Source organism: Methylomonas sp. MgM2 (genome assembly GCF_054172045.1).
The window spans coordinates 56,426-100,335 of the sequence record NZ_JBSYXO010000019.1; the positions used below are offsets into that span (position 1 = coordinate 56,426).

Consider the following 43,910-nt stretch of genomic DNA (forward strand, 5'->3'; position numbering starts at 1 on the left):
CGATTGAATAAGCCGGCCATCCAACTTAAGAGTCTGCCGCAAAAGCCCCCGTTTCCCGCTTCTTGCGTCGCCCTATTTTCTGCGTATATGCAGTCGTCCGGAAGCAAGAAGGAATTGTTTTAACTTTTACGACGCCTCTCTCTAATGTGGAATCGGCCGGCGGGCGGGAGCTATACTTATTTTTCCAGTAACTCGAATTTACCTGGTTTGCCGTTCCATTCTTCGGCATCCGGCAGCGCATCTTTTACTTCGGTAATGCCGGGCCAGGCTTTAGACAATTCGGCATTCAGTTGAATAAAATGCTCTTGACCTTCCGGCACTTCGTCTTCTGCAAAAATCGCATTAGCGGGGCATTCGGGTTCGCATAAGGTACAATCGATACATTCGTCCGGGTCGATGACCAGGAAATTCGGGCCTTCATGAAAGCAATCAACAGGGCAGACGTCGACGCAATCGGTGAATTTGCATTTAATACAGTTTTCGGTAATTACAAAAGCCATAATGTTCTTCCAGAGTTAGGTGATGGAATAAGCTTTCGTTCAGCGGGAAAGCTTTATGGTTGAAGTTGAAAACCGCCGCGTATGCGGCAGGTGACTAATTCTCATAATACGTCAAGAATGGCAACTGAAGAAGCAATCGCAATCGTCAGTTGCCTTTGTCCATAGAATTAATCTTTTTGACGTTCTTTCACTTCTTTAATCACTTCTTCCGCTACGTTTTTAGGGCAGGCGATGTAGTGAGAAAATTCCATGGAGAATTGGCCGCGGCCGGAAGTCATGGTACGCAAGTCGCCGATGTAACCGAACATGTCGCTCAGTGGCACGTCGGCTTTGATACGTACGCCGGTGACGCCGGGATCCTGCGATTTGATCATGCCGCGGCGACGGTTCAAGTCCCCGATTACGTCGCCGACGTGCGCTTCCGGTGTGAAAACGTCGACTTTCATAATCGGTTCCAGCAATTGCGGGCCGGCTTTCGGAATCGATTGACGATACGCGGCACGGGCGGCAATTTCGAAGGCAATGGCGGATGAGTCGACCGCGTGGAAGGCGCCGTCTGTCAGATTGACTTTGAAATCCAAGCATGGGAAGCCCGCCAGTACACCTTTCTCGATACTGGCTTTGAAGCCTTTTTCCACGGCCGGCCAGTATTCGCGCGGTACGTTGCCGCCGACAACGCTGGATTCGAACTGGAAGCCGCTACCCGGCTCGCCCGGCTCGATGATGTAGTTGATTTTCGCGTATTGACCGGAACCGCCCGATTGTTTTTTATGAGTGTATTCGTCTTCGACGCGCTGGGTGATGGTCTCGCGGTAAGCCACTTGTGGTTTACCGACGTTTACTTCGACACCGTGGGTACGTTTCAGAATGTCGACTTTGATGTCCAGGTGCAACTCGCCCATGCCTTTGATGATGGTTTCGCCGGATTCTTGGTCGGTTTCGACGCGGAACGACGGATCTTCGGCCACCATTTTGCCCAGTGCGATACCCATTTTCTCGTTGCTGCCTTTGTCTTTCGGCGCAATCGCGATCGAGATAACCGGATCAGGGAATACCATAGGCTCCAGAGTGGCCGGTTTGTCGGGGTCGCACAAGGTATGGCCGGTTTGTACGTTTTTCAGACCGATCAACGCCACGATGTCGCCGGCTTGAGCGGTTTCGATCTCGGAACGGTCGTCGGCGTGCATTTCCACCATACGGCCCACCCGTTCGGTCTTGCCGGTGAAAGTGTTCAGCAACGTGTCGCCTTTTTTCAGCTTGCCGGAATAAATACGGACAAAGTTCAATGCGCCGAAACGGTCGTCCATGATTTTGAACACCAGTGCGCGCAACGGACGGTCGGCATCGACAATCGCATGTTCGCCGGTCGGGTTGCCTTCGATGTCGGTTTCCGGTTGAGGATTGACTTCGGTAGGGTTCGGCAGATATTCGATAACGCCGTCCAATACCAATTGCACGCCTTTGTTTTTGAACGAAGAGCCGCAGAAGGTCGGGAAGAAATCCATGTTGATGGTGCCTTTGCGCAAGCAGTGTTTGATTTCTTCGATGGTAAGTTCTTCGCCTTCCAGATATTTCTCCATGATGTCGTCGTCTTGATCCGCGACTTGGTCGATCAATTTCGCGCGCCATTCTTCGACTTCTTCTACCATGTCCGCAGGTACGTCTTTGATTTCGTATTTCAACGGATCGCCGGAATCGTCCCAGACCCAGGCTTTACGAGTCAATAGATCGACAACGCCGCTGAATTGATCTTCACGGCCGATAGGCAGGGTCATGACGACCGGTTTCGCGCCCAATACGTCTTCGACCTGTTTGACGACGCGGTAGAAGTCCGCGCCCAAACGGTCCAGTTTGTTGACGTAAATGATTCGGGAAACTTTGGAGTCGTTCGCATAACGCCAGTTGGTTTCGGATTGCGGCTCAACGCCGCCGGAGCCGCAGAATACGCCGATACCGCCGTCCAAGACTTTCAGCGAACGATATACTTCGATGGTAAAGTCGACGTGGCCCGGGGTGTCGATGATGTTGAAACGATGCGGTTTGAATTGGTTCGCGCTACCCGGCCAAAAGGCGGTGGTGGCCGCCGATTGAATGGTGATGCCGCGTTCTTGCTCTTGTACCATGAAGTCTGTGGTCGCTGCACCATCATGCACTTCGCCGATTTTGTGGATTTTACCGGTTAGTTTTAGAATCCGTTCGGTGGTGGTGGTTTTACCGGCATCGACGTGCGCGAAGATACCGATGTTTCTGTAAAGCGATAAATCAGTCATGGTTATACTCTAATTGGAGATGAAAACGTTCGAACCTTTGGCACCATTGCCACAGCTTCTTCATTAGACTGGGTCAATGAAAAATCCGCCTATTCTAACCGAAAATCAAAAAAAACAGAATGTCAATTACGTGTCAATATTTTCTTGGGCTTCCGTTTGAATTTTCAGCTCGCGCAATTTCATTAGGCCGTAGAGCGTTTGCAGTACTGGACATGGAATGCCCGCTCGTTGAGCCGATCGCACGCTGTTTCCTAGGATTGCCTCGGTTTCCATCGCGTGGCGGCGTTCAAAATCCAATAACATGCTGGTTTTGTAAGGCGGCATCCCGTAAGTGTGTTGAATGTTGGTCTCGACGATGTCGTCGGGTAGCGGATGGCCGCAAGCTGCAGCGACGTCACAGACTTCTTGCATGATGCGGCGCACCAAAGCCTCCTGATTTTGCAAAATCGCTAGGGTCGGCAAGCCGCCGGACAATACCGATAGCGGATTAAATGGCGCATTCCATACGCATTTTTGCCAGCGGCTGGTAACGATGTCCGCGCTGAGCGTGCATTCGATGCCGGCGTTTAGGAAATACTGTTGTAAATGTCGGGTTCTATCGGAAATACCGCCGGGAAGATTGCCTAAAGTGAGTTTGCCGTATGCCAAATGATGAATCTCCGCCGGCGCCAGGCGATTGCAGCAAATAAAGGCTAAGCCGCTGACCAACTCATTCTCCGGAAAGGCCGCTTGCAATTCGGTTTCGATATCGACACCGTTTTGGATGAAAACGATGACGGTGTGTTTCGATACGGCGCCGCTTATTAGCCCGACTCTGTCGATGTTTTCAGTGACTTTAGTACACAAAATCAGATAATCGGCTTCGCCCTGAAATTCGGCGCTATCACGCAAGACTTGTTCAGGATGGAATTGCCAATTCCCTAAGTCGCAACTTGTGATGGCGATTCCTTGTCGTTTGACGATGTCATAGTCCGAACGGCAGACCACGGAGACGTCCGCTCCGGCCTTGTGCAGCAAGCCGCCGTAAAATCCGCCGATCGCACCGGCGCCGACGATGAGTATTTTGTCTTTCATGTTTGTTCGGCCAAAATTTGCTTTAAAAACGGAATGGTCAGCTTGCGTTGTGCGGCTAGCGTGGCTTTATCGATTTTTTCGAGCAATAGCCATAGTGAAGGCAGGTCTTGAACATAGTGGCTCAACAAAAATTGCCCGACTTTAGGCGGAATGTCGAATCCTAGATAGCGGGCTTTGAAGGTCAACGCCTCGATGATTTGCTGGTCATGCAAAGGTTGTATTTTCAGTGTTAAGCCCCATGCCATGCGGGTTTTTAAGTCCGGCAGGTCGAACGGCAGAAATTTAGGCGGACAATCGGCGGATAACAGTAATTTGTGATTGTTTTGCCGATGGCTATTGTAAAAAACGAAGAGGGCTCGCTCCCAGTCGGTGTGGTCGGCAATGTTTTGAATGTCGTCGAAACAGACCAGTTCGATATGCTCAAGACCTTCCAATATCGTGGTCGGAGGCAAATTATCGGCATCGAACGCCAAAAAAAACGGATCTTTGCCTTCGGCTTTGGCTTGTTGGCAGCAGGCTTGCAATAAATGGCTCTTGCCGCTGCCCGTTTCTCCCCAAATATAGATCTGTTGTTCCGTGCCGATTCCTGCCATCGCGAGTAATTGGTTGACGATCTCGGCATTATCGCCCGGAAAAAAACTGGCAAAAGTCAGATTGGTTTGAAACTCAAATTGTAACGAAAGTTGCGTGCCCATGGCGTTTAGGCTTTTTCCGCTTTGTATACATAGAATCCCGCGCCTAAGCATAGCAATAAGCTAAACATCACTTCCAGCAATGCGTAGGCCCTAAGGCTTTGATCCGCATAAGCTTCGATGACGCCGTGAATGAAATAAGGCAAGCTCAGGTAAGTCATCCAAGTGCAACTTTTTAGATTTCTGTTCAACAGGCCGTTGAACGGTAACAGCAGCGGACCGACGCCGACGATCAACAATAATGCGGTCGGCGCCAGTTTTGACGGAGACAAAATAGTTTGCCAAGCTATCATTAAAAAGAACAGACCGAAAAAACCGCATAGCGCTGCGTAGTAATAATAAGTTCGTTGCATAGGACCGGATTGGAGACGCGATGTTTCATAAAATAAGGTTATTATCACAAAGTCTGATCAAGAATGCTGTGACGGGCGACAAGCGACCGCTTGCCAACGGCCTGCCGGTTAAGGAAGCTATTATTTTTACATCCGTGAAGGTGATGCCATGTATCAAACGATTTTTCGCGTAGCCGTTGTAGGCTTATGCAGCATGTCTGTATGGGCTGCCGATAGCTACACTATCGATAGTCGCCATACCTTTCCAAGTTTCGAAATCGACCATTTGGGCTTTTCTACCCAACGGGGCCGTTTCAATGAAAGTAGCGGCAAAGTTGTGTTAGACGCCGACAACGGCGAAGGCTCGATCGATGTCGTAGTCAATATGGCTTCGATCAGTACCGGCTTGGCGGAGTTGGAGGAACATTTACGCGGCAAGGATTTTTTTGACGCGGTTCGATATCCGACCATGCGGTTTAAATCCGATAAACTGAAGTTTGCCGGCGAAAAATTGATAGCGGCGGACGGCATGCTGACGTTACACGGCATCACCAAACCGGTCAGATTGACGGTCGATCATTTTTACTGCGGGTTGAATCCGATCAGGCTCAAATATACCTGCGGTGCGAATGCGGTCGCCAATATCAAGCGCTCCGACTTCGGCGTCGACAAATATGTGCCGATGGTCGGCGACGATGTGAGCGTCGCTATCCAGGTCGAGGCAACCAGAGATTAGGCGAAAACGTTAGCGAAGCGGCCGGCAGGCCGGATTAGGACGCTTGTTGACATGATCAAAAAAGTTGATGTGTCGGAGCTTCGTCCCGGCATGTACATTCACAGCCTGAACCGAGAATGGATGGCACACCCTTTTTTGCGCAACCGGTTTCGTGTGCAATCGGAACGGGATATCGAAAAGATAAGCGAATTAGGCGTGGATTGCGTTTACATCGATACCGAGCGCGGGTTGGACAGTTCGACCCCGCCGTGTAGTCCGAAGCCGGCTTCGTCAACCGGCGACCTGCATGCGCTGGCAGGTGCGTTGAAACGGACCGCGTCTTCGGTACCGGTGCAGGAAGAGATCCGGCAAGCCAAGGGTATCGTTAAGGAAGCCAATTTCATAGTGCAAACGATATTGAAAGATTGCCGGCTCGGAAAACAGGTTGAGTTGGAGAAGGCGCAACCGATAGTCGGCGCAATCATAGATTCCATATTCCGCAATCCTGACGCGATGGTGAGTCTGCTTAGAATCAAACAAGCGGATTTATATACCTATCAGCATTCGGTGGCGGTTGCGACCTTGCTGATTAGTTTTTGCCGGTCGCTTGAGCTCGAACAAAACCAAATCGAATTGGCGGGTATCGGAGGCTTGCTGCACGATGTCGGTAAAATGATGGTGCCCGGCTATATACTCAACAAACCCGGCAAATTGAGCGAGCGCGAATTTGCCGTAATGAGAAAACATGTCGCGCTAGGCCGGACCATCCTGGAAAATACCGTGGGTATCTCGCCGATATCGGTCAAAATCGCAGCGGAACATCATGAGCGTTATAACGGCAGCGGCTACCCGTTAGGCTTGAAAGGCGACCAAATCAGCCAATTCGGGCATATGGCCGCGATTGTGGATTTTTACGATGCGCTAACCTCTCGGCGGGTTTATCATGCCGGTCTGGAACCCACCGCGGTATTACAGCAATTACTTGAAGGTGCAGACCGGCATTTTGCAGCACCTTTGGTCCACAGCTTTATTCGAACCGTTGGAATCTATCCGGTCGGTACTCTGGTGAAACTGGAAAATGACGATTTAGCCGTTGTCGTCGAACAGCATCATCAAGATTTGTTACATCCGAAAGTCAAATCCATCTTCAATTGCCGATTACGTCGCTTTATTCGGCCCAAGAATTACGATTTGTCCAAACCGGGGTGCCAGCAACGCATTGTTCATTTCGAAATCCCGTCACGCTGGCGCATCGAGCCGATGGCTTATCTGTGACGCATTGGAACCGATATTGGCCTTTCAGGCCGAACGGCCGGTTGCGGCCCATTACCGCATCTTCGAAATTACATGCATGCTTTCGCCGTCCACCACGAAACGGCCGTAACCTTGGTGATGTATGGTTTTAGGCGAGGATTGTTCCGGGTCGGTCCAGGCCCGCACGACTTCGAGGACGAACATGTTGTATTTATCGATCAAGCTGGCATCGACGACTTTGCATTCAAGGTTGGCGAAACACTCGGCTATCAATGGTGCCGCCACTTGCTCGGCGTTCACGGGTGTCAAGCCGCATGTGCGAAATTTGTTTAAATCACGCCCGGACGTATTGCCGATGGCGACGACTTTTTCGGCCAACTCAACCGTCGGGATCGCGATCACGCAGGCGCCGGTCTCCCGCAATGTGGTAAAACTGAAGTTTTCGCTGCTGACCACGCAAGCCACCATCGGTGGTTCGAATTCGACCATCATATACCACGACAATGCCATGGCATTGCGATGACCGTGATCGGCAGTGGTTAATAGCACTACCGGTCCCGGTTCCAATAATTGATAAACTTGCGGTAGTGGAAAAGGGGTCATGGCTGTTCCAAATAGTGTTACAAATTGTTGATTAGATGGACCATTATCGGACCATCGCAAACGCTATACAATTCAATTTCGATCCAAGATTTTGCCAACTTATCGATGCATTCCATAATTCGATTCGACCGGGTGTCGGTCTCGTCCCGCGAAAAAACCATTCTTTCAGAGATCAGCTTTACGCTTTATCGAGGGCAAAAGGCCATGCTATCGGGAAATTCGGGTGCCGGTAAAAGCAGCGTGCTTAGAACACTGTTAGGCATGCACACTATCGAATCCGGAATGGTTTATTTTGAAGAGCAAGCTTTGTCTGCAAAAACCGTTCGGGCGATCCGAGCGTGTACCGCATATATAGGCCAAGAGCCTGTTTTGGGAGCCGATAATGTCCGAGATGCGCTGCTTTTACCTTTTCAATTCAACGCGCACCGTAAAAGGCGTCCGTCTGAAGCCGAAATTAGCGAAGTATTGCAACGCCTTAAACTACCAGTCGAATTATTGAATCAGGAAACCCGGCATATTTCCGGCGGCGAAAAACAGCGCGTTGCATTGGCGCGGGGACTGCTATTGGGCAAGACGCTATTCTTGTTGGATGAGGTCACCAGCGCATTGGATCATGAAAGCAAACGAGCGGTATTGGAAGTGTTTGCAGAACCGCAGTTCACCGTATTGGCGGTGTCGCACGATACGGATTGGCTACGGCGCTGCGACGCCGTTTTTAATATTGAAGCGGGACGAATCAAGGTCGCGACTAAAGATGGAAACGCTGGATATTAACCTGACAAAACTAGGTTTGCTCTACGGTCTGGGCTTTTTGCCCTGGTCCTTGCTATGGTTAACCGGCGTCGGCTTGACCCGGGATATCGGCATCGGCCTGTTACGCATGACCATACAATTAGGCTTGATCGGCGTCTATTTGAAGACGCTGTTCGACTTGAATGATCCTTGGCTAAATACGCTTTGGCTACTGATCATGCTGATAGTGGCCGATCTCAGCATTCTGAAACGGTCGGGCCTGAAAACGCGTTATTTCGTGTTGTCTACGTTTACCGCAGTGGCGTTCAGCATCGGCTTGTCCACCGCCTATTTGGTCTTGCTAGTGATCCAGCCGGCCAATGTCTACGATGCCCGCTATCTGATACCGCTGGCCGGTATGATTTTGGGTAATTGCATGCAAGGCAACGTCATCGCCTTGGAGCGCTTTTTCACGGCATTGCGCAGCAATCAGCACGAATACACGACATTCCTGATGCTGGGCGCAAGCCGCTGGGAAGCCGTGCGCCCGTTTTTCCGGCAGGCGATCAAGGCCGCCATTAACCCGACGATCGCGAATATGGCAACCATGGGCTTGGTATCCTTGCCCGGCATGATGACCGGACAAATCCTAGGCGGCAGCGAGCCATGGGTCGCCGTCAAATATCAGATCGCCATTATCATTTGTATATTTACCAGCACGACCATCGGCACGGCGGTCAATTTGGCCCTGAGCTTGAGAATTGCGTTCGACGACTTCGACATGTTGAAGGACGGCGTGATTCGCGGCTCTTAGTGATCGATGGAATCGTACAATATCGCTAATGGGCTATGCCTTGGGCACACGCTTTTGAATACTGATTTCCCGGCTGAAACCCTTGAATCGAGCCAAATCCGCTTCGCTTGGAAATTGGTGAAATTTTTGCCGATGAACATCCAAGGCTCTGCTTAAAGCGTCCGCCAAGCCTCTTTCCTGTAATTTGCGCTCGAAGGTCTTATCCAAGAAATGCCAGCGCTGGCTTTCTTGGCCCGTTTCAACCGCAAAAACCTTGTCCATATCATTGCCGAACGCATAAAAAGCCACGGCCAGCGCCACCCATTGCGCTTCCCGCCGGTCTTCGCGTTCACCGCTAAATTCGCGGCTGGCAAAATAGCGGAGCTGATTCAAAAAGGCCTTCACATTGCGCGGAATCGGGTTGGACAACGCAATCAATTCGTACCAGATATCCAAGGCGTCGGCAAAAGTCGCCGAATCTTCGCGCAATTCCACGCCCGTTATTTGCAGTTTCAAGCGTTGATAAAGCGGTTGCAGCCAGGACAACCAGCGGTTATCGAGAATTTTGGGATTGCGCGCCAGCGACGTCAGCATAAACAGCATCACCAGCAATACCGCAAAAGGCCAGAGTTGCAGCAGCGGGTAATTCGCAAGCTTTGCGCCGGCAACAAAACCGTTTCCGGCGGAAGCCGATTTATCTTGATCGGGCTTGTCGCTGGCTTTAACGCCTTCCCGGGCCGATGACGGCTCAGTCCGACTCGTATCGGCGGAGGCTTTTGCCGGCTCGGGCGCGGCCGCTTGCTCGAACGAAATCGGCTGCAAAACGCCGGCACCCCATAAACCGCCTAACATGGCGGCCGTCAACAGCAGCAGCATCGTCAGGCTGCGCCAAATGAATTTTTTCACCTGATCCAGGCGTTGTTCGGCCTGCTCCAGCTTTTCCAATTGGATTTCTTCGGCATCGCGATTTTCCGATTCCGAATTGCCGTGCAACAAGGCCTGTACCTGCGATTTCTCGGGCGTCGGCACCGGCACTTCGATATGGATCAGCTTCTGCAAATAATGCCGCGCATACCAGCTTTGTCCGGTATTTTTGTCCTTGGCAGACTGATCGTTCATGCCGTCGGCTTCATTCACCGCTTTGGCCATGTCCTGAAAACTCAAGGTCACATTGGCCAAAACGTAGCGTGGGGCCATGCCCAATATGATGAACAGTTCGCTGGCGCCGGACAGGAAATTGGTGAGCTCCAGCACCTGCCGGGTATGCTCGCGGTCGCATCGATCCAGGTCGTCGATGAACAACACCAAGCGGCGTTTGCCTAATATGTCGGTGATTTGCTTGAAATGCTTCTCAAACAATATTCGGGTGCCGACCGGCTCGCCGGGCGCCGGCTGGCTGCCCGCCAGACTCAGTACGCTCTGGACGATTTTTGCCGGCGCCAATCCAACCAATGCCATGCCCTTCAACGCAAAAAAACTCAATACCGCCATCAACACCGACAGCCATTTTGCTAGCGCCGGCGGCAGCGGTAGCGGAAAATCGGGATGCAAATGCTCGACTTGCTTGAGCAAAGCGGTTTCGCTTTCCACGGTCAATTGCGCGGCCAATAGGTCTTCCGCGGCCTTGAGCAAAAGTTGCGGACGCGCGAAACAATTCGCCGGCATCGTGTCGCCGCATTTCAAAACTTCGCGGTGCTGTTCGGCCCGGCTAACCAAATCGGCCAACTTTGCGCACTGCGCTTCGCTAAACAGCGCCGGATTTGTCTGGCTGACGCATAATTGATCGTAGCCGTGTTGAGTCAAGATCAGAGGATCGAAGATGCCCAAGCGATAACTGGCATATTGCCAAAGTGCATTGCGCCCATCGGGATGGTTATAAAGCCAGATTCCGGAAAACATCAATGCAAACGCCAAGGTCGACAACAACAGTTTGACGAAAAAATTATGTAGCCACAGTAAACGCAAGCGGAACCAGAAGCCCGCAGGTGCCCACCAAGGCCCGATCACCTGTTTATGAATGTTGATCAGCACAGACGCCAGCACGTTTTGCTCTTCCCTATGGTGCCAGGCATTGAACCAAACCGGCGTCAGACCTTGCCGCTTCAAGCCGGCAAACAGAAAGTTCATCACCGAACTCTTGCCGCTGCCCCATTCGCCGGTAATCGCGATCGTGATCGGAGGATTGGTGTTCTTATTGGTCAAAAAGCGCACCAAGCCCATCGCCAGCTTGCGCGCACCGAGCAAATCCGGGCTGCCCGCATAGGGGCCGGCCGGTTTGTCGGTGACGGCCCGGTCCATCACGCTTTTGTGTCTTTCAACCGGTTTGCGTTGGCGTACTGGTTGCCAGACGGCGAGCGATGCCGCCGCGATAGCCAGCAATAACACCGCGTAAACCCATGGCGCGGGATAACGCCGATAGCCGGGTTGTTGCCAATGTTGCCCGCCATCGGCGGTGGACAGAATCACATCGTTAGAACCGACAATCCAGCCGTGAAGGCTGTCGATGAAATGCACGCTGGTAAGCTTTGAGTCCACGCCGCTGATTTGAGATCGCCAGCTCCGGCCGCCATCGACTGTGGCCAGAATCACGCCACCATAGCCCACCGCCCAGCCATGCAGGCTGTCGCTGAAATGCACGCCGAAAAGCCATGACTCCTCGCCACTGCTTTGCCGCTGCCAGCTCTGCCCCCCATCGGCGGTGGCCAGAATCACGCCAAAGCCGACCGCCCAGCCATGCAGGCTGTCGCTGAAATGCACGTCGGAAAGATTTGAATTAACATCACTGGTTTGCCACTGCCAGCTCTGCCCGCTGTCGGCGGTGCCGAGAATGACGCCACCATCACCCACCGCCCAGCCATGCAGACTGTCGCTGAAATGCACGCGGTAAAGATCTGGTTTCCCTCCGCTGCTTTGCCGCTGCCAGTTCTGCCCACCATCGGCGGTGGCCAGAATCACCCCGTCACTGCCCACCGCCCAGCCGTGTAGGTTATCGCTGAAATGCACGCCCCAAAGCGATGACGCCACGCCGCTGCTTTGCCGCTGCCAGCTCTGCCCGCCATCGGTGCTGGCCAGAATCACCCCATCATAGCCCACCGCCCAGCCGTGTAGGCTATCGCTGAAATGCACGCCGAAAAGTTCTAATTCGACGCCTCCCCTTTGCCTCCGCCAGCACTGTCCGCCATCGTCGGTGGCAAGGATTGCGCCACTAAAACCCACCGCCCAGCCGTGAGTGTTGTCGCTAAAATGAACGCTGCCAAGCCAGGCTGCGTCGTCACTGCTTTGTCGATGCCAGCTTTGCCCGCCATCGTCGCTGGCGAGGATCACTCCACCTTCGCCCACTGCCCAGCCGTGGGTGTTGTTGCTGAAATACACGCTCATGAGCGATGACTTGATGCCGTTACTTTGCCTCCGCCAATTCTGCCCTCCATCTTCCGTGATCAGAATCTCTCCACGCAAGCCCACCGTCCAGCCGTGCAGGTTGTCGCTGAAATAGACGCTGGTAAGCCGTGATTCCACGCTGCTGCTTTGCGGCCTCCAGCTCTGCCCACCATCCGGGGTGAATAGGATCACGCCCCGCTCGCCGATCACCCAGCCGTGAAGGTTGTCGCTGAAATACACGCCACTAAGGTTAGAGTTCACCCCGCTGTCTTGCCGCTGCCAACTCTGTCCGCCGTCGGCGGTAGCCAGGATCACTCCAACCTCGCCGACCGTCCTGCCGTGCAGGCTGTCGCTGAAAAATACGTCCGAAAGCGATGACTTTATGCCGCTGTTTTGTTGCTGCCAGCTATGCCCACCGTCGGCAGTGGCCAGGATCACTCCACTAGCACCAACCGCCCAGCCATGCAGGTTATCGTTGAAATGCACGCCGTAAAGCCATGATTTCGCCCCGCCGTATTGCTGTTGCCAGCTGTGCCCACCATCATTGGTAGCGATGATCACTTCGCTAGCACCGACCGCCCAGCCGTGATGGCTGTCGCTAAAAAATACCGATTGCAGGTTCGCTCTAAAACGGTCATCGCGCATATCAGGCTGTTTGGACGCCCCGCTATCATCGGAAGGAACGGTTGAATTTTGCTCGTGCTGTTGTTCTTGTTTCGAAGCCTGCAACGACCGTTCGGTCTGATCAACGGTTGCTTGTTTTGTAGCCGCTTTGTCTGCGGTTTTTTTTGTGCTTAAGTCGGCTTTGTCAACAGGCTGTTCGCCAGCCCAGGCCGATTTGAAAAAATCCAAGCCGATCGCGCTGCTCCGGGCGGGTTGCGGTACTTGACCTACGGTTTGCCGTTCCCAACTCAAGCCGCCGTCGTCGCTATGGATGATCAAGCCGTCATTGCCGACCGCCCAAACCTGCCGGCTGCCGGGTAACACGAATACGTCATTCAAGTTTGAATTGATGACCGGCAAGCGGCGGAAGGCATTGTCTTCGCGCGGATATAACCAGTAATCGGGATCGAAGGGCGTCGATGCGAGCCGATAGGCGTCCAGATGCGGCGGCTGCCAGCCGGCACCCCAGATGGCAACGGACAGCAGTAACGCGGCAAAAAAGCTCAATAGCCAAAATGGCGACAGAATCCGATGCGGCAATGCCGTGGCATGTTTTTGGCTTGGCGCGTCTACCATTTCGGCCCCCGAAACTTGACGAATTAAAAACACGTTTAGCCAGAGTATAGCGCTCAAGCAAAAACGTGTTATCGAAGGATGTGCCTCGCCACTGGGACTAACTGTCCGTGGCGGCAAGGAACAAATCCGCTTACTCAAACAAGATGCCGAATCAACACTTTAGATCGAGAGCGCCTTTCAAATGAGTGATGCCACGACGGAAACCAGCGGGATCACGCCTGTCCGCCTACTTGGGTTATAGTTGATTGAACCAGTACAGACGCGGACAAGCAGACATTGATTTGCATCCCGGTCTTGGGTTGCCGGCTATGGTTCAAAACGTACCGGAACATAGCCGATTATCGAAAAAAAACCGTCGCTATCCAAAAATCCTCACACTCGTCATGGCTTCCCGCGATAAAATTTGCGCCTTCGCTTGGCCTTTGGTCATGGCCGGTCACTCCAGTGTTGTTTAGTCATTATGCTCAATTTCAAAAACATCGCCATCCGTCGCGGCAGTCGTTTACTTTTTAGCGACGCGTCCTTCACGATACATAAAGGTCAAAAAATCGGTTTGACCGGCGCCAACGGCACCGGCAAATCCAGTTTGTTTGCGATGTTGCGCGGCGAGTTGCAGGCCGACGAAGGCGAGTTTTCGATGCCGCCTAATCTGGAAGTGGCGCATGTGGCGCAAGAAACGCCGGCTTTGGAATGTTCCGCCATCGATTATGTATTGGACGGAGACCGGGAACTACGGGGCTTGCAAAAGCAATTGCAGGCAGCCGAGCAGGCACACGACGGCCTGAAACTGGCCGAGCTGCATGCGGCGCTGGATCACATCGGCGGTTACACCGCGCAAGCACGCGCATCGCGTTTGCTGAATGGCCTGGGTTTTACTACCGTTCAAGAATTACAGCCGGTCAGTTCGTTTTCCGGCGGTTGGCGCATGCGCTTGAACCTGGCTCAGGCGCTGATGTGCCGTTCGGATGTGCTGCTGCTGGACGAGCCGACCAACCATTTGGATTTGGATGCGGTGATTTGGTTGCAGGATTGGCTTTGCAAATATCCGGGCACCTTGCTGCTGATTTCGCACGACCGCGATTTTCTGGATACGATCACCGACCACATCGTGCACATCGAGCAGGGCAAGGCCGAGATTTATACCGGCAACTATTCGGCCTTTGAACGAATGCGCGCCGAAAAGCTGGCGCAGCAACAAGCGGCCTTTGAAAGACAGCAGCGCGAAATCGCCCATATACAAAGCTTCGTCGATCGCTTCAAGGCCAAAGCCACCAAGGCCAGGCAGGCGCAAAGCCGGATCAAGGCGCTGGAGCGCATGGAAATCATCGCCCAGGCCCATGTCGATTCGCCTTTCGGGTTTAGTTTTCCTCCGCCGAAAAAAATGCCGAATCCGCTGTTAAAACTCGAGGAGGCCGACATCGGCTATGGCAGCAAAGTCGTCATCGATAAAGCCTCGTTGTCGATTTCGCCGGGCGACCGCATCGGTTTGCTGGGCCCGAACGGCGCCGGCAAGTCCAGCTTGATCAAGGTGTTGGCCGGGCAAATGCAAGCCTTGAACGGCAAATTTCAAACCGCGCAGGATTTGAACATCGGCTACTTTGCGCAACACCAATTGGAATTGTTGCGGCTGGACGAAAGCCCCTTATGGCATTTCCAGCAATTGGATAAGCTGGCTACCGAAAAGGATTTGCGCAATTTCCTCGGCGGTTTCGATTTCAGGGGCGACAAGGTCAACGAAGCGGTAGCCCCTTTCTCCGGCGGCGAAAAAGCCCGGTTGGTGCTGGCGCTATTGGTTTATCAAAATCCCAATCTATTGCTGCTGGATGAGCCGACCAACCATCTGGATTTGGAAATGCGCCACGCGTTGAGCGTGGCCTTGCAGGAATACGAAGGCGCGATCGTCGTGGTTTCGCATGATAGGCATTTGCTGCGTTCGGTGACCGATCAGCTTTTGCTGGTGGCGGATGGTAAGGTACAAACATTCGACGGCGACCTTGAAGATTACAAACAATGGCTGGCCGAGCAGAAGAAAGGCGCCGAGTTGGCCGATTCGGCTGATCAGTCGGCAGCGGCTCCTGTTTCGCGCAAGGATCAACGCAAGCAGGAAGCGGATCGCCGGCAGCGCCTGAAACCCTTGATGGATGCGGTAAAAAAGGCCGAAGCCGCGGTGGAAAAATTCCATAAGGAGCAGCAGGCGTTGGAGCAGCAGCTGGCCGATCCGGATATTTATTCGGACCAAAACAAGGAACAATTGAAGACTTTGTTGAGTCGGAAAAGCGATGTCGATAACGCGCTGGAACAAGCCGAACTCGACTGGATGACTGCCGAAGAAAACCTGTCGCTAGCGGAGTGAATATGTACGAATTGGTTATCCTGTTTTTTCGAATCGCCATTTTTCAGAAAGGGCCTCAGGACGTACCGGCTTCTTCGTTCGTGTTGAAATTGCTATTGCCGGCATACGTGGCTATCAAATATCTGATTTCTTTATTGAATAGCGCCGCGTCTACCGCTTTGCTGCAAATTTTGGCGGATTTCGCATTGATTGTATTGTTTTGCTGGCCGCTGCTGTATTTCGCCGGCAAGTCCGCGCGTTTTCCGCAGACCTTGGCGGCGATGATAGGCACCAACATCGTCATTAGTTTTTTTGCCTTGCCCGCCATTGCCACCTTGAATGTGCACGCCAACAATTTGGCCTATTTTTCGATGTTGGCGCTGGTCTTGTGGCACTGGCTGGTCAGCGGGCATATCATCCGGCACGCATTGGATCGCCCGTTGTTTTTTGGATTGGGTTTGGCGCTTTTGTATATTATGTTGTCGTCCCAGGTGATGGCCGCGTTGTTCCCCGAAATCACCAGCAATCCGCAATGAGGTAGATATGAATCACTATAAGCACGTCTTACTGGCTGCCGATTTTTCCGAACACAGCGAGAAAGTTTCGGCAACGGCGAAAGGGTTGGCGGAACAGAATCAGGCGACACTGAGCTTGGTGCATGTCGTCGAAAATTTGCCGATCACCGACGCCGCCTACGGGCCTATTCCGTTCGACGTCGATTTGACTCAGGAATGGATGGATGCCTCAAAAAAACGTTTGGCCGACCTCGGCGCGCAAATGGGCGTGCCGGAGCAACGCCAATGGCTGGAAATGGGTAGCGCCAAACTGGAAATCGTACGGGTGGCGGATGAAAACGCTGTCGATCTGATTGTGGTCGGTTCGCATGGCCGGCATGGTTTGGCCTTATTGCTGGGCTCGACCGCCAACGGCGTGTTGCATCATGCAAATTGCGACGTTCTGGCGGTGCGTTTGAAAGATGATTGAACTCGTACTGGGCGGCGCTCGTTCCGGTAAGAGCCGTTATGCGGAACAACAGGCCATCGCATCCGGGTTGCCGGTGCTGTATTTGGCGACGGCTCAGGCGCTCGACAATGAAATGCAGGCGCGTATTCAGCATCACCGCCTGCGGCGGCCGGCGCAATGGCGAACCCTGGAAGAACCTATTCGCGTGGCCGATGCAATACGCCGGCATGCCGTCGCCGGTTGCTGTATTTTGGTCGATTGCCTGACCTTGTGGCTCAGCAATGTGTTATTCGACAAGCAAGGCCATTTGCAGGAGGCCGTATTTGACCGGGAGCGCTCCGCGTTGTTGGAGGCTCTAACTGAATGCGACGGGCGCGTCATCATGGTCAGCAACGAAGTGGGTTTAGGCGTCGTGGCGGCCGACGCGATGACCAGGCGTTTCGTCGATGAAGCCGGTTTCTTGCATCAGGCATTGGCACGGATTTGCGACAGCGTCGTGCTGGTTACGGCCGGTCTGCCGCAAAAACTCAAGTAAATGAAAGCCTTGTTTGCTCCAATCGGCGCGCCCGACGGGCTGTATCATCAGCGCGCGTTGGACCGGCAGGCCCAGCTGACCAAGCCGCCCGGTTCGCTGGGCATGCTGGAGAACCTGGCGGCTAAGCTTGCCGGGATGCAAGGGCGCGATGATCCTCGCTTGGAAAACGTTCATATCAGTATCTTCGCAGCCGACCATGGCATTGCCGTTGAAGGCGTGTCCGCGTTTCCGCAGGCGGTGACGGCGGAAATGGTCAAAAACTTCGCTGCCGGCGGCGCCGCGGTCAATGTGCTGGCGCGCTACGCCCAGGCTCATTTCGAAGTAATAGACGTGGGTTTGATCCGGCCCGTCGGACTGCCGACGGTAATCGAACATCGGGCGGGTTGCGGCACCGAAAATTTCACAGTCAAACCTGCAATGACGCGGGATCAGTTGAATACCTGTTTCGCTGCAGGCCAGGCGGCAGTCCAAAGAGCGATTGACAATGAAGTCGACGTCTTTATCGGCGGTGAAATGGGGATAGCCAATACCACCAGCGCCAGCGCGCTCGCTGCCGCGTTGCTTAAGATACCGGCCGTGGACATCACCGGAGCCGGGACCGGGCTGAACCAAGATCGGATCGCTTACAAAGCGGCGGTGATCGATCAGGCTTTAAAAAAACACGAAGCCGCCTTAAGCAATCCCTTGGCCATATTGCAATATTTGGGCGGATTTGAAATCGCCGCGCTCGCCGGCGCTTATCTGTCGGCCGCACGGCTGGGCTTGCCGGTATTAATCGACGGCTTTATCAGCAGCGTAGCGGCCTTGACATCTCAGCAAATAAATCCGGGCTGCCGGAATTGGTTTTTTTATGGGCACCGTTCCGAGGAAAAAGGCCATAAAATAGTCTTGGCCGCGCTCGACGCCGAGCCGATTTTGGATCTGCGCATGCGTTTGGGGGAAGCCAGCGGCGCGGTTCTGGCGATTCCGATTTTGCAAATGGCTTGCCGTCTGCACAATGAAATGGCCACTTTTACGCAAGCAAACATAACGACAGGATAATAACAATGCTTGGACATATAGAAAGTTACGACGAACGTTGTCAAACCGGTGTCGTAAAACACGAGGACAAATTTTATGAATTCCATATCGATCAATGGACTTCCGAGGAGGCTCCGAAAGAAGGCGACGATGTTGATTTTGACCTGGAAGAAGGAAATGTCTCGGAAATCGGCCCGGTAGGCGCTTATTTGGTCGAGACTCGACCGGTCAAAAACCGTATTTTGGCTGGCTTGTTGGGGCTGGTATTCGGTGCGATCGGTTTACATCGAATTTATTTAGGTTTCTGGGGCTTGGGGATTACGCAAATTTTGGTGACCTATTTCACCGGCGGTTTCGGCGTGGTTTGGGGCTTTATCGAAGGCGTTCTGATTCTGACCGGGCATATACATAAAGACGCGAAAGGCAGGCATTTGAAATAATCTGGCAATAATAGGAAAACAAGCGCTTCATTGTGTGGTTTTCGGACTAGACTTTTGACTTAATTTTCCACATTGTTATCTGAACATCCAATTCATGGACCCATTTCTGATCGCATTGCATTTTTTAACCCGGATTCCCATCGGTCGGAATATTCGTATCGACGACGTTGCGCTGGGACGGTCGGTCTTGTATTACCCGCTGGTCGGTTTCCTGATCGGCGTGTTGCTCAGTGCTTTGGCATTACTGCTGTCGTCAGACTCGGATGCGGTAGCTGCCGCAATCGTGTTGACGGCTTGGGTTTGGTTGAGCGGCGGTTTGCATCTGGACGGCCTGGCCGATTGCGCCGATGCTTACGTCGGCGGCTTAGGCGACCGTCAGCGTAGTTTTCGAATCATGAAGGATCCGGCGGCCGGGCCGATTGCCGTCATGGTTTTGATGCTAATGTTATTGTTGAAGTGGGTTGCGTTGTCGGTTCTGCTTCAGCAGAATAATCTGATTTGCTTGATGCTGGCGCCGTTGCTGGGAAGAACGGCGATCTTACTGCTGATGCTCTCCACTCCCTATGTTAGTGCCAAGGGTATGGCGGAAAAATTAATGCAACACCTGCCGTTTGCCGACGCACGTTGGGTAGTGCTTATTTCGTTGATTTTTGCCGGCTTGATGATGGGGTGGGCCAATGTGCTATTCGCCGGCATTGTATTGTTATGGGTCCGTTACGCAGCTGTCGAACGTTTAGGCGGTGCGACCGGCGACGTATACGGCGCCGCCGTCGAATTGGTTGAAACCGCCGCCTTGCTGGCGGCGGTATTGCTGTGAATCCCCACCGTTTTAGCGAGCAGGAATTGGCCGGTGTTTATCGCGCCATCGCCGAGCGGCGGGACATGCGGCATTTTTTGCCCGACCCGATCGAGCATAAAACGCTGATGCGTTTGTTGCAGGCGGCGCATCAGGCCGGCAGTGTAGGCTTAATGCAACCCTGGCGTTTTATCCGTATTAGCGACCGTCGTTTACGCGAGAGTATTCACCAGCTGGTCGAGGAAGAGCGCCGCCGCACGGCGTCCGCCTTGAAACACAGACAGGATGAATTTATGCGCTTGAAGGTTCAAGGGGTACTGGAATGCGCGGAGTTGTTGGTCGTCGCGTTGCCTGATAAACGCGAAAACCATATCTTCGGCCGGCGTACCCTGCCGGAAATGGATGTCGCTTCGACGGCCTGCGCGATTCAAAATTTGTGGTTGGCCGCGCGCGCCGAAGGTTTGGGTATGGGCTGGGTATCGTTGTTCGAACCCGAAGCCTTGGCTCACTTGCTGAATATGCCGGCCGGAAGCCGGCCAATCGCCATACTCTGTTTAGGGCATGTTGCGGAGTTTTATCCGAAACCGATGTTGGAAATGGAGCATTGGGCGGCTTCTCAACCTTTATCCGCCATGGTTTTCGAGAACGGATGGGAATATGGTTCCTAGAGCTTTGATGGTGCAAGGCACCACGTCGGACGCGGGAAAAAGTACGCTTGTAACGGCTTTGTGCCGCTATTACAAAAGGCAAAACGTGGATGTCGCCCCGTTCAAGCCGCAAAACATGGCGTTGAATAGCGCGGTGACCGTCGATGGCGGCGAGATCGGGCGCGCTCAGGCGGTTCAGGCCGCCGCCTGCGGCTTAGCGGCGCATACCGACATGAATCCGGTGTTGCTGAAGCCCAGCACCGATACCACCGCGCAAGTCATCATTCATGGCCGCGTATTAAAAAATCAAAATGCCGAGGAATATCATGATTACAAAAAAGTCGCCAAACAATCGGTGCTGGAATCCTGGCAGCGTTTGACGGCCCGATATCAAACCGTGATTGTGGAGGGGGCGGGTAGTCCGGCCGAGATCAATTTGCGCGAAAACGATATTGCCAACATGGGTTTCGCCGAAACCGTGGATTGTCCCGTCATTCTGGTTGCCGATATCGACCGCGGCGGCGTGTTCGCACATATTATCGGAACATTGGCTCTACTGTCGGCTTCCGAGCGCAAGCGGGTTATCGGCTTTGTGATTAATCGCTTTCGTGGCGATATCGCCTTGTTGAATCCGGGGTTGGAATGGTTGGAGGCCGAAACCGGAAAGCCGGTGCTGGCGGTATTACCGTATTTGCACGACTTGTTTCTGGAAGCGGAGGATGCCTTATCCAATCGCCATGCCCGACGCAGCGACGCCCGCCTGTTCAAGGTCGTTGTGCCGCATCTGCCCAGCTTTAGCAATCATACGGATTTCGATCCTCTACAACTGCATCCGGAAGTGGACGTTGATTTTGCCAGGAGCCCGGATCAAACAAACCCTGCCGACTTGATTGTCTTGCCCGGTAGTAAATCGGTACGTAGCGACCTGTCCCGTCTCAGAACACAAGGTTGGGATAAGTATATCCGGCGTCATTTGCGTTATGGCGGCAAAGTGCTGGGCATATGCGGCGGGTTTCAGATGCTGGGTCATGCGATACATGATCCGCATGGGGTGGAAGGCGATGTCGGCAGCGCGGAGGGTTTAGGGCTATTGAAAATGGAAACCACATTGCACCAAGAAAAATGCCTGCGCCAAGTAAGCGGCTGTTTCGTCGAGCAGGATGTCACGGTGACCGGCTATGAAATTCACATGGGCCGGAGCTACGGTCCGGCGCTGGATCGGCCTATGTTTAAATTGGCCGATGAATACGACGGCGCGATCTCTGAAGATAATCAGGTAGCCGGCAGTTATTTGCATGGTCTGTTCGATATGCCGGCGGCCTGTAACAGGCTATTATCCTGGGCCGGTTACCGCCGGCAAAATGCCGTCGATTTCGGCGCGATGCGGGAAGCCGGTATCGACCGCGTCGCCGATGCCTGGGCCGAACACTGCGACGAAGCGAAATTGAATCAGGCTTTGGAAGCGTTTTATCGAGTCTGATTAGCCGCTCGTCGCTTGACGGTCTATTTCCGCACGGTACGCGCGTTTGATAGCTTGCGCCAGCTCGTGTACCGCCATGGCGTAATGGGTGCTTTGGTTATAACGGGTAATGACGTAGAAATTAGGGTATCCCACCAGATATTCGTCTTTGTGCTCGTGACGCAGCATCAACAGGCGTAAAGATGAGTCGCATTGGCATGGGGTGATCGGCGACAGTCCGGCTTGTTGCAAGGTGGAAAGAGAATAAAGTTTATCCAGTCCGGGCTCAAAATGTTCCACGGCGGCAAGATTGCCGCGAACCGGCGATACCACCGGCTGGCCGTGTTGCCAACCGTGTCGGGCAAAGTAATTAGCGACACTGCCTATGCTATCTTCCGGATCCCATAGATCCCGTTTGCCGTCGCCGTCGAAGTCCACCGCCCATTCCAAAAAGCTACTGGGCATAAATTGACCCAAACCCATGGCGCCTGCATAGGAACCGATCGGCTTGGCGGGATCGATTTTTTCGTCTCTCGCCATGATCAGATAGTTTTCTAACTCCCCGCGAAAATATTCGCCGCGGCGTTGATAGTCGAACGCCAGCGTGGTCAATGCGTCGATGATACGATGACTGCCGACATAACTGCCGAATGTGGTTTCGACGGCCATGATACCGAGAATGTATTCGGCCGGAACGCCATAGGATTGAGAGGCTCTTCGCAAGGTGCCTTGATGCTGCTGCCAGAATTTGACCCCGCTGTTGATGTGTCTGCTATCGAGAAACTTAGCCCGATAACGGGACCAACTGCCTTTGCTCGGAGAGCCGCCCCGGTGCCTATCGGATTTCGCCAGGTAATCCAGCGTCCATTGTTTGCGCTTGGCTTGCGAAAATAAACCGTATAAATACTCGCGCTCGAAACCGTGCTGCTCGACCATGAAATCGATAAATTGTTTCAAGGAGCGATAATTCGCATAATCGCCGGAAATTGTTGTCGCGCGATAAGCACCTACGCTCTGACGCTGAGGTAAACTCGGCGTAGCGGCCTTAGGCTGCATATTCGTCGTTTGCTGCGCAGGTTTGGTTGCGCGGTTGATATTCGGATCGTATTTTTCAGCATGCGAGGCGCATCCGGCAAAAAGCAACACAACCGAGGCTACGGTTAAATGCTTGGAAAAAGGAGTTTCAATGTTCATGGTGTGTATTCAACTTAACTAATAAAGGCTACCACCATTTTCATCCGTATCCGCCAGGGTCATTTCGTCATTGTCGAAGTTTGCGGTTTCCGCGCCAAGCTTGATCATCAATCTGACTTCGTTTCTAGAATCGGCAGCATTCAATGCATCTTCGTAACTGATTTTGCCTGCCGTGTATAGGTCATACAAGGCCTGATCGAAGGTCTGCATGCCGTGTTCACGCGAGTTTTTCATCAGTTCTTTGAGTTTATGCACTTCGCCTTTGCGAATCAAGTCCGAAACCAGCGGCGTATTCAATAAAATTTCCACCGCCGGATAGCGGCCTTTACCGTCGGCGCGTTTGACTAACTGCTGAGCGACGATGCCGCGCAGATTCAGAGACAAATCCATGAAGATTTGACCGTGCATGTCTTCAGGGAAGAAGTGCAAAATACGGTCTAACGCCTGGTTGGCGTTATTCGCGTGTAAAGTGCACAGGCAAAGATGACCGGTTTCGGCGAATGTAACCGCGTGTTGCATGGTTTCCTTGGTTCTGACCTCGCCAATCAGAATCACATCCGGTGCCTGGCGTAGGGTGTTTTTCAGGGCCACTTCATAGGATTCCGTATCCAGCCCCACTTCGCGCTGAGTAATGATGCAACCCGAATGCGAATGTACAAATTCGATCGGGTCTTCTATCGTGATGATATGGCCGTTGCTGTTCTCATTGCGATGCCGGATCAAGGCGGCCAGCGAAGTCGATTTCCCCGTGCCGGTTGCACCGACGAATATCACCAGGCCTCGCTTATACATGATCAAGTCTTTCAGAACCGGCGGCAAATGCAATTCTTCGGTGGCCGGAATATGCGTTTCGATACGGCGCAACACCATGCCGGCGGAATCGCGTTGAGTGAACGCGCTGACCCTGAACCTACCCAGGTTTTCCACGCTCAAGGCGAATTGGCATTCTTTGGTATGTGCGAATTCGTCTTTCTGGCGCTGATCCATGATGTCCAGCACGATGTGCTGCGATTGGTCGTTGGTCAGAAGGTTTTTGGAGACTTCTACGACTTTGCCGTCGATTTTCATACAGGGCGGTTTGCCCGCCGTGATGAATAAATCCGACGCTTTTTTTTCAACCATCAAGGTTAACAATGCTCGAAATTGCTTTTCCATGATACGCTCCTTGAATTATCGGAATAGATCTTTGTTGACTGCTTTCACCATTGCCGATTTAGCGTTAATCAGGCCTTTGTCGACCATTTCTTTTAGATTCTGATCCAATGTTTGCATGCCTTCCTTGCGGCCGGTTTGAATGGCCGAATACATTTGTGCGACCTTGGCTTCCCGGATCAGGTTACGAATCGCCGGCGTACCGACCATGATTTCATGCGCGGCAATTCGGCCGCCACCGACTTTCTTTAGCAGCGTCTGGGAAATAACGGCTTGCAGCGATTCGGACAACATGGCGCGTATCATGTCTTTTTCCGCGGCCGGGAACACGTCTATGATACGGTCTATGGTTTTGGCGGCCGAGGTGGTATGTAAAGTGCCGAATACCAAATGGCCCGTTTCCGCCGCCGTCAAGGCCAAACGAATGGTTTCCAAGTCGCGCATTTCACCGACCAGGATGATATCCGGATCTTCCCGTAGGGCGGAGCGTAAGGCTTCGTTGAAACCTAGCGTGTCGCGGTGTACTTCCCGTTGGTTGATCAAGCATTTCTGGCTTTCGTGGACGAACTCGATCGGATCCTCGACGGTGAGGATATGGGCGTATTCATTGGTGTTGATATGATTGATCATCGCCGCTAGCGTCGTCGATTTACCGGAGCCGGTCGGGCCGGTGACCAGAATCAGGCCGCGCGGTTTGCTGCAAAGGTCTTGGAAAAACTTGGGAGCGCCGAGCTGTTCGAGCGTCAGAACTTGGGAAGGAATGGTTCTAAATACCGCCCCCGCCCCACGGTCTTGATTGAATGCATTGACCCGGAAGCGCGCGACGCCGGGGAGCGCAAAGGAAAAGTCGGTCTCCAGAAATTCCTCGTAATCGCGGCGCTGCTTGTCGTTCATGATGTCGTAAATCAGCGCGTGCACTTCCTTATGTTCCAGGGCCGGTATGTTGATACGGCGGATGTCGCCATCCACGCGGATCATTGGCGGCAGACCGGCGGAAAGGTGTAAATCCGAGGCTTTATTTTTTACGGAAAAAGTCAATAATTCGGCGATGTCCATGATTTATATCCCGACAGTGAGAAAACGACTCAGTTAAGGATAGTATAAATTCGCTACCTCAAGTGGCCGGTAGCCGCCGCTTAGCGATGTTGATTTTGTTCGGCGCAATGGATGCAGAGTTTGGCGTAAGGCAATGCCGCTAATCGTTCTTTACGTATGGGCTTTCCGCATTTTAGGCAAATGCCGTAAGTGCCTGCGTCGATTCTGGAAATGGCTTGTTTGATTTTTTCCACTTCATCGCGGGCACTATTGCCTAAGGCATCTAACACTTCGTCGTTTTCGGCTTCCACCGCTTGTTCGGAAAAATCTTTATCGCGCGGTTTCTCAACGTGTTTAACGTCGTTGGTAATTTTGCTTAGTCGCTGGTCCAGCTCCTCCAGCATTGAGATCAAATTGTCACGAACTTCTTGATATTCTTTCATGATGTGCTCCGCAGTCGTGCTGCCAATATTGGTGGTAACTCTTTTCGGAAAGGTAAACGGTTAAGTTCCGGTCTTATACAATGAACGGATCAGCGGAGCAATAATGCCTGGATCAAGCGCCCATATTCCCGAAGCAGTTAACATTCTTGCGCGCTATACTAAGAAAACCAACTGTTTATGGAGTGTGCCATGAAAAAGATAAAGGTCGAAAATCCGGTGGTTGAAATCGATGGCGACGAGATGACCCGGGTTATATGGCATGTTATTAAAGACAGGTTAATCTTGCCCTACTTGGATGTGACCATCGATTATTACGACCTCGGCATCGAACGCAGGGATGCTAGCGATGATCAGGTCACTATCGATGCGGCTCATGCTATCAAAAAGCACGGCGTCGGCATCAAATGTGCCACGATTACTCCGGACGAGGCGCGGGTTAAGGAGTTCGGTTTGAAGAAAATGTACAAGTCTCCCAACGGAACCATTCGAAATATACTCGACGGTACGGTATTTCGCGAACCGATCATTTGCCGAAATGTACCGCGTTTAGTCCCCAATTGGACGCAGCCGATTTGTATCGGCCGGCACGCTTTCGGCGATCAATACCGCGCCACCGACTTTGTAACCAAAGGCAAAGGGACTTTGCGCATCAGTTTTACGCCGGACGACGGCAGTCCCGATCAAACTTACGAGGTCTATCGGTTCGAAGGCGACGGCGTCGCGATGGCGATGTATAACACCGATGCGTCGATCGAAGGATTCGCTCGAAGTTGTTTCAATGTGGCATTGGACCGCGGCTGGCCGTTGTATTTATCGACCAAAAATACCATTCTGAAAAAGTACGACGGCCGTTTCAAAGATATATTCGAGGCGATTTATCAGGCCGAATATCAAGATCGGTTCACCGCCAAGGGTATTGTTTATGAACACAAACTGATCGACGACATGGTGGCTTCAGCCTTGAAATGGAACGGCGCGTTTGTGTGGGCATGCAAAAATTATGATGGGGATGTGCAGTCCGATACCGTCGCGCAAGGTTTCGGTTCCTTGGGTTTGATGACCTCGACCTTAGTCACGCCGGACGGCAAGATCCTGGAAGCGGAGGCGGCCCACGGTACGGTGACCCGCCATTATCGCTTGCACCAGCAAGGCAAAAAGACCTCGACCAATCCGATCGCATCGATTTTTGCCTGGACTCGTGGTTTGGCGTTCCGGGGTAAACTGGACGGCAATAGCGAATTGATCGATTTTTGCGAAAGCTTGGAAAGGGTTTGTATAGAGACCGTCGAAGCCGGAAAAATGACTAAAGACCTAGCCTTATGTATTTACGGCGACAATTTGAATGACGCGCATTATTTAACGACGGAAGACTTTCTAGAGGCGTTGCGAGTCAATCTGGAAAACGCCTTGCATTGATTGCCGTGACCCGCTTGGGAGTATTGCGGTTAACGGTTTAATGATTGAATATCACCGGGCTTGGCATAATCCACGCCTACACTGATTACGAAGCTGGATACCTGTTCTATATCCATCGTCGATTTAACCACTTTGGACTCATGTATCATCACGGTAAATCCGGAGGTTGGATTGGGCGACGTCGGAATATAGAGAACATAGTAATCGTTAATTCGATTGGTGACATAAGCCGGCACCCACATTCCATCTTTAGGATATTCGACATAGACTGTCTCGCGCACCTGCGACGTTTCCGAAGTCATAAATAAACTCAGCAGTTTTTGCGCGACTCTGTATATGCTGCCGATCAACGGAATCCTTTGAATAACGGATTCCAAAAAATACAGTAAATGCGCCCGGTCTTGTTTAATCAATTTGCCGAAATAGGCGAGGACGGCGATTGCAACGCCGAATAATGCCACCGTTATCAAAGGATTTTCGTATCTGCCGTGTATCAGCAACACAAAGTTCCGCAGGAAGCGTTCGATATATACAACAATTTGAAATACCAATACGATAGGCAAAAACCCGATGACACCAATTAGCAAGTGCCCAAATATTGTTTTCAGTTGATCTTTCATAGCCGTATCCTTAGGGTTGTTTTTGAAGAAATTTTGATTTTCTGTCCGGTCGAAACCAATAGCGTGCAAGCGCTTTGCAATTCGACCTTAACGTTGTAGGCTAGGACGGAACCCTATCGTAACCATTCTAAACTGTGAATCCAAAAAAAATTTCGCTTGTAACCATCACACTCGTTTGCGCAGTTGCGGCGATTGTTTATTCGCAGAGGCCGCGGCCTATCGAAGTCAGCGTTTATACGGTCAGCGAAGGCGAAGTAAGCTCAACCGTTTCCAATACGCGGGTCGGAACGGTTAAAGCCTGCCGCCGGGCTTATTTGGCTCCGGCGATCGGTGGTCAGGTTGCGGCTCTTTATGCCAAGGAAAGCGACAAAGTTAGCAAAGGCCAATTACTGCTTGAAGTCTGGAATCAGGATTTAAAAGCGGAAGTCGATTTAAAAAAAGATCAGATTAAAGCCCGCCAAGCCGGTGTCGAAGAAACCTGTCAATTAGCCGGTGGAGCCGAACGCGAAGCCGCTCGAATGGTGAAACTGCAACGGAACAAGCAAATCGTCTCGGTAGAACAGGTCGACAAGGCTGTTACTAATAGCAACGCGCAACGCGCCGCCTGCCGCGCAGCTAAATTAGCGGTCGATGTAGCCAAGTCCGAATTGGCGGTGGCCGAAGCGGCGGTGCGCAAAACCTTGGTGTTGGCTCCATTCGACGGTTCGGTCGCGGAGGTTAATGCGGAATTGGGCGAATTTGTTACGCCTTCGCCGCCCGGCATTCCAACCCTACCGCCCATCGATTTGTTGGATGTCAGTTGTCTGACGGTATCGGCGCCGATTGACGAGGTAGACGCCGCTGCGATCAGAGTCCGTATGAGCGCTTGCGTGTCCTTAGATGCCTTCCCGGACAAACGTTGCTCCGGCATCGTCACTCGCATCGCGCCGTATGTGCTCGAGAAGGAAAAGCAGGCACGCACGGTGGAGGTCGAGGTTACCTTGAAAGATCCGAAAGATTTAGCGGAGCTGTTGCCGGGCTATAGCGCGGATATTGAGATTTTATTGGCCAAAAAAGATAAGGCCTTGCGCTTACCCGCCGAAGCGATACTGGAAAACAATAAAGTGCTTCTGGTCGATAGTGATAACGTCTTGCGCGAACGGAGTTTTGAGCCGGGTTTATCGAACTGGACTTATACCGAAGTGTTGTCCGGATTGAAAGCCGGCGACCGGGTGGTGTTGTCCATCGGCAAAGAAGGCGTAGCCGATGGCGCCGAAGTCAGGATTAAGCCATGATTCAGTTGCTGAATCTTCATCGATATTTTCAAGTGGGTGAACAGACGGTGCATGCGCTGAACGATATCAATTTATCGATCGAACGCGGCGAATATGTGTCTGTGATGGGGCCGTCCGGCTCCGGCAAGTCAACCTTGTTGAACATTATTGCCTTATTGGATCAACCTTCTTCGGGGCGTTATCTTTTAAACGGCAAAGATGTTACGCAACAAAGCGATGACGAACTGGCGAGGATCCGGCGCGACAACATCGGTTTCGTATTTCAGTTTTTTCATCTAATTCCCCGCTTGACTGCGGCGGAGAATATCGAGATGCCGATGATTTTGGCCGGTATCGACAGTAAACAGCGCGAGGACAAGGTCCGGCAGGCGCTAAGCTTGGTAAATTTGCTCGACCGCGCGGAACATCGGCCTAGCCAATTGTCGGGAGGGCAGCTACAGCGAATCGCAATTGCCCGTGCAATGATTATGGAGCCGGCCATATTGCTCGCCGATGAGCCGACCGGTAATCTAGACAGTAAGTCCGGATTGGAAATCATCGACTTTTTGGAGCAGTTGAATCAGCAAGGCGTGACTTTGATGATTATTACGCATGATCGAAACATCGGAGAGCGGGCAAAGCGGCATATCCAAATCATCGACGGGCTCATTGTGGATTAGTCGCGACCAGATGAAGGCGGTTGATACCTGGTTTCTTGGGTTTTAACTTGCGCTTATTACGATGAATTTCTTGCGCTTCCAGGTGCATATTGGCGCACAAGGCGCAGAGCGAGCCTTCCAATGTGATCAGCTCCGCGGGCGAAATTTCATCGCCGCAACGTGAGCAATAAACTGGTTTAGGTACTTTTTTCATATGGCCTCCTCAGCGAATTGGCGCTCAGAATAAGTACTTGGAGACCTAAATTCTGCCTGGCATTCGACGATTCTCGGCTTGGGAGGATGCGGAATTGTGAAACAGGTTAAAGTTCTGTAAAGGGGCGGCCATTACAGACCGGTAAAATCAGTTTTGAAGTCTCTATACAAGTAAGCCATTGGATTAAAATCGGACTAACTTAGTTTCCATATTGCATACCATGCGATACAAAATACCAGGGTGCTAGGCAATATCGCCATCAGAAAAGGGTTTGCATCGTAAATTAAACCTAGATTGCCGGCGATTCGGTCGATGATATTAAAGCTCATACCAATGAGTATGCCCATCATTATCCGTCTGCCGGCACCGATGCCGCGGCCGATGCCTATCACAAACGGAACGGATACCATCAACATGACAAATGTGACCAGTGGATTGATTAACCGGCTCCAAAAAGCCATTTCGTAAAGCTGCGATTTTTGATTGTTGGTTTTTAAAAAGTCGATATACATATATAAATCGTATAACGACAAGTTGTCCGAGTTGACTACGGCAACTTTCAACAAGTCGGACTGGATTGTCGATTTCCAATGCATTTCCGGCTTGGTTTCGGCACGAATTTGATTTTGATCGACGAACGATTGACGCACATTCGTCAGTAGCCAGCGTCCGTCGCCAAGGAACTTCCCATGATCGACTTGAGTGATATGACTCAAGCGATGCCGATCATCAACCTGGTAAATTCGAATATCGCCTAGGGAGCCGTCGTCGAGAATCCTACGCACGTTAATGAACCGGTTACCTTCGCGCAGCCACATGCCGTATTGCGACCGCATAACCACGCCATTATTTTGCGCGGTGGTTTTTAATATCTGAGCCGCCCGTTCGCTAGGCGGCGCAATAAACTCCCCTATAAATACCGCAATGATCACCAATAATAAACCGGCCATCATGATGCTCCGTATTATCCATCCCGTCGATAAACCGGCCGCTCTCATTGCGACTATCTCGCGATTGTTCGCCATCGAGCCTACCACAAACAGGCTGCCGAGCAAGGCCGACGACGGCACCAGTTCGAAACAAACCCGCGGGGAGGTCAATGCCAGATACGATAATATGAGCTTTAAGTTGTAACTGCCCTTGCCAAGCTCTTTAAGTTCGTCACTGAAGGTGAATAAATTGAATAAAGTCAGCAGCAGCAATAACGCGACCAATGATCCCTTTATCACTTCTCTGATGATGTAAAGCGTCAGAACGTTCACGAGGCCGCCTTACCGGTCAGTCTAAGTATGACCCATTTCCAGTTATATACCCGTACCAACATGATTAATCCGACGATAAACAGCAGGGCTTCCACCCAAAAATAACCCAGTGTAGCGGGTACGGTTTGGCTGAGAATCCAACTATGGTTAACGCGCTGTAAGTTTGCGTAAGCGAAATAAATCCCGAAAGCAATAAACAGGCTGCCGTAAACGCCTCCTCGCGGAGACGATTTTGCTAACGGTACCGCTAGAAACGACAATAAAAGTACACCGAACGGCGCATTCAATCTGTCCTGCATCAAGGCAATTTCCGGAATGTTCTTAGATCGCCAGATCTGTTCAGTTGGCAACGACTCGATTTTCGGAACGAAAGCGACTACTTGTTTTTCGACTAAAACCGAGTATTCCTTGAAGGTTTCAATTGTGTAATCTTTTCGTCCCGGGATACCTTGAACGCGCTCCCCATGTTCCAAAATCAAATACAGGCCGCCAGGCAAATATTCCAGGCGGCCGTATTGAGCGTTCACTATGCCCAGTTTGTCGCCTTGCTTGTTCTGGACGAACACATTGTACATTTTTCCCGATAGGTCGACATTTTCTGTATAAAAAATGAGCTCGCCGCCGCTGTATTCGCTGAAACGACCCGCCGAGATGCCGCGAATGTCGGCATTCTCGCGGTCCTGATGCAACAACAGATCAGTCTGCGCTTCCGCCCACGGCGAAGCGTACATCGACATTCCGGCAGCGCAGAAAGTCAAAGGAATAACCAGCCAATATACCGCACGGTAGATCGTAAACACCCCGCCTCCGGCTGAGGCAATGGCCGATATTTCGTGTTCCCGATGCATTCGCCCCAGCACCATTAAAATTGCCATGAACACGGCGGCCGGTAAGAAAGTGGTGGCAGCGACGATAATTTTAAGACCGAGCAACGCCATCACGGTGTCCGCGGCAATATTGCCCTCGATCGCTTGGGCTAGCACCCTAATAAACTTACGACTAACGATAATGACGACCAGTACGGTGAGCACCGAAATCATCGTTTTAAATAGGTCTTTAATGATCATCTTATCCAGTACCGTCAGCAGCCGGACAGGTCGCCTGGAACCGGGTATCGTTTGATAGACGTTCAACAAAATATCTCCACTGATTAAAGTCAATCGGGATGGTTTACTTAATTCGTGCAAATCGCGCGTTTAAGTTCGCCCTCATGTTTATCAGTGCCCTCATGTATAATTCGCGTAAGCCCCCCTAACATTGGGAAGACTTTTATTTTTCGACGCGCAAAGACACTGCCATGGACTATTCTATAGAAAGCATCACCTTAGACAAACTGCAAAGCGACTGTGTGTTGGTTGGAGTTTATGAAAAACAACAGCTTAGCTATGCGGCTTCCGTGATAGACGGACTGTGCAACGGCTTGATTAGCAAGCTCATTGCCCGTGGCGACATCGGCGGTAAAAACGCTGAAACATTGTTGATAAACAATCTTCCGATCGATGCCATAGGCCGGGTAGTGCTGGTCGGTTTCGGTGAGCGCGGCAAACTGACCCGCAAACAATTTCGCAAGGCCGTCGTTGCGGCCACCAAACAATTGAAAGACTGCAAAGTCAAATCAGCGAGTTGTGCGCTGCTGGATGTTGAAGTAGAAAAGGCCGACGTTCAATGGATAAGCCGACAGATCGTCGAAGTAGTCAATGACGGCTTGTATCAGTACACGACGACTAAACGCTGCGACGAAAAAGTTCAGTTGCAAACATTGACGATCGTTGCGAACGAAGCGAATTTTAAACTGGCGGAAGCCGGACTGCAGCAAGGTATCGCCATTGCGCAAGGCATCGCGTTGACCAAGCAATTGGCCGATTTGCCGGGCAATATCTGCACGCCGACCTATTTGGCGGAACAAGCGCTGGTTTTGACCGGACAGCACGAAAAGCTTAGTTGCGAAATCCTGGAAGAGCACGATATGGAAGTCCTGGGCATGGGGGCTTTACTATCGGTGTCGCGCGGCAGCCGGCAGCCGGCAAAATTGATTTGTCTGCAATATCGAGGGGCCGACGAGCAGGTCAAGCCTATCGTGCTGGTCGGTAAGGGACTGACCTTCGATGCCGGCGGTATTTCGTTGAAGCCGGGTCAGGGCATGGACGAAATGAAATACGACATGTGCGGCGGAGCAAGCGTGTTAGGGATCATGCGCGCGGCCAGTATGATGAATCTGAAGCTGAACATCGTCGGATTGATTCCGTCCTCGGAAAATCTACCGGACGGCAATGCCAATAAGCCGGGCGATATTTTGACCAGTATGGCCGGAAAAACCATAGAAGTGTTGAATACTGACGCCGAAGGCCGTTTGATTTTGTGCGACACCCTAACCTACGCAAAAAAATACGATCCGGAGGTCGTGATCGACATGGCGACGTTAACCGGCGCATGCATCGTTGCGTTAGGCCGCGTGCCCAGCGGTTTATTCGGCAATGACGACAAGCTTTGCGACGACTTGCGGGAAGCCGCGGAAACCGCTTGCGATTTGATTTGGCGCATGCCGATTTGGGAAGACTATCAGGAGCAACTCAAATCGAACTTTGCCGATTTGGCAAACATCGGCGGCCCGGACGGCGGCAGCATCACCGCTGCGGTGTTCCTGTCCAAGTTCGCCGAAGATTACCGTTGGGCTCATATCGACATCGCCGGTACGGCATGGCGGACGGGAGCCAACAAAGGGGCGACCGGCCGGCCGGTTGCTTTGTTGAGTCAGTATTTGATCAATCGTGCAGCGTCCTGAGATATTCTTCTACGTCCTGGCCTCAACCTCACAGCACGAGCGCCGGGATTTCGCCTGCAAACTGATCGAGAAAATCTACCGTAGCGGCGAATTCTGTTACGTACTTACGGATGACTCCGAGCAAGCGGCTGAAATCGACAAGTTGTTATGGACCTTCCGGGCCGGCAGTTTCGTACCGCATCAGCTTTATCAAGGCGGTTTGCCAGACTATAAAAATACCATCCTGATCGGCGGAGATGATATTCCTGTCGAATGGCAAAACGTCATTGTCAACCTGTCCAGCCATTTCCCGCCCGTAAAGCCTCCGACCAAGCGCATCCTGGAAATCTTAGACAACAGCGAGGAATGCAAGCGGGCCGGCCGCCAACGTTACCGGCATTATCAGGAGGCCGGGCTGGAAATTACGACGCATAGAAATGAAAGAGGCGTTTGGATTGAATCCCGAGCGAATCGGGATTGAGCGGGCAGCGTCAAATCGGCCATTATGTGGAGTTTCCTTTTATACACAGTGCCTGGTTTCGAATAGTTCACATCAGGAATCAAACGGATTCAGCAAGGCAGCCAGATAAAAAGCCGGTCATAATTTTTGCAAACTTCAGGAGTGGATTTTCTGTTATTCAATTCAGAAAACAACCCTCAGCACAACAGATAGCTTTTTTCGCCTTAAATTAGTTCCCTACAGAAAATGATCATGCGGAATTTATCCATCATGTTAATAAATAGTGATTATTTGAAAGGTCTGATGAGATCGACAGGAATAAGCGCTGATATCGCGTCCTTTTTGTGTATTTGAAAGTTTGTTTCAAATCATGGAAATTATGCAGAGAGTGCGAGCGAGATAGGGTCTTTAAAGCTAGCTTTCTCATGGTTACGCCAAGTCCGCCACACATAAAAGGAAACTTCACGTAATGGCCGTTATGCAAAGCTTTGCATAACGACCAGGAAGAGGCAGTCGCCATTTTTCAATAAATGGCTGGTTAATAAGTTAAATCGGACATTGACCTTGGCATAAATCCTTAAGGATGGTCATATCATTGAGTTTAAAGATCATCTAATCACCGAGCGTTTCATAGTATTCAAAAGTTGACTGAAATACTCAGTTGAAAAGTTTTGAAAATAACGATATATGCATTATCGATTTTATTTTATTTTCGCTAAACCTATTGCAAAGTAGGGGCAGAAAGTCGCGGATCCTAAAGGAAAGCCGGACTGCCGAAAGTGACGTCGTCATAGTCACGGAAGGTAGTCCGGCTTTTTTTTTTGCAAAAAAATAGATTTATGTCCAATTGACAGATATTGCATTAAATATTTTCAACAAATACCTAAGTTTTAGGTTAACGGGAGAAATATCATGAAAACGTTAAAACAATTCCGTCCTATGTTATTGGCTACGGCGATAACCATGGGATTATGCGCATTTGGCGCGAGCGTAATGGCTGCGCCGGGGGGAACACCAGGCAAACCAGCTAATCCCGGCGGGGATGGTGACAGCGAACCTCCTGATCTCGGGGATTTATTTGTTCTTTATCGCGACGCCGATGGTGTTCCCATACTCACAACCGATTCTTGTCAACGGCCTTTAGCTGCAGACGGTACTGTCATTCCAGTCGATCCTGCTACCTGCGCAGTCCTCCCTGAGTATGCGACACTCACGCAAGAGGTCGACTTCGGGCGTACCAGCGTGGTGCGTTCACCAGAAACGGTGCTTCAACAGCAGTTGCAGGACGTCATCGTCAATCTGTCCACCGCCGGCTGTGTCACGCTGGATCCTGCCGGACGACTGGTCACCAGCACCAATACAGATGGCGTGATAACGTCGGGCGCCATTGACTCGCCGCTACAGAACCTGGCGATCTACAGACAACTCATGCTAACGGGCGACCTCGGTATTAGCCTGACCGACCCTAATAATGTACTCGGCAATGTGCTCGACACTGCGGCCAGAGGCGTTGGCGCAGCCGCAGACAAATCAGGCAAGGTCAGCGTGGACATGGTGGTCTACCTCAACCAGATTGTCGGCCTGACAGACGAGAGCGTAACGACTTACCTGCCCAAGAAATGTATTAACGTAAAAGAAGAAGTAAAGGGTGTGGTGCAGATGGTTAGGAAGTGTTTTCTTGACTACGGAAATTACAACTATAACCGCACTGCAAATTTTATCTCGCTGCCTAATCCTCCTTACATCCCAGATGGCAATCCTCAACCTGGCTGGTTCGAGTATTTGAAAGTGCTTGATTCGACACCCACTTTCGGGATTGTAGAAGGCCCGATCCTTGATGCAATTCCTGAACTTATGGGAAACCCAAATTTGACGGCATTCAACATTGTCGGCTTCGCGCAGGCCGCCGACGACACACGTGCGGTCATCGACTTCATGCATACTTGGCCGTTGCCAAGCGACTATGCGACCCCGTTGACTTGTGACGCCTCTAGCGGTGCAACCTATGACGTGTCAATCAGCGAGCAATCCGGCTTGCAAGTGCCTGTACAAATGGTAGACGGTACCGAAGGCAGGGAATTCACTGTAACTGTCGCTAACGCGGGGCCAAATTCTGCAACGGGTACCGTCACGGTGACCGCCGTCGCAGCGAACGGCGCTACCATCGCAGGCTCTCCATGGACCTTTAATTTCAACAATCTTGCAGCAGGTGCGAGTCAATCATTTATCCAGCTTTTCTCCATTAACGTGGGCGCGCGTACCACTATTACTTGGACGGCGACTGTAAATGCTTCAAATGACGTGAATACTGGTAACAACTCGGTGACTGAAACAACTAACGTCAAGGTGACAGGTCGCGGTGGACAAGGTGGACGTTCGTAAAATCAGCCAACGCGTCTAAAAACTAGTGGACGCAAAAGGAGGATGCTGATCGGCTACTGATGTGAAGTTGGGGAGGTTTTTCAGCCTTCCCCAACCGATGTAAGTTGACTTAGTGTCAATAAAGGGGCGGCACAATAGTTCAGAATTCCTAATATCCCCTTATCGTGCCGTATCAAAATTTATTTTGCGGTATGTGCAGGGACTGGCATCACAGACCGCTAACAAACGACTGGAGAGATGGGGGAATCAGACCCACACCCCCACCATCTGTCGCCCCCTGATAACTATTCTTTCGCATGGGTCTCAAAGGAGTGTGAACAATGAAATCCTATAATTTAAGAACGATGGTCTTGGCATTGACCGCCTCAGCGATGGCGGCAACCGTTGCTCCGGCCTTCGCGTTCGAATGGCAAGTAGTGGTCAACAATGGCGACTTAATGCCGACATCTGAATGCGATCCGACGGCTCAGAGTCCATCTGAAAAATGTCGCAACTTTAACAGCTACAACCAGCCGTCGGTAAATGCCAACGGCTTGGTCGTGATCCGGGCACGCAGCAAGGGTGGACAAGGACAAGGGCAACCCGTCCATGGAGTCTATACTCGCGACATGGCCACAGCGGGCACAATGGTCAAAATCCTCGACCGCAATACGTTGGTGCCACAACCCAATAATCGTGACTCCGTGTTTATCGAGCCGCCATCTTTCCCCCGCGTCGACATCTGGTCGGACACCATCGCTACACGGGGCAACCACCAGCCAGTATGGCAAGTATTGGAAAACGACGAAATCGTTGAACAACTGGGAACCACCGGGATCTATGCCAACCCTTACGGGAATCTGATTACCGGCGCCAGCAAGCTTGGCTCCGTGCCGGAATTCTTGTTCTTTGAAGTGCCCGAAGCCCCCGGCACGCCATTCGACGTTTTTCCGGGTTCGCCTGCAGTGGCCGATGGCAATACCATCGCCTTCAAAGGCAATTATACGGTCAATTTGGTCGGTAAAACTGGTGTGTATTATCGCAAGCTGGAGGACCAAAACATTAATAATGGACCAGGCGGAGGCACCCACCCCGTGGTACTAATCGCAAACAATACCGACACCCTTATTCCCGGAACGGCGACGGTATTCGGTTCCACTGCCCCGCCAAGTGCGGCCGATGGACAAGTGGTTTTCGCTGGCTTTGACAACGAAGAACATCCAACTAAAGGTGGCATCTATTTAGCAAAACTGACCGGATCGGAACCAGCGCTCACGACGCTTGTCAGCATCGGCTCGCGGGTACCCGGCGAAAACAAGAATACTAAGTTTAGTAACCTGGGCGAAGGGGTTTCTTTTGACGGGCGTTTCGTGGCCTTTTGGGGCGCATGGGGGGCGGCAATAAAAACACTGGTTTTACAGTGTCCAACCGAGGGAAATGCAGACCGGATTGCGTTTTGTAATCAACTCTGCACGGAAGACTCCAATAATTGCGTCCGAACAGTTCCGTTAAAGCAGGGCATTTTCGTCCACGATACCAAAACTAGAAATACCTTCGCAGTCGCCAAGACATCATCGGACTTCAACGACTTTGTGTACTGGAACTTTTCAGGCCGAGTCCCCGGCACAGGCGAAGGTGATGATGACGGCGAACTGGCGCGCTGGCGATCCAATTCATTTGTTGCCGTCTCGGGCTCAGTCGATGGAAAGTTGACCGATGCTAATGTTCATACGGCCTTCAAAGCCAGAACTGGGCAGTTGGTATCAGGTGCCTACGTCGACCCAGTAGATGGAATATATCTTAGAAAAGGGCCGGGACAATCACCGATTCTCACCTTAGTTGAGACCGGTATGAATGGAGCGCAAATTGATCCCGAGGCTGTTTATGTCGATGAAGACGGCCCTGCGCCTTTGCCCATCACAGAGATGGGCATAGAACGTGATGGCTTTCGTGGTAACAAAATTGCCATTAACCTAAGCATGGGCGCGGAAGAAGCCGGTTGGGCTGGTGTATATCTCACCGAATGGCGTTAATTGAGCCAATTGACTTTTTATACAGAAAGATCGACGACCGATAGTTTGAGATGGCTTAAATTATCGGTCTGAATATCTTTAGGAGATAAAGCAATGAAGCAAAATCATACATACCAGATGGCATTATTCATTTTACTGGCTGGTTTTTTGGGAGTCGTTTCCGCGGCACAGGGTGGTGGCGGTGGACGGCAAGGTGGTGGCAATCAAGGCGGAGTATGGCAAACGAATCCAGTCCCGCGCGGTGAAAATCAGCAACAAAAAATGCAGGAAAGAAATCGCCAAATGAAACAAGAACGTAATCAACAACACGGCTCATGGCAGATACAAGAGCGTGAACGTGAGCGCGAACAAAGTCAGATACGTGAGCAACAAATGCAACGATAAATTGAGGACTGCATGACAGCTTCCACTGGATCAGCTGATGGGCGACCGGCACCAGGCATTCAGTGCTTCACCGGTCATGGCTCTCATGGAGTGCCGGCAAACGTTCTTCGGGGCGCCTGCCCAAGTTGAGGCTAGGCGTATCAGTAGGTGCGCTGCTTTTCATCCGGTTTTTTTAAGGTATGTATGCTGATGTTCGATTCGTCGGCAATTTCTTGAATGGTGCGTTTCCCACGATTGTAGACTTTTGCCAGGGCTTGCTCTCTGATCTCGTCAGAATACAGTTTCTTGGAAGGATTCATTTTTTATCTCAAATTTAAAAGGTTCTAAAAATTTGAGGCGATAACTATTTTGACGTAGGGGGGTAGTGATTTTGGATAATGCATCGATTCATATCGCCAAGAAACTGAAACCTTATTGGGATTTGTTGGAAGAGAAAGGCATGCGATTTTATTTCTTGCCGCCCTATAGTCCCGAACTTAATCGGATTGAATTGCTCTGACATAAGATGAAATATGAATGGCTACCTTTCAAAACATTTACGCCGGACGAACTTGAGCAAGCCATTGACGAAATTGGTCTTGGGTTTGGCTCACAATACACGTTAACTTTTTGCTAGGCGCTTACACCATCAAATAATTTTAAAAAAACCAGTTAGCTATAAATACTAACTGGTTTTTTATGCCTGAAATTGTACTATGCGACTTAGTTTTTCAACTGCTTCAAGGGTAAACGGCATCAGGTCTTGCAATCAAGCATCTATGGAAACAGGGTCGGATCTTGTAATCCAGAACAGAAGTTTATATGAACGAAAGGTATGCATTTAACTACGGTCGCTAAATTATGGCTCACTTTCTATTCCACCGATCCCTGCAAGCGCGTGATCCAGGCATGCTTGGCTAAAGGGTCCACGTTAAATGCCAGGGCCCACGGTTTGTGCAGCAAACCTTCCTCGCCGGACGCATTCGGGTTGAGTTGGCGTTTTTGCACGAAATCGACCATGCGGCGTAAATGGTAAATCAGCAGAACCCGGTTTTGTTCGCTGCCCGGGTAGATCAAATAGCCGACGTTGTCTTCTTCCAGCGCCGGATTTCGGGCTATCAAGGCTTGTAAATTCGCTTCGCTGCCTTGGGCTAGATTTCGCAATACCGATTCCTTATGCCGGGCCATCATGGTGTTGCAATGTTTTGCCAATGTGCCGGCGATTTGCTGCTGTTGTAAGTGGTCTACATCTTCGTCATACAACAGAAAACTTTCCGCCACCAGATAATGCTGATCGCGCTCACCGTCATTGGCAAACAGCGACAATTTCGCCAGGGCATTATCCTGCAATGCCAGCAAAAACGAGTGTGGCGAGCGTATATGTTTGTCTATCGTGACTACCCATGGCAAGGCGCGCCCGGTGGCTTCGAAGCGGGTTTTGACGCTGCCGATTACCCCGGAACGCGAAAGTTCCTGTTCACGCCCGGCCGGTTTCACCAAAAAGGCATCGACCGCGGTGATCTGAGTATGAAAGCCCGACCGCTGGAATCTGCCGATGACGCCTGAGTAGCGCGGGTCATAAGGGATGCCGGTGCCGTCATACAAGATATTGATATTGTTTTCGCGAGCATGTTCCGCCACTAAGTCGCGTAAACGGTTGGCGAAGGGTTCCACATAAACATAGTCGTCGGCATGGTGATTGGCGGCGGTTAGCAAACAATATAAATCGCTGAGTTTGCGGAATTCATCCAGCGAGGCAATCACGAAGTTGTCGCCGCATTGGGCGCAGGCGATTTCCTCCACCGCCGTTTTCCCCGCCCCTGCGCCTCCCATGCACATAAATAATTTGGGCATGGCGACCGGCGTTTTACCTTCAAAGATTTTTTCCAACTCGCGCTGCAAAGCCCGATTGACTTTGCCTAGGCGACGGTAGGCGATTTCGACCGTGCGCTTTAAACGGGGGTCGTCATGTGCGGCGGCCAGCAATTTGTTTTTCAATAGCGAATTATCGGCCAATGCAAACACGTTGGCCTTTTCGCCGATAAATTGCTTGATCAAATCCAGTAGTTCGGCGTGGCTAGGCGGACGCAAGCTGGTCAAGATATTGATGTCCAGGCCAAACAAAGGTGCTGCGCCGTCCTCGCGCACGGGAATACAGTCGATTTCGGTTTTGCCGGGTGCGCGTAATTCTTCGGTGCCCGGCAAATAGCCGATGACGTTTTCGGATACGCTCAACGAATTGTCGGCCAACAGCAAGCTGGTAATAAATTGATCAACCGGAATGCTATTTAACGGTACTAATCCGCCGTTGACCGTGACTATGCACTCGATACCGGCGGCAGTGGTATGCGATAAGAACGGAATACCTTGCAACAGACGCTTGTGTTCGGGCCATTTACCGTAACCGTTCGCTCTATTGATTAAATTCTGAGTGCGGCCTGGGGCCAGGGCGTGACGGAAGGCGGCACTGATGGCGGCGTGACCGGCAGCCGGGTCATGCAGGGCCTTGCCGTCTTCAGGCGATAGACGGCGAAAGTCTATGCCTTGTTCGTACACCGCTTTGAAGGCCGGCAGGTTGCCTAATGCGGTGACGAAAAAATCCAGGGTAATCCGGTTACCGTATGAAAAAGGCCGAATGCAGCGCATGTCCTGATAAAAGGCGGCCAAACGCTCGGCGATATTATCGAAATAGATGATGAAACCGTTATTATCGAAGATAGCGCTTTCCTGAGTGCCGTTGCCGTCCAGCACCAGGCGCTCGATGACCAAGCGAAACCGTTTGCGCTTTTCCTTATCCAGCATCATGCCGGGGCGGTGGTTGACCGTGATCTGTTCCTTCCAATCGCTGAACATTTCCCGATGAATGCGCGTGTACAGGCCAGTCATATAGGTGACGCGCTTGGTTTGATCGTGGGAGACCGTTGCTTCCAGTTCTTGCAACAACCTCGACAACAAGCGGCTGCCCTGGGCGATGGCCAGCGCGGTACGCAAGCGCTTTAGCTGCCGATAGCCCGGGAGTTCCCGGTGCGGATTTTGATTCATGTTTACCCTGCCTCTGCGCTGGCTTGACTCTGACGGTCAGCTCCGCATTATGTAATTGTTATTATTGACAGCCCTCCATGCTTAGTTTTTTACCCTTCGCTTTTCCGAGTCAAAACCGATTTTACTCAAGTCGTGTTACGAAATTATACATTCAGCCAATTTTGCGGTTTTAAATAGGTCCGGTACAGCTCGGCTTCCGGACTACCGGTTTCCGGGCTCCAGTTATATCGCCAATGTACGACCGGTGGCAGCGACATTAAGATGGATTCGGTTCTGCCGCCCGACTGCAATCCGAACAAGGTGCCGCGGTCGTACACTAGATTAAATTCGACGTAACGCCCGCGTCTGTAGAGTTGAAAATCGCGTTCTCTTTCGTCGTAGGGCGTATTTTTTCGCGCTTGGACGATGGGCAAGTAAGCCGCAAGATAATGGTCGCCGACGCTGCGCGTGAAGCCGAATGCATGCTCGAAATCGGGTTCGTTCAAGTCGTCGAAAAACAGGCCGCCGACGCCGCGGGTTTCGTCTCGGTGTTTCAGATAAAAATACTCATCGCACCAAGCCTTGTAACGCGGATATTTGTCATCGCCGAACGGCCGGCAAGCCTCGCGAGCGGTTCGGTGCCAGTGCAATACGTCTTCCCGAACGGGATAATACGGCGTCAAATCGAATCCGCCTCCAAACCACCAGATCGGCGCTTCGCCGGTTTTTTTGGCGATGAAAAAACGTACGTTGGCATGCGAGGTAGGCACATAAGGGTTGCGCGGGTGAATCACGAGCGATACGCCCATGGCTTCGTATCGGCGGTTTGCCAGTTCGGGCCGTTTGGCGGTGGCGGAAGGCGGTAAGCTGAACCCGGATACATGCGAAAAGTTGACGCCGCCCTGTTCAAATACGGCGCCGTTTGCCAGTACCCGCGTCCGTCCGCCGCCGCCTTCCGGGCGCTGCCAGGCGTCTTCGGCAAAGCGGGCGCTAGGTTCTTCTCCCTCCAATGCGGTACAAATCCGATCTTGTAAATTCAGTAAATAGTTCTTTACTTGAGTGATATCGTTTTCGGTCATGATAAGGTTCCGTGTCATCCGAATTCAGTCGCAGCCGACGAAACTACCAGCTTTTGCAGGGTTAGCACAAATATAATTCGGACTTTAGACTCAATATCGGGAGGCAACCATGAAGACAATGATCGCAAAGAGCTTGGCAATAGCGATGTTATGTCCGGCTTCGCTGTGTTATGCGCAAAACGGCGGTACGGCCGAACAACAAGCGTATCTGCAGGAAAGCCGACAAATCGCCAAAGCGTTTACCCGGAGTTTGGGCAGTACCTTGAAAGCTCAGCTTGAGTCCGGCGATGCCGTTAGCGCGATCGGCGTGTGTAAATATGTCGCGCCGGCGTTAGCGGCGGATTATTCAAACGAGAGCTTGACGGTGGCTCGGGTCTCGTTAAAAAACCGAAATCCCGTACTCGGCAAGCCCGATCTCTGGGAAACGCAGGTTTTGCAGCGGTTCGACCGGGAGCACACCGAGGCGAAACCGGCAAACACGATGGAAATAAGCGAAATGACCGAAGAAGCCGACGGGCGCTGGTTTCGTTACATGAAAGCCATTCCGACCCAGCCCATGTGTTTACAATGCCATGGTCAAACCGGCGATATATCGCCCGAAGTGAAGACGCTGTTGGCGGAGGAATATCCGGACGATAGGGCGACGGGTTATCGCGTGGGCGACATTCGCGGAGCCGTCTCGATCAAACACAAATTGGCCGACGCGATAAAATGACCAAGGCGTCGGAAAATTCATTCGCTGCGAAACCTTGGAAACGAAGCGCCAGCGAGTGAAGGTTGAGTAGTCCCTGGAAGCCGTAGCGCCGGGCG

41 protein-coding genes and 1 riboswitch are annotated in these 43,910 nt (G+C 51.8%); of the genes, 23 read left to right on the forward strand and 18 right to left on the reverse strand.

What is annotated here, in order from left to right:
* Positions 1 to 176: 176 nt before the first annotated feature.
* The 5 genes from fdxA to ACW73I_RS14680 all read right to left on the reverse strand — a co-directional run bounded on the left by fdxA (position 177) and on the right by ACW73I_RS14680 (position 4,889).
* Complete coding sequence (gene fdxA / locus ACW73I_RS14660; protein WP_458030137.1) at positions 177 to 500, reverse strand: ferredoxin FdxA; 324 nt, start codon at positions 498 to 500, stop codon at positions 177 to 179.
* Between the two features lie 167 nt (positions 501 to 667).
* The gene (gene fusA / locus ACW73I_RS14665; protein ID WP_458030138.1) at positions 668 to 2,770 is read right to left on the reverse strand and encodes an elongation factor G; all 2,103 of its coding nucleotides are present in this window, start codon (positions 2,768 to 2,770) and stop codon (positions 668 to 670) included.
* Between the two features lie 126 nt (positions 2,771 to 2,896).
* On the reverse strand, positions 2,897 to 3,844 hold the full coding sequence (locus ACW73I_RS14670) for a ketopantoate reductase family protein (RefSeq protein ID WP_458030139.1): 948 nt from the start codon (positions 3,842 to 3,844) through the stop codon (positions 2,897 to 2,899).
* A complete protein-coding gene (gene hda / locus ACW73I_RS14675) occupies positions 3,841 to 4,539 on the reverse strand; it encodes a DnaA regulatory inactivator Hda (protein ID WP_458030140.1) in 699 nt (232 codons plus the stop codon). The genes ACW73I_RS14670 and hda overlap by 4 nt, the downstream gene beginning before the upstream one ends.
* A gap of 5 nt (positions 4,540 to 4,544) precedes the next feature.
* Positions 4,545 to 4,889 carry a DUF2069 domain-containing protein gene (locus ACW73I_RS14680; RefSeq protein WP_458030141.1) on the reverse strand — a complete coding sequence of 115 codons (345 nt, stop codon included), beginning with the start codon at positions 4,887 to 4,889 and terminating at the stop codon, positions 4,545 to 4,547.
* A 148-nt stretch (positions 4,890 to 5,037) separates the two neighbouring features.
* Between ACW73I_RS14680 and ACW73I_RS14685 the strand changes: the two genes are divergently transcribed.
* Both ACW73I_RS14685 and ACW73I_RS14690 read left to right on the forward strand, forming a co-directional pair.
* Positions 5,038 to 5,604 carry a YceI family protein gene (locus ACW73I_RS14685; protein ID WP_458030142.1) on the forward strand — a complete coding sequence of 189 codons (567 nt, stop codon included), beginning with the start codon at positions 5,038 to 5,040 and terminating at the stop codon, positions 5,602 to 5,604.
* A gap of 51 nt (positions 5,605 to 5,655) precedes the next feature.
* Positions 5,656 to 6,858 (forward strand): HD-GYP domain-containing protein, encoded by a 1,203-nt coding sequence (locus ACW73I_RS14690; RefSeq protein WP_458030143.1) that lies wholly within the window; start codon positions 5,656 to 5,658, stop codon positions 6,856 to 6,858.
* Positions 6,859 to 6,909: 51 nt separating this feature from the next.
* On the opposite strand, the gene ACW73I_RS14695 is transcribed toward ACW73I_RS14690, so the two are convergent.
* Positions 6,910 to 7,440 (reverse strand): flavin reductase family protein, encoded by a 531-nt coding sequence (locus ACW73I_RS14695; protein WP_458030144.1) that lies wholly within the window; start codon positions 7,438 to 7,440, stop codon positions 6,910 to 6,912.
* 105 nt (positions 7,441 to 7,545) lie between these two features.
* On the opposite strand from ACW73I_RS14695, the gene ACW73I_RS14700 reads away from it, so the two are divergent.
* Complete coding sequence (locus tag ACW73I_RS14700) at positions 7,546 to 8,214, forward strand: ABC transporter ATP-binding protein (RefSeq protein WP_458030145.1); 669 nt, start codon at positions 7,546 to 7,548, stop codon at positions 8,212 to 8,214.
* Positions 8,195 to 8,986: an ABC transporter permease gene (locus ACW73I_RS14705; RefSeq protein ID WP_458030146.1), complete on the forward strand. Its 792-nt coding sequence runs from the start codon at positions 8,195 to 8,197 to the stop codon at positions 8,984 to 8,986. Before ACW73I_RS14700 ends, ACW73I_RS14705 begins: the two co-directional genes overlap by 20 nt.
* 33 nt (positions 8,987 to 9,019) lie before the next feature.
* On the opposite strand, the gene ACW73I_RS14710 is transcribed toward ACW73I_RS14705, so the two are convergent.
* Entirely contained in the window at positions 9,020 to 13,582 is a 4,563-nt protein-coding gene (locus ACW73I_RS14710) for a YCF48-related protein (RefSeq protein WP_458030147.1), read from the reverse strand.
* 460 nt (positions 13,583 to 14,042) lie between these two features.
* Between ACW73I_RS14710 and ACW73I_RS14715 the strand changes: the two genes are divergently transcribed.
* From ACW73I_RS14715 to ACW73I_RS14755, 9 genes are all read left to right on the forward strand, one after another.
* On the forward strand, positions 14,043 to 15,935 hold the full coding sequence (locus ACW73I_RS14715) for an ATP-binding cassette domain-containing protein (protein ID WP_458030148.1): 1,893 nt from the start codon (positions 14,043 to 14,045) through the stop codon (positions 15,933 to 15,935).
* Between the two features lie 2 nt (positions 15,936 to 15,937).
* Positions 15,938 to 16,450 (forward strand): hypothetical protein, encoded by a 513-nt coding sequence (locus tag ACW73I_RS14720; RefSeq protein WP_458030149.1) that lies wholly within the window; start codon positions 15,938 to 15,940, stop codon positions 16,448 to 16,450.
* 7 nt (positions 16,451 to 16,457) lie between these two features.
* Positions 16,458 to 16,898 carry a universal stress protein gene (locus ACW73I_RS14725; RefSeq protein WP_458030150.1) on the forward strand — a complete coding sequence of 147 codons (441 nt, stop codon included), beginning with the start codon at positions 16,458 to 16,460 and terminating at the stop codon, positions 16,896 to 16,898.
* Positions 16,891 to 17,412 carry a bifunctional adenosylcobinamide kinase/adenosylcobinamide-phosphate guanylyltransferase gene (gene cobU / locus ACW73I_RS14730; RefSeq protein WP_458030151.1) on the forward strand — a complete coding sequence of 174 codons (522 nt, stop codon included), beginning with the start codon at positions 16,891 to 16,893 and terminating at the stop codon, positions 17,410 to 17,412. The genes ACW73I_RS14725 and cobU overlap by 8 nt, the downstream gene beginning before the upstream one ends.
* A complete protein-coding gene (gene cobT, locus ACW73I_RS14735) occupies positions 17,413 to 18,453 on the forward strand; it encodes a nicotinate-nucleotide--dimethylbenzimidazole phosphoribosyltransferase (protein WP_458030152.1) in 1,041 nt (346 codons plus the stop codon).
* 5 nt (positions 18,454 to 18,458) lie between these two features.
* Entirely contained in the window at positions 18,459 to 18,872 is a 414-nt protein-coding gene (locus ACW73I_RS14740) for a TM2 domain-containing protein (RefSeq protein ID WP_458030153.1), read from the forward strand.
* A gap of 94 nt (positions 18,873 to 18,966) precedes the next feature.
* On the forward strand, positions 18,967 to 19,689 hold the full coding sequence (locus tag ACW73I_RS14745; RefSeq protein ID WP_458030154.1) for an adenosylcobinamide-GDP ribazoletransferase: 723 nt from the start codon (positions 18,967 to 18,969) through the stop codon (positions 19,687 to 19,689).
* Positions 19,686 to 20,336 (forward strand): 5,6-dimethylbenzimidazole synthase, encoded by a 651-nt coding sequence (gene bluB / locus ACW73I_RS14750; RefSeq protein ID WP_458030155.1) that lies wholly within the window; start codon positions 19,686 to 19,688, stop codon positions 20,334 to 20,336. The genes ACW73I_RS14745 and bluB overlap by 4 nt, the downstream gene beginning before the upstream one ends.
* A complete protein-coding gene (locus tag ACW73I_RS14755) occupies positions 20,326 to 21,795 on the forward strand; it encodes a cobyric acid synthase (protein ID WP_458030156.1) in 1,470 nt (489 codons plus the stop codon). Before bluB ends, ACW73I_RS14755 begins: the two co-directional genes overlap by 11 nt.
* Here ACW73I_RS14755 and mltB read toward each other — a convergent pair whose 3' ends face one another.
* From mltB to ACW73I_RS14775, 4 genes are all read right to left on the reverse strand, one after another.
* Positions 21,796 to 22,968, reverse strand: a complete 1,173-nt coding sequence (mltB, locus tag ACW73I_RS14760; protein ID WP_458030157.1) for a lytic murein transglycosylase B — start codon at positions 22,966 to 22,968, stop codon at positions 21,796 to 21,798.
* A gap of 18 nt (positions 22,969 to 22,986) precedes the next feature.
* The gene (locus tag ACW73I_RS14765) at positions 22,987 to 24,123 is read right to left on the reverse strand and encodes a PilT/PilU family type 4a pilus ATPase (RefSeq protein WP_458030158.1); all 1,137 of its coding nucleotides are present in this window, start codon (positions 24,121 to 24,123) and stop codon (positions 22,987 to 22,989) included.
* Positions 24,124 to 24,138: 15 nt separating this feature from the next.
* Complete coding sequence (locus ACW73I_RS14770; RefSeq protein ID WP_458030160.1) at positions 24,139 to 25,176, reverse strand: type IV pilus twitching motility protein PilT; 1,038 nt, start codon at positions 25,174 to 25,176, stop codon at positions 24,139 to 24,141.
* 80 nt (positions 25,177 to 25,256) lie between these two features.
* Entirely contained in the window at positions 25,257 to 25,598 is a 342-nt protein-coding gene (locus ACW73I_RS14775) for a TraR/DksA family transcriptional regulator (protein WP_458030161.1), read from the reverse strand.
* Between the two features lie 189 nt (positions 25,599 to 25,787).
* Here ACW73I_RS14775 and ACW73I_RS14780 point away from each other — a divergent pair, with 189 nt between their 5' ends.
* A complete protein-coding gene (locus ACW73I_RS14780) occupies positions 25,788 to 27,014 on the forward strand; it encodes an NADP-dependent isocitrate dehydrogenase (protein WP_458030163.1) in 1,227 nt (408 codons plus the stop codon).
* Positions 27,015 to 27,043: 29 nt separating this feature from the next.
* Here the strand turns inward: ACW73I_RS14780 and ACW73I_RS14785 are convergent, their stop codons facing one another.
* Positions 27,044 to 27,634: a DUF502 domain-containing protein gene (locus tag ACW73I_RS14785; protein WP_458030164.1), complete on the reverse strand. Its 591-nt coding sequence runs from the start codon at positions 27,632 to 27,634 to the stop codon at positions 27,044 to 27,046.
* 134 nt (positions 27,635 to 27,768) lie between these two features.
* Between ACW73I_RS14785 and ACW73I_RS14790 the strand changes: the two genes are divergently transcribed.
* Positions 27,769 to 28,908: an efflux RND transporter periplasmic adaptor subunit gene (locus ACW73I_RS14790; protein WP_458030165.1), complete on the forward strand. Its 1,140-nt coding sequence runs from the start codon at positions 27,769 to 27,771 to the stop codon at positions 28,906 to 28,908.
* Positions 28,905 to 29,567, forward strand: coding sequence for an ABC transporter ATP-binding protein (locus ACW73I_RS14795; RefSeq protein WP_458030166.1), 663 nt, complete (start codon positions 28,905 to 28,907; stop codon positions 29,565 to 29,567). Before ACW73I_RS14790 ends, ACW73I_RS14795 begins: the two co-directional genes overlap by 4 nt.
* Here the strand turns inward: ACW73I_RS14795 and ACW73I_RS14800 are convergent.
* From ACW73I_RS14800 to lptF, 3 genes are all read right to left on the reverse strand, one after another.
* Positions 29,554 to 29,760 carry a hypothetical protein gene (locus tag ACW73I_RS14800; RefSeq protein WP_458030168.1) on the reverse strand — a complete coding sequence of 69 codons (207 nt, stop codon included), beginning with the start codon at positions 29,758 to 29,760 and terminating at the stop codon, positions 29,554 to 29,556. The two genes, ACW73I_RS14795 and ACW73I_RS14800, sit on opposite strands and share 14 nt — an antisense overlap.
* A 194-nt stretch (positions 29,761 to 29,954) precedes the next feature.
* Positions 29,955 to 31,022 (reverse strand): LPS export ABC transporter permease LptG, encoded by a 1,068-nt coding sequence (gene lptG, locus ACW73I_RS14805; RefSeq protein ID WP_458030169.1) that lies wholly within the window; start codon positions 31,020 to 31,022, stop codon positions 29,955 to 29,957.
* A complete protein-coding gene (gene lptF, locus ACW73I_RS14810; protein ID WP_458030171.1) occupies positions 31,019 to 32,155 on the reverse strand; it encodes an LPS export ABC transporter permease LptF in 1,137 nt (378 codons plus the stop codon). The genes lptG and lptF overlap by 4 nt, the downstream gene beginning before the upstream one ends.
* A 164-nt stretch (positions 32,156 to 32,319) precedes the next feature.
* Here lptF and ACW73I_RS14815 point away from each other — a divergent pair, with 164 nt between their 5' ends.
* From ACW73I_RS14815 to ACW73I_RS14835, 5 genes are all read left to right on the forward strand, one after another.
* Positions 32,320 to 33,804 carry a leucyl aminopeptidase gene (locus ACW73I_RS14815; protein ID WP_458030172.1) on the forward strand — a complete coding sequence of 495 codons (1,485 nt, stop codon included), beginning with the start codon at positions 32,320 to 32,322 and terminating at the stop codon, positions 33,802 to 33,804.
* On the forward strand, positions 33,791 to 34,264 hold the full coding sequence (locus ACW73I_RS14820) for a DNA polymerase III subunit chi (RefSeq protein ID WP_458030173.1): 474 nt from the start codon (positions 33,791 to 33,793) through the stop codon (positions 34,262 to 34,264). The genes ACW73I_RS14815 and ACW73I_RS14820 overlap by 14 nt, the downstream gene beginning before the upstream one ends.
* Before the next feature lie 683 nt (positions 34,265 to 34,947).
* A riboswitch (cyclic di-GMP riboswitch) is annotated at positions 34,948 to 35,021 on the forward strand.
* Between the two features lie 134 nt (positions 35,022 to 35,155).
* The gene (locus ACW73I_RS14825) at positions 35,156 to 36,625 is read left to right on the forward strand and encodes a hypothetical protein (protein ID WP_458030174.1); all 1,470 of its coding nucleotides are present in this window, start codon (positions 35,156 to 35,158) and stop codon (positions 36,623 to 36,625) included.
* 320 nt (positions 36,626 to 36,945) lie between these two features.
* On the forward strand, positions 36,946 to 38,637 hold the full coding sequence (locus ACW73I_RS14830) for a hypothetical protein (RefSeq protein WP_458030175.1): 1,692 nt from the start codon (positions 36,946 to 36,948) through the stop codon (positions 38,635 to 38,637).
* 93 nt (positions 38,638 to 38,730) lie between these two features.
* Positions 38,731 to 39,021 carry a hypothetical protein gene (locus tag ACW73I_RS14835; RefSeq protein ID WP_458030176.1) on the forward strand — a complete coding sequence of 97 codons (291 nt, stop codon included), beginning with the start codon at positions 38,731 to 38,733 and terminating at the stop codon, positions 39,019 to 39,021.
* 140 nt (positions 39,022 to 39,161) lie between these two features.
* Here the strand turns inward: ACW73I_RS14835 and ACW73I_RS14840 are convergent, their stop codons facing one another.
* Positions 39,162 to 39,320 (reverse strand): hypothetical protein, encoded by a 159-nt coding sequence (locus ACW73I_RS14840; RefSeq protein ID WP_458030178.1) that lies wholly within the window; start codon positions 39,318 to 39,320, stop codon positions 39,162 to 39,164.
* Positions 39,321 to 39,391: 71 nt separating this feature from the next.
* On the opposite strand from ACW73I_RS14840, the gene ACW73I_RS14845 reads away from it, so the two are divergent.
* A complete protein-coding gene (locus ACW73I_RS14845) occupies positions 39,392 to 39,520 on the forward strand; it encodes a transposase (RefSeq protein ID WP_458030179.1) in 129 nt (42 codons plus the stop codon).
* Between the two features lie 353 nt (positions 39,521 to 39,873).
* Here the strand turns inward: ACW73I_RS14845 and ACW73I_RS14850 are convergent, their stop codons facing one another.
* Positions 39,874 to 42,042, reverse strand: a complete 2,169-nt coding sequence (locus ACW73I_RS14850; RefSeq protein ID WP_458030180.1) for a zeta toxin family protein — start codon at positions 42,040 to 42,042, stop codon at positions 39,874 to 39,876.
* A gap of 143 nt (positions 42,043 to 42,185) precedes the next feature.
* Positions 42,186 to 43,100: an oxygen-dependent coproporphyrinogen oxidase gene (hemF, locus tag ACW73I_RS14855; RefSeq protein ID WP_458030181.1), complete on the reverse strand. Its 915-nt coding sequence runs from the start codon at positions 43,098 to 43,100 to the stop codon at positions 42,186 to 42,188.
* Positions 43,101 to 43,209: 109 nt separating this feature from the next.
* Between hemF and ACW73I_RS14860 the strand changes: the two genes are divergently transcribed.
* On the forward strand, positions 43,210 to 43,815 hold the full coding sequence (locus ACW73I_RS14860; RefSeq protein ID WP_458030182.1) for a Tll0287-like domain-containing protein: 606 nt from the start codon (positions 43,210 to 43,212) through the stop codon (positions 43,813 to 43,815).
* The last annotated feature ends 95 nt before the right edge of the window (positions 43,816 to 43,910 follow it).

What these genes read in the sequence shown, in the direction of transcription:
- fdxA (WP_458030137.1), bottom strand. Translation starts at nt 500, where the DNA reads ATGGCTTTTGTAATTACCGAAAACTGTATTAAATGCAAATTCACCGAT.
- fusA (WP_458030138.1), bottom strand. Translation starts at nt 2,770, where the DNA reads ATGACTGATTTATCGCTTTACAGAAACATCGGTATCTTCGCGCACGTC.
- ACW73I_RS14670 (WP_458030139.1), bottom strand. Translation starts at nt 3,844, where the DNA reads ATGAAAGACAAAATACTCATCGTCGGCGCCGGTGCGATCGGCGGATTT.
- hda (WP_458030140.1), bottom strand. Translation starts at nt 4,539, where the DNA reads ATGGGCACGCAACTTTCGTTACAATTTGAGTTTCAAACCAATCTGACT.
- ACW73I_RS14680 (WP_458030141.1), bottom strand. Translation starts at nt 4,889, where the DNA reads ATGCAACGAACTTATTATTACTACGCAGCGCTATGCGGTTTTTTCGGT.
- ACW73I_RS14685 (WP_458030142.1), top strand. Translation starts at nt 5,038, where the DNA reads ATGTATCAAACGATTTTTCGCGTAGCCGTTGTAGGCTTATGCAGCATG.
- ACW73I_RS14690 (WP_458030143.1), top strand. Translation starts at nt 5,656, where the DNA reads ATGATCAAAAAAGTTGATGTGTCGGAGCTTCGTCCCGGCATGTACATT.
- ACW73I_RS14695 (WP_458030144.1), bottom strand. Translation starts at nt 7,440, where the DNA reads ATGACCCCTTTTCCACTACCGCAAGTTTATCAATTATTGGAACCGGGA.
- ACW73I_RS14700 (WP_458030145.1), top strand. Translation starts at nt 7,546, where the DNA reads ATGCATTCCATAATTCGATTCGACCGGGTGTCGGTCTCGTCCCGCGAA.
- ACW73I_RS14705 (WP_458030146.1), top strand. Translation starts at nt 8,195, where the DNA reads ATGGAAACGCTGGATATTAACCTGACAAAACTAGGTTTGCTCTACGGT.
- ACW73I_RS14710 (WP_458030147.1), bottom strand. Translation starts at nt 13,582, where the DNA reads ATGGTAGACGCGCCAAGCCAAAAACATGCCACGGCATTGCCGCATCGG.
- ACW73I_RS14715 (WP_458030148.1), top strand. Translation starts at nt 14,043, where the DNA reads ATGCTCAATTTCAAAAACATCGCCATCCGTCGCGGCAGTCGTTTACTT.
- ACW73I_RS14720 (WP_458030149.1), top strand. Translation starts at nt 15,938, where the DNA reads ATGTACGAATTGGTTATCCTGTTTTTTCGAATCGCCATTTTTCAGAAA.
- ACW73I_RS14725 (WP_458030150.1), top strand. Translation starts at nt 16,458, where the DNA reads ATGAATCACTATAAGCACGTCTTACTGGCTGCCGATTTTTCCGAACAC.
- cobU (WP_458030151.1), top strand. Translation starts at nt 16,891, where the DNA reads ATGATTGAACTCGTACTGGGCGGCGCTCGTTCCGGTAAGAGCCGTTAT.
- cobT (WP_458030152.1), top strand. Translation starts at nt 17,413, where the DNA reads ATGAAAGCCTTGTTTGCTCCAATCGGCGCGCCCGACGGGCTGTATCAT.
- ACW73I_RS14740 (WP_458030153.1), top strand. Translation starts at nt 18,459, where the DNA reads ATGCTTGGACATATAGAAAGTTACGACGAACGTTGTCAAACCGGTGTC.
- ACW73I_RS14745 (WP_458030154.1), top strand. Translation starts at nt 18,967, where the DNA reads ATGGACCCATTTCTGATCGCATTGCATTTTTTAACCCGGATTCCCATC.
- ACW73I_RS14755 (WP_458030156.1), top strand. Translation starts at nt 20,326, where the DNA reads ATGGTTCCTAGAGCTTTGATGGTGCAAGGCACCACGTCGGACGCGGGA.
- mltB (WP_458030157.1), bottom strand. Translation starts at nt 22,968, where the DNA reads ATGAACATTGAAACTCCTTTTTCCAAGCATTTAACCGTAGCCTCGGTT.
- ACW73I_RS14765 (WP_458030158.1), bottom strand. Translation starts at nt 24,123, where the DNA reads ATGGAAAAGCAATTTCGAGCATTGTTAACCTTGATGGTTGAAAAAAAA.
- ACW73I_RS14770 (WP_458030160.1), bottom strand. Translation starts at nt 25,176, where the DNA reads ATGGACATCGCCGAATTATTGACTTTTTCCGTAAAAAATAAAGCCTCG.
- ACW73I_RS14775 (WP_458030161.1), bottom strand. Translation starts at nt 25,598, where the DNA reads ATGAAAGAATATCAAGAAGTTCGTGACAATTTGATCTCAATGCTGGAG.
- ACW73I_RS14780 (WP_458030163.1), top strand. Translation starts at nt 25,788, where the DNA reads ATGAAAAAGATAAAGGTCGAAAATCCGGTGGTTGAAATCGATGGCGAC.
- ACW73I_RS14785 (WP_458030164.1), bottom strand. Translation starts at nt 27,634, where the DNA reads ATGAAAGATCAACTGAAAACAATATTTGGGCACTTGCTAATTGGTGTC.
- ACW73I_RS14795 (WP_458030166.1), top strand. Translation starts at nt 28,905, where the DNA reads ATGATTCAGTTGCTGAATCTTCATCGATATTTTCAAGTGGGTGAACAG.
- ACW73I_RS14800 (WP_458030168.1), bottom strand. Translation starts at nt 29,760, where the DNA reads ATGAAAAAAGTACCTAAACCAGTTTATTGCTCACGTTGCGGCGATGAA.
- ACW73I_RS14815 (WP_458030172.1), top strand. Translation starts at nt 32,320, where the DNA reads ATGGACTATTCTATAGAAAGCATCACCTTAGACAAACTGCAAAGCGAC.
- ACW73I_RS14825 (WP_458030174.1), top strand. Translation starts at nt 35,156, where the DNA reads ATGAAAACGTTAAAACAATTCCGTCCTATGTTATTGGCTACGGCGATA.
- ACW73I_RS14830 (WP_458030175.1), top strand. Translation starts at nt 36,946, where the DNA reads ATGAAATCCTATAATTTAAGAACGATGGTCTTGGCATTGACCGCCTCA.
- ACW73I_RS14835 (WP_458030176.1), top strand. Translation starts at nt 38,731, where the DNA reads ATGAAGCAAAATCATACATACCAGATGGCATTATTCATTTTACTGGCT.
- ACW73I_RS14840 (WP_458030178.1), bottom strand. Translation starts at nt 39,320, where the DNA reads ATGAATCCTTCCAAGAAACTGTATTCTGACGAGATCAGAGAGCAAGCC.
- ACW73I_RS14850 (WP_458030180.1), bottom strand. Translation starts at nt 42,042, where the DNA reads ATGAATCAAAATCCGCACCGGGAACTCCCGGGCTATCGGCAGCTAAAG.
- hemF (WP_458030181.1), bottom strand. Translation starts at nt 43,100, where the DNA reads ATGACCGAAAACGATATCACTCAAGTAAAGAACTATTTACTGAATTTA.
- ACW73I_RS14860 (WP_458030182.1), top strand. Translation starts at nt 43,210, where the DNA reads ATGAAGACAATGATCGCAAAGAGCTTGGCAATAGCGATGTTATGTCCG.